General features: G+C 64.8%; 49 protein-coding genes, 1 tRNA gene and 1 riboswitch (2 of these 51 cut by a window edge). Of the genes, 15 read left to right on the top strand and 35 right to left on the bottom strand.

The annotated features are described in order from the left end of the window. Positions 1-115, bottom strand: partial view of a 16S rRNA (cytidine(1402)-2'-O)-methyltransferase gene (gene rsmI, locus ACTRWG_RS04035; RefSeq protein WP_027236396.1) — the 5' end (the start) only. Its footprint begins 743 nt before the window's first position; only the first 115 of its 858 coding nucleotides appear in the window; it begins with the start codon at positions 113-115; its stop codon lies beyond the left edge, outside the window. Between the two features lie 87 nt (positions 116-202). On the opposite strand from rsmI, the gene ACTRWG_RS04030 reads away from it, so the two are divergent. The 5 genes from ACTRWG_RS04030 (at position 203) to ACTRWG_RS04010 (ending at position 6,586) form a co-directional block, all read left to right on the top strand. Then, entirely contained in the window at positions 203-1,369 is a 1,167-nt protein-coding gene (locus ACTRWG_RS04030; protein WP_462829001.1) for an ABC transporter substrate-binding protein, read from the top strand. Continuing rightward, positions 1,329-4,169: a [protein-PII] uridylyltransferase gene (locus ACTRWG_RS04025; protein WP_084299565.1), complete on the top strand. Its 2,841-nt coding sequence runs from the start codon at positions 1,329-1,331 to the stop codon at positions 4,167-4,169. Before ACTRWG_RS04030 ends, ACTRWG_RS04025 begins: the two co-directional genes overlap by 41 nt. Beyond that, positions 4,166-5,716, top strand: a complete 1,551-nt coding sequence (gene murJ / locus ACTRWG_RS04020) for a murein biosynthesis integral membrane protein MurJ (protein ID WP_027236393.1) — start codon at positions 4,166-4,168, stop codon at positions 5,714-5,716. Before ACTRWG_RS04025 ends, murJ begins: the two co-directional genes overlap by 4 nt. After that, positions 5,713-6,300 (top strand): Crp/Fnr family transcriptional regulator, encoded by a 588-nt coding sequence (locus tag ACTRWG_RS04015; protein ID WP_027236392.1) that lies wholly within the window; start codon positions 5,713-5,715, stop codon positions 6,298-6,300. Before murJ ends, ACTRWG_RS04015 begins: the two co-directional genes overlap by 4 nt. A gap of 88 nt (positions 6,301-6,388) precedes the next feature. Further along, positions 6,389-6,586, top strand: a complete 198-nt coding sequence (locus ACTRWG_RS04010; RefSeq protein WP_027236391.1) for a YgaP family membrane protein — start codon at positions 6,389-6,391, stop codon at positions 6,584-6,586. A gap of 224 nt (positions 6,587-6,810) precedes the next feature. Here the strand turns inward: ACTRWG_RS04010 and ACTRWG_RS04005 are convergent, their stop codons facing one another. Beyond that, positions 6,811-7,497: a rhomboid family intramembrane serine protease gene (locus ACTRWG_RS04005; protein WP_027236390.1), complete on the bottom strand. Its 687-nt coding sequence runs from the start codon at positions 7,495-7,497 to the stop codon at positions 6,811-6,813. 100 nt (positions 7,498-7,597) lie between these two features. Between ACTRWG_RS04005 and trpS the strand changes: the two genes are divergently transcribed. Both trpS and ACTRWG_RS03995 read left to right on the top strand, forming a co-directional pair. Further along, positions 7,598-8,626 carry a tryptophan--tRNA ligase gene (gene trpS, locus ACTRWG_RS04000; protein ID WP_462828998.1) on the top strand — a complete coding sequence of 343 codons (1,029 nt, stop codon included), beginning with the start codon at positions 7,598-7,600 and terminating at the stop codon, positions 8,624-8,626. Positions 8,627-8,770: 144 nt separating this feature from the next. Next, positions 8,771-10,729: an OmpA family protein gene (locus tag ACTRWG_RS03995; RefSeq protein ID WP_462828997.1), complete on the top strand. Its 1,959-nt coding sequence runs from the start codon at positions 8,771-8,773 to the stop codon at positions 10,727-10,729. A 58-nt stretch (positions 10,730-10,787) separates the two neighbouring features. Here the strand turns inward: ACTRWG_RS03995 and ACTRWG_RS03990 are convergent, their stop codons facing one another. Genes ACTRWG_RS03990 through paaG form a run of 5 tightly spaced genes read right to left on the bottom strand, consistent with a single transcriptional unit; the run spans position 10,788 to position 14,210 of the window. Beyond that, the gene (locus ACTRWG_RS03990) at positions 10,788-11,000 is read right to left on the bottom strand and encodes a hypothetical protein (protein WP_259970978.1); all 213 of its coding nucleotides are present in this window, start codon (positions 10,998-11,000) and stop codon (positions 10,788-10,790) included. A 57-nt stretch (positions 11,001-11,057) separates the two neighbouring features. Continuing rightward, positions 11,058-11,654 carry a TetR/AcrR family transcriptional regulator gene (locus ACTRWG_RS03985; protein ID WP_259957380.1) on the bottom strand — a complete coding sequence of 199 codons (597 nt, stop codon included), beginning with the start codon at positions 11,652-11,654 and terminating at the stop codon, positions 11,058-11,060. A gap of 16 nt (positions 11,655-11,670) precedes the next feature. Continuing rightward, the gene (paaK, locus tag ACTRWG_RS03980; protein ID WP_462828995.1) at positions 11,671-12,981 is read right to left on the bottom strand and encodes a phenylacetate--CoA ligase PaaK; all 1,311 of its coding nucleotides are present in this window, start codon (positions 12,979-12,981) and stop codon (positions 11,671-11,673) included. 15 nt (positions 12,982-12,996) lie between these two features. After that, complete coding sequence (gene paaI / locus ACTRWG_RS03975; RefSeq protein WP_462829019.1) at positions 12,997-13,422, bottom strand: hydroxyphenylacetyl-CoA thioesterase PaaI; 426 nt, start codon at positions 13,420-13,422, stop codon at positions 12,997-12,999. A 2-nt stretch (positions 13,423-13,424) separates the two neighbouring features. Next, entirely contained in the window at positions 13,425-14,210 is a 786-nt protein-coding gene (gene paaG / locus ACTRWG_RS03970; RefSeq protein WP_462828993.1) for a 2-(1,2-epoxy-1,2-dihydrophenyl)acetyl-CoA isomerase PaaG, read from the bottom strand. A gap of 125 nt (positions 14,211-14,335) precedes the next feature. Here paaG and paaZ point away from each other — a divergent pair, with 125 nt between their 5' ends. From paaZ to ACTRWG_RS03955, 3 genes are all read left to right on the top strand, one after another. Then, entirely contained in the window at positions 14,336-16,366 is a 2,031-nt protein-coding gene (paaZ, locus tag ACTRWG_RS03965) for a phenylacetic acid degradation bifunctional protein PaaZ (RefSeq protein WP_462828992.1), read from the top strand. Between the two features lie 84 nt (positions 16,367-16,450). Further along, positions 16,451-17,251 (top strand): PaaX family transcriptional regulator C-terminal domain-containing protein, encoded by an 801-nt coding sequence (locus tag ACTRWG_RS03960; RefSeq protein WP_259970981.1) that lies wholly within the window; start codon positions 16,451-16,453, stop codon positions 17,249-17,251. A 180-nt stretch (positions 17,252-17,431) separates the two neighbouring features. Beyond that, positions 17,432-17,508, top strand: a tRNA-Met gene (locus ACTRWG_RS03955). Between the two features lie 248 nt (positions 17,509-17,756). On the opposite strand, the gene ACTRWG_RS03950 is transcribed toward ACTRWG_RS03955, so the two are convergent. The 9 genes from ACTRWG_RS03950 to ACTRWG_RS03910 form a co-directional block, all read right to left on the bottom strand. Continuing rightward, complete coding sequence (locus ACTRWG_RS03950; RefSeq protein ID WP_027236380.1) at positions 17,757-18,704, bottom strand: YihY/virulence factor BrkB family protein; 948 nt, start codon at positions 18,702-18,704, stop codon at positions 17,757-17,759. A 64-nt stretch (positions 18,705-18,768) separates the two neighbouring features. Next, positions 18,769-20,010 carry a DUF3618 domain-containing protein gene (locus tag ACTRWG_RS03945; protein WP_027236379.1) on the bottom strand — a complete coding sequence of 414 codons (1,242 nt, stop codon included), beginning with the start codon at positions 20,008-20,010 and terminating at the stop codon, positions 18,769-18,771. Next, a complete protein-coding gene (locus ACTRWG_RS03940; protein ID WP_051357796.1) occupies positions 20,000-20,413 on the bottom strand; it encodes a phage holin family protein in 414 nt (137 codons plus the stop codon). Before ACTRWG_RS03940 ends, ACTRWG_RS03945 begins: the two co-directional genes overlap by 11 nt. Continuing rightward, positions 20,410-20,931: a hypothetical protein gene (locus ACTRWG_RS03935; RefSeq protein WP_051357795.1), complete on the bottom strand. Its 522-nt coding sequence runs from the start codon at positions 20,929-20,931 to the stop codon at positions 20,410-20,412. The genes ACTRWG_RS03940 and ACTRWG_RS03935 overlap by 4 nt, the downstream gene beginning before the upstream one ends. 277 nt (positions 20,932-21,208) lie before the next feature. Beyond that, entirely contained in the window at positions 21,209-22,183 is a 975-nt protein-coding gene (locus tag ACTRWG_RS03930) for a C45 family autoproteolytic acyltransferase/hydolase (RefSeq protein ID WP_245597373.1), read from the bottom strand. Between the two features lie 13 nt (positions 22,184-22,196). Continuing rightward, positions 22,197-23,657 (bottom strand): biotin carboxylase, encoded by a 1,461-nt coding sequence (locus ACTRWG_RS03925; protein WP_027236376.1) that lies wholly within the window; start codon positions 23,655-23,657, stop codon positions 22,197-22,199. 13 nt (positions 23,658-23,670) lie between these two features. Beyond that, a complete protein-coding gene (locus ACTRWG_RS03920; RefSeq protein ID WP_259959377.1) occupies positions 23,671-26,433 on the bottom strand; it encodes an aminotransferase class I/II-fold pyridoxal phosphate-dependent enzyme in 2,763 nt (920 codons plus the stop codon). Positions 26,434-26,499: 66 nt separating this feature from the next. Beyond that, positions 26,500-27,453, bottom strand: a complete 954-nt coding sequence (locus ACTRWG_RS03915; RefSeq protein WP_259970988.1) for a carbon-nitrogen hydrolase family protein — start codon at positions 27,451-27,453, stop codon at positions 26,500-26,502. A 131-nt stretch (positions 27,454-27,584) separates the two neighbouring features. Then, positions 27,585-28,148, bottom strand: a complete 564-nt coding sequence (locus tag ACTRWG_RS03910) for a TetR/AcrR family transcriptional regulator (RefSeq protein ID WP_259970989.1) — start codon at positions 28,146-28,148, stop codon at positions 27,585-27,587. Positions 28,149-28,355: 207 nt separating this feature from the next. On the opposite strand from ACTRWG_RS03910, the gene ACTRWG_RS03905 reads away from it, so the two are divergent. Then, entirely contained in the window at positions 28,356-28,829 is a 474-nt protein-coding gene (locus ACTRWG_RS03905) for a nuclear transport factor 2 family protein (RefSeq protein ID WP_462828989.1), read from the top strand. A gap of 61 nt (positions 28,830-28,890) precedes the next feature. Here the strand turns inward: ACTRWG_RS03905 and ACTRWG_RS03900 are convergent, their stop codons facing one another. The 3 genes from ACTRWG_RS03900 to ACTRWG_RS03890 all read right to left on the bottom strand — a co-directional run bounded on the left by ACTRWG_RS03900 (position 28,891) and on the right by ACTRWG_RS03890 (position 34,044). Next, a complete protein-coding gene (locus ACTRWG_RS03900; RefSeq protein ID WP_051357794.1) occupies positions 28,891-29,874 on the bottom strand; it encodes a GlxA family transcriptional regulator in 984 nt (327 codons plus the stop codon). Positions 29,875-29,896: 22 nt separating this feature from the next. Next, on the bottom strand, positions 29,897-32,371 hold the full coding sequence (locus ACTRWG_RS03895; RefSeq protein ID WP_462828987.1) for a GcvT family protein: 2,475 nt from the start codon (positions 32,369-32,371) through the stop codon (positions 29,897-29,899). 152 nt (positions 32,372-32,523) lie between these two features. Next, complete coding sequence (locus tag ACTRWG_RS03890) at positions 32,524-34,044, bottom strand: trimethylamine methyltransferase family protein (protein ID WP_027236370.1); 1,521 nt, start codon at positions 34,042-34,044, stop codon at positions 32,524-32,526. Between the two features lie 94 nt (positions 34,045-34,138). Between ACTRWG_RS03890 and ACTRWG_RS03885 the strand changes: the two genes are divergently transcribed. Next, positions 34,139-35,053 (top strand): LysR substrate-binding domain-containing protein, encoded by a 915-nt coding sequence (locus tag ACTRWG_RS03885; protein WP_027236369.1) that lies wholly within the window; start codon positions 34,139-34,141, stop codon positions 35,051-35,053. 1 nt (position 35,054) lies between these two features. Here ACTRWG_RS03885 and ACTRWG_RS03880 read toward each other — a convergent pair whose 3' ends face one another. From ACTRWG_RS03880 to ACTRWG_RS03865, 4 genes are all read right to left on the bottom strand, one after another. Next, positions 35,055-35,915, bottom strand: a complete 861-nt coding sequence (locus ACTRWG_RS03880) for a metal ABC transporter permease (RefSeq protein ID WP_036797355.1) — start codon at positions 35,913-35,915, stop codon at positions 35,055-35,057. Further along, entirely contained in the window at positions 35,915-36,793 is an 879-nt protein-coding gene (locus ACTRWG_RS03875) for a metal ABC transporter permease (RefSeq protein WP_027236367.1), read from the bottom strand. The genes ACTRWG_RS03880 and ACTRWG_RS03875 overlap by 1 nt, the downstream gene beginning before the upstream one ends. Further along, positions 36,793-37,710 carry a manganese/iron ABC transporter ATP-binding protein gene (locus ACTRWG_RS03870; RefSeq protein ID WP_027236366.1) on the bottom strand — a complete coding sequence of 306 codons (918 nt, stop codon included), beginning with the start codon at positions 37,708-37,710 and terminating at the stop codon, positions 36,793-36,795. The genes ACTRWG_RS03875 and ACTRWG_RS03870 overlap by 1 nt, the downstream gene beginning before the upstream one ends. 99 nt (positions 37,711-37,809) lie before the next feature. Next, positions 37,810-38,712 carry a metal ABC transporter substrate-binding protein gene (locus ACTRWG_RS03865; protein ID WP_027236365.1) on the bottom strand — a complete coding sequence of 301 codons (903 nt, stop codon included), beginning with the start codon at positions 38,710-38,712 and terminating at the stop codon, positions 37,810-37,812. Positions 38,713-38,995: 283 nt separating this feature from the next. Here ACTRWG_RS03865 and ACTRWG_RS03860 point away from each other — a divergent pair, with 283 nt between their 5' ends. Together ACTRWG_RS03860 and ACTRWG_RS03855 are read left to right on the top strand one after the other, a co-directional pair. After that, entirely contained in the window at positions 38,996-39,400 is a 405-nt protein-coding gene (locus ACTRWG_RS03860) for a hypothetical protein (RefSeq protein WP_462828985.1), read from the top strand. Positions 39,401-39,427: 27 nt separating this feature from the next. Continuing rightward, positions 39,428-42,319 (top strand): M10 family metallopeptidase C-terminal domain-containing protein, encoded by a 2,892-nt coding sequence (locus tag ACTRWG_RS03855; RefSeq protein ID WP_462828984.1) that lies wholly within the window; start codon positions 39,428-39,430, stop codon positions 42,317-42,319. A gap of 94 nt (positions 42,320-42,413) precedes the next feature. Here ACTRWG_RS03855 and ACTRWG_RS03850 read toward each other — a convergent pair whose 3' ends face one another. The 6 genes from ACTRWG_RS03850 to ACTRWG_RS03825 all read right to left on the bottom strand — a co-directional run bounded on the left by ACTRWG_RS03850 (position 42,414) and on the right by ACTRWG_RS03825 (position 49,081). Further along, positions 42,414-43,970 carry an alkaline phosphatase family protein gene (locus tag ACTRWG_RS03850; RefSeq protein ID WP_462828983.1) on the bottom strand — a complete coding sequence of 519 codons (1,557 nt, stop codon included), beginning with the start codon at positions 43,968-43,970 and terminating at the stop codon, positions 42,414-42,416. A 138-nt stretch (positions 43,971-44,108) separates the two neighbouring features. Further along, complete coding sequence (locus ACTRWG_RS03845; protein WP_259957401.1) at positions 44,109-44,867, bottom strand: maleate cis-trans isomerase family protein; 759 nt, start codon at positions 44,865-44,867, stop codon at positions 44,109-44,111. Positions 44,868-44,882: 15 nt separating this feature from the next. Beyond that, the gene (locus tag ACTRWG_RS03840) at positions 44,883-46,049 is read right to left on the bottom strand and encodes a M24 family metallopeptidase (RefSeq protein WP_462828982.1); all 1,167 of its coding nucleotides are present in this window, start codon (positions 46,047-46,049) and stop codon (positions 44,883-44,885) included. Further along, a complete protein-coding gene (locus ACTRWG_RS03835) occupies positions 46,042-47,232 on the bottom strand; it encodes a diaminopropionate ammonia-lyase (protein WP_462828980.1) in 1,191 nt (396 codons plus the stop codon). Before ACTRWG_RS03835 ends, ACTRWG_RS03840 begins: the two co-directional genes overlap by 8 nt. Positions 47,233-47,234: 2 nt before the next feature. Next, complete coding sequence (locus ACTRWG_RS03830) at positions 47,235-48,380, bottom strand: amidohydrolase (protein WP_462828978.1); 1,146 nt, start codon at positions 48,378-48,380, stop codon at positions 47,235-47,237. Positions 48,381-48,547: 167 nt separating this feature from the next. Further along, positions 48,548-49,081 (bottom strand): polysaccharide deacetylase family protein, encoded by a 534-nt coding sequence (locus ACTRWG_RS03825; protein ID WP_027236358.1) that lies wholly within the window; start codon positions 49,079-49,081, stop codon positions 48,548-48,550. A 237-nt stretch (positions 49,082-49,318) separates the two neighbouring features. Between ACTRWG_RS03825 and ACTRWG_RS03820 the strand changes: the two genes are divergently transcribed. Next, positions 49,319-49,798: a YHS domain-containing (seleno)protein gene (locus tag ACTRWG_RS03820; RefSeq protein ID WP_027236357.1), complete on the top strand. Its 480-nt coding sequence runs from the start codon at positions 49,319-49,321 to the stop codon at positions 49,796-49,798. A gap of 95 nt (positions 49,799-49,893) precedes the next feature. Here the strand turns inward: ACTRWG_RS03820 and ACTRWG_RS03815 are convergent, their stop codons facing one another. The 6 genes from ACTRWG_RS03815 to lnt form a co-directional block, all read right to left on the bottom strand. After that, positions 49,894-50,517, bottom strand: a complete 624-nt coding sequence (locus ACTRWG_RS03815) for a (d)CMP kinase (RefSeq protein WP_027236356.1) — start codon at positions 50,515-50,517, stop codon at positions 49,894-49,896. Continuing rightward, on the bottom strand, positions 50,514-51,860 hold the full coding sequence (gene aroA / locus ACTRWG_RS03810) for a 3-phosphoshikimate 1-carboxyvinyltransferase (protein WP_027236355.1): 1,347 nt from the start codon (positions 51,858-51,860) through the stop codon (positions 50,514-50,516). The genes ACTRWG_RS03815 and aroA overlap by 4 nt, the downstream gene beginning before the upstream one ends. A 77-nt stretch (positions 51,861-51,937) precedes the next feature. Further along, a complete protein-coding gene (gene trmB / locus ACTRWG_RS03805; protein ID WP_027236354.1) occupies positions 51,938-52,723 on the bottom strand; it encodes a tRNA (guanine(46)-N(7))-methyltransferase TrmB in 786 nt (261 codons plus the stop codon). A gap of 81 nt (positions 52,724-52,804) precedes the next feature. After that, complete coding sequence (locus ACTRWG_RS03800) at positions 52,805-53,470, bottom strand: COG3904 family protein (protein WP_027236353.1); 666 nt, start codon at positions 53,468-53,470, stop codon at positions 52,805-52,807. Positions 53,471-53,701: 231 nt separating this feature from the next. Continuing rightward, on the bottom strand, positions 53,702-54,883 hold the full coding sequence (gene metK / locus ACTRWG_RS03795; RefSeq protein ID WP_027236352.1) for a methionine adenosyltransferase: 1,182 nt from the start codon (positions 54,881-54,883) through the stop codon (positions 53,702-53,704). Positions 54,884-54,890: 7 nt separating this feature from the next. Beyond that, positions 54,891-54,940: riboswitch (SAM-SAH riboswitch) on the bottom strand. 61 nt (positions 54,941-55,001) lie between these two features. After that, positions 55,002-56,218, bottom strand: the 3' portion of a protein-coding gene (gene lnt, locus ACTRWG_RS03790; protein WP_462828976.1) for an apolipoprotein N-acyltransferase. 283 nt of this gene lie beyond the right edge of the window; only the last 1,217 of its 1,500 coding nucleotides appear in the window; its start codon lies off the right edge, out of view; the stop codon is at positions 55,002-55,004.

Genomic DNA, 56,218 nt, shown 5'->3' with positions numbered 1-56,218 from the left:
GCACATCAGCCGAGGCCAGCACATCCAGCGCCCGCAAGGTAATGTCGCGGGCAGTGCCGATCGGCGTGGCAACAAAGTACAGCCCGGGGGACAATATGACATTCTGGTGATTCAACGCTGGACCCGCCTTTTTGGTCGTTTATGATCCGTCCTTAAACCCACACGGCGCAACCGCGCCGGGAGAACGGAGTTTCAAGACATTATGTTTGCTGTTTTCAAACGGGCCCGCAAGGCGGCACTGACAGCTGCCGCGGCACTTTCCGCCATTGCCCTGACTGCCTGTGATCCGGTTGCCATTAGCACCGGCCCGACCATCAACACCTCCAAGCCGGTGCCGGTGGCGCTGCTGGTGCCGCGCGGCTCCGCCCAGCAGGGCGACCGGGTGCTGGCCCAGAGCCTGGAAAATGCCGCCCGGCTGGCCATCGGCGATCTGCAGGGCGCGCAGATCGACCTGCGCGTCTATGACACCGCGGGCAATCCGGCAACCGCCTCCACCGCGGCGCAGCAGGCGCTGGACGACGGCGCCCGGGTCATCCTGGGCCCGGTCTATGCCGAGGCCGCCAACGCGGCCGGCATCGCCGCCCGCCAGCGCGGGGTGAACGTGCTGGCCTTCTCCAACAACCCGGCGATTGCCGGCGGCAACGTCTTTATCCTAGGGCCGACTTTCGACAACACCGCCCGCAGGCTGACCAGCTTTGCGGCCCGCAACGGCAAGCGCAACATCCTGGTTGTCGGCGGCAATGATGCGGCCGGTGCCGCCGGCCGGGCTGCCATCCAGCGCGCAGCCAGCCAGACCGGTGTCAACATCGCCGGCAGCGTCGGCTATGAACTGTCGCAGCAGGGGGTGATCAATGCCATCCCCACCATCCGCACCGAAGCGGCAGGCGCCGATGCGGTGTTCCTGACCTCGACCACCGCAGGCGCCTTGCCGCTGCTGGCGCAGCTGCTGCCCGAAGCCGGCGTCGACCCGGCCGACAAACAGTATATCGGCCTGACCCGCTGGGACATTCCCGCGCAGACCCTGACCCTTCCGGGCGTGCAGGGCGGCTGGTTCGCAATGCCTGACCAAAGCAAGGTGCAGCAGTTCAGCGCCCGCTACCAGTCCAGCTATGGCGCGGCGCCGCACTCCATCGGCAGCCTGGCCTATGACGGCATTGCCGCCATCGGCGCGCTGGTCGCTGCGGGCAAGTCCGACGCTCTGACCGGTGCGGCGCTGACCCAGGGGGCAGGCTTCCAGGGGGCCGGCGGCATCTTCCGCCTGCGGCCGGACGGCACCAATGAGCGCGGCCTGGCGGTTGCCACCATTCAAGAACAGAAGGTCGTGATCATTGACCCAGCCCCAAGCAGCTTCGCCGGCGCAGGTTTCTGAAGCCCCTGCCGGCTCCCCGCGGCACACTGCCGACGGGTTTCCCGAACCGCTGGGGCCGCTGATCTGCGGCCCCTCGGAGATTTTTGATGCCGCCGCCATCCGCGAACAGATTGAAGCATCGGCGGCGGATTGCACCCCGGCAGAGCTGCGCGGCGAAACGGTGAAAATCCTGCGCGCGGCCAATAAAGCCGGGCGCGCGGCCATTGCCGAGGCCTTTGCCGCCAAACCCTTTGCCGCGCGCGAGCTGACCCGCTCTTATACCTTCCTGACCGACGGGCTGGTCACCACCGCGCTGCATGTCGCCAGCGGCCTGTTGCACCCGCTGGCCAACCCGACCCGGGGAGAGCGCATCGCGGTGCTGGCGGTCGGCGGCTATGGCCGAGGCGAGATGGCGCCGGCCTCGGACGTCGACCTGCTGTTTCTGACCCCCTACAAGATCACCGCTTGGGCCGAGAGCGTCATCGAGTCGATGCTCTACATCCTCTGGGATCTGCGGCTGAAGGTCGGCCACTCCAGCCGCACCATCAAGGATTGCATCCGGCTGGGCGGCGAGGATTACACCATCCGCACGGCGATGCTGGAGCAGCGGTTCCTGGCCGGCCACGCGCCGCTGGCCAAGGAGCTGGACAAAAGGCTGCGGGCAGAGCTGTTCTCCAAGGATGCCGAGCAGTTCATCGAAGCGAAGCTGGCCGAACGCGACGCGCGCCACCTGAAACAGGGCCAGCGCTATGTGGTTGAGCCCAACGTGAAAGAGGGCAAGGGCGGCTTGCGCGACCTGCAGTCGCTGTTCTGGATTGCCAAATACCTCTACCAGGTCAAGGACGCCGAAGACCTGGTGCCCCTGGGGCTTTTCCACCCCGAGGAGATGGAGCTGTTTGCCAAGGCGGCGGCCTTCCTGTGGGCGGTGCGCTCGCATCTGCATCTGGCCACCGGCCGCGCCACTGAGCAGCTGACCTTTGACATGCAGGTCGAGGTGGCTGCGCGCATGGGCTATGAAGACAAGGCCGGCCGCCGCGGTGTCGAACTGTTCATGCAGGATTACTTCCGCCATGCCACCCGCGTCGGCGACCTGACCCGTATTTTCCTGACCAAGCTGGAAGCCAGCCACCAGAAGGGCGCGCCGCTCCTGGAGCGGATCTTCCGCCGCCGCCCGCGGATCAAGCCCGGCTACCGGGTGGTGCATAACCGGCTGGACGTCGCCGATCCGGAGGCGTTCTTGCAGGACAAGGTGAACCTGCTGCGGCTGTTCGAGGAAGCGCTGCGCACCGGCATGCTGATCCATCCGGACGCGATGCGGCTGGTGACTGCCAATCTGCACTTGATTGACGACAACATGCGCAACGACAAGGAGGCGCGGCGGCTCTTCCTTGATCTGCTGCTCAAGCACGGCAACCCGGAGCGCGCGCTGCGGCGGATGAACGAACTGGGCGTGCTGTCAGCCTTCCTGCCGGAATTCGAGCCGATCGTGGCGATGATGCAGTTCAACATGTACCACTCCTACACGGTGGACGAGCACACCATTCAGGTGATCGCCAATTTCGCCGCCATCGAGCGCGGCGAGCTGGAGGATGAGCTGCCGTTGTCCTCGGAGGTGCTGCGCAAGGGGCTGAACCGCAAGGTGCTGATGGTGGCGATGCTCCTGCACGACATCGGCAAGGGCCGGCCGCAGGACCATTCGATCCTGGGCGCCCAGATCGCCCGCAAGGTGGCGCCGCGGCTGGGGCTGAAACCTTCGGAATGCGAGACTGTGGAATGGCTGGTCCGCTATCACCTGCTGATGTCGGACATGGCCCAGAAACGCGACATCGCCGACCCGCGCACGGTGCGCGATTTCGCCAAAGCGGTGCAGACCGTCAAACGGCTGGACCTACTGTTGCTGCTGACCGTCTGCGACATCCGCGGCGTCGGCCCGGACACCTGGAACAACTGGAAGGCGGCGCTCTTGCGCGCGCTTTACGGGCAGACCCGCGCCGCGCTTGAGGGCGGTATGGAGGCGCTGAACCGCGAGCACCGCGGCGCGTCCGCCAAGAAAGCGCTGCGCCAGGCGCTGCCGGACTGGTCCAAAGCAGATCTCAAGACCGAAACCGCCCGCCACTACCCGCCGTACTGGCACGGTTTGCATGTCACTGCGCATGTGGATTTTGCCGAAATGCTTCGCGAATTCACCGCCAAGGGCGACCCGGGCGAGGTGATGATCCGGCTTTATCCGGACGTGGACCGCGACGCCACCCGCGCCTGTTTCGTGATGGAGGATCACCCCGGCATCTTTGCCCGCATCGTCGGCGCGCTGGCGCTGGTCGGGGCCAATGTGGTGGATGCCCGCTCCTACACCACCAAGGACGGCTATGTGACCGATGCCTTCTGGATCCAGGACAGCGAGGGCCACCCCTTCGACCCGATGCGCCTGCACCGGCTCAAGCAGATGATCGAAAAGACGCTCAAAGGCGAGGTGATCGCCCGCGATGCGCTGAAGTCCCGCGACAAGATCAAGAAGCGCGAGCGTGCTTTCAAGGTGCCGACCCACATCACCTTCGACAACGAAGGCTCGGAGATCTACACCATCATCGAGGTCGACACCCGCGACCGCCCCGGCCTGCTCTATGACCTGGCGCGCGCCCTGGCCGCCGCCAATGTCTATATTGCCAATGCGGTGATTGCGACCTATGGCGAACAGGTGGTGGATGCCTTCTATGTCAAGGACATGTTCGGCTTGAAATACTATTCGGAGTCCAAACAGCGGACGCTGGAAAAGAAGCTGCGCGAGGCGATTGCCGAGGGCGCAAAGCGGGCGGATATATGAAGCCAATCAGATTGCTTTCGGGGTTCCTGACCGTCGGGTTCTGGACGCTGGCCAGCCGTGTGCTGGGCTTTGCGCGCGAGATCCTGATCGCCGCCTTCATCGGGCCGGGGCCGGTGCTGGACGCCTTTATCGTGGCCTTCCGCCTGCCCAACATGTTCCGCCGTTTCTTTGCCGAAGGCGCGTTCAACGCGGCCTTCGTCCCGGCCTTTTCCAAGCGGTATGAGGCCGGCGAAGACGCCACCGCCTATGCGCAGCAGGCCTTCAACCTGCTGGCTGCCGCGGTGCTGGCGCTGGTGGGCCTGGCCATGGTGTTCATGCCGGGACTGGTCTGGCTGACGGCGGGCGGTTTTGTCGGCGATGCACGCTTCGATATGGCGGTGGGATACGGCCATATCGTCTTTCCCTACATCCTGTTCATGTCGCTGGCGGCGCTGTTTTCCGGGGTGCTGAACGCCACCGGGCGCTTTGCCGCTGCCGCCGCTGCGCCGGTCCTGCTCAACATTTTCGCCTGCTCGGCCATGACCGCAGGCGCGCTTTTGGGCGGCGAGGTGGTGACCTGGCTGGTCTGGACCATACCGGTGGCCGGCGTCGCCCAGCTGGCGCTGGTCTGGGCGGCTGCTGACAGGGCCGGGATACGCCTGCGCCCCGGCCTGCCCCGCTGGAACAGCGAGATGCGCGACCTGGTCCGGATTGCCGTGCCTGCCGCGCTGGCGATGGGGGTCACGCAGATCAACCTGGTGGTCGGGCAATACGTGGCCTCCGACATTGAAAAGGCCGCCAGCTGGCTGTTCATTGCCGACCGCCTCTATCAGCTGCCATTGGGCGTGGTGGGCATTGCCGTCGGCATCGTGCTGCTGCCTGCCCTGTCGCGCCGCCTGCGGGCGGGCGACGGTGCCGGCTCCCAGGACGCCCTGTCGCGCGCCGGGGAGTTCTCGCTGCTGCTGGCGGTGCCGTCTGCCGTTGCCTTCATCACCGTGCCGCTGCCGCTGGTCTCGGTGCTGTATGAGCGTGGCGCAACCGGCCCGGAGGACGTGGCCGCGATTGCCATCGCAGTCGCCATTTACGGCGCGGGCCTGCCGGCCTTCATGCTGCAAAAGGTGCTGCAGCCGCTCTACTTCGCGCGGGAAGACACCAGAACCCCGTTCCACTATGCGCTGGTGGCAATGGCCGTAAACGCCGCGCTGGCCTTTGGGCTCAAGCCGGTGCTGGGCTGGATCGCCCCCGCCATTGCCGCCTCTGCCGCAGGCTGGGCCATGGTGGCGCTGCTAGCGCTCGGTGCCCGCCGCATGGGGGAGGAAGCCCGGTTCGACGCCCGGTTCCACCGCCGCGCCTGGCGCATCCTGGCGGCCTCCGCCGTGATGGGCGCGGTGCTCTACGCGGTGGCGCACACCGTCGGCTGGCTGTTCACGCTGGACTACTGGCGCTACCTGTCCCTGCTGGGGCTGGTGGTGCTGGGCGGCGCGGTCTACTTCGCCGCGGGCCAGGCCCTCGGCGCTTTCCGCCTGTCGGAATTCCGCACCGCCCTCAGCCGCCGGAAACAGGCATGAGCCGCCTCTCCTGCCCCGCCGGCTTTGTGCTGTTCCGCCCCGGGCAGGAGTGCCCCGGCTTTGTCCGCCTCACCGCCGGCCGCATCAAGGTCACGCTGACCGCCGCCAACGGCCGCGAGGTCGTCCTGTACCGTGTTGGCCCGGGCGATATCTGCCTGCAGACCTTCGCTTGCCTCACCGACGGGCGCACTTATGCGGCGGAGGGCGTCGCGGAAACCGCACTGGAGGGAGAACTCATCCCGCACGCCGATTTCCGCCGCGCCATGTCAGAGGACGGGGCCTTCAGGGCCGAAGTCCTGACCGCCGTTGCCCGCCGCTTTGCCGACTACGAGCAGCTGGTGGAAGATGTTGCCCTCACCGGCTTTGACGCCCGCCTCGCCCGGGTGCTGCTGCGGCTGGCGCAGGGCGGCGATGAGATCCGCATCACCCATGACGCGCTGGCCGCCGAAACCGCCTCTGGCCGCGCTTTCGTCACCCGGCGGCTGCGCGAATTCGCCCGCCTCGGCCTGGTGGAAACACAGCGCGGGCAGCTGCGTATCCTGGACCGCGCCGGGCTGGAGCGGATGGCGCAGGACGAAGCCTGAGCTTTGGTGACACTGTCACCGACAGCCGCCCCGGCCGCGGTCTAAAATGGACTCAGAATTTCCAACCTGAGTTCGAAAGGACCACCCAATGCCCCGTAACGAAGGCACCCTCGACCGCGCCCTGCGCATCATTCTCGGCCTGATCCTGCTGTCGCTGGTGTTCATCGGCCCGCAAACCCTGTGGGGCCTCATCGGCCTGGTGCCGCTGGCGACCGGCCTCATGGGCTACTGCCCTCTTTATCAAATCCTCGGCCTCAGCACGTGTCCGCTTAAGAAGCAGGGCTGACCTTCCCTGCCAATTCCGGGTCAAGGGCGGCATAGCCACCGCGCGGCACGCGCGGTTCACCCTTGGGGCGGGATTTGCCGGCCGCAAAATGGAGATAGCGCCTTCACGGCAAACCTGCCCCTGAAGCGCTTCTCAGCGGCTCTTCCCGCCGCGCGTCAGCGCGGCCCGGCCCAACGGCTGCAAATGCCCCTTGGGGCATCGGCAGCGGGCGGGAGCGCCCCGTTTCAATCGTGGCGGATGCGGTTGCGGATCCGGGCCCAGCCGCCCGGCGCCAAAAAGAACGACAGGCTGAACCCGGTGGCAAAACCCGCCAGGTCGGCCACCCAGTCCTTCTGGCCGCCAAACAGCAGCCCGAACACCAGCTGCGCCCCCATCAGGAAGGCAATCAGCGAAAACGCCCGGCTTTGCTGCGCCCCGACCGAGGCCAGCGAGCGCCAAAGCAAAAAGGTGAACGCCCCGATCAGCCCATAGACCGCCGGAAAGCCGCCGATCAGGGGCTGGCCGCTGCTCACCAGCAGCGCATAGCCCAGCGCGCCGCCGGCGCCGGACAGGATAAAGATGATCACCATCGCCAGATCGCCCATCACCTCGCCCACCATCTTGCCCATCGCCAGCACAAAGACGCAGACAAACAGCGCGTGGGTAAAGGCGCCATGCACAAAGATATAGGAGACAAAGCGCTTCAGATGCTCCGGCAGCCAGCGGCCGCTGTCCTGCATCCACCAGAAAATCTCGCTGGAGAACGCATAGGACTGGATCGCCTCCAGCCGCCAGCCGATCGCCTCCGGACCGCCCAGGATGCCGCGCGCGCCCAGCGAGAACACCGCCTCGATCCCGATAATGATCAGGACCAGCGCCACCACCGCGGCGGGCAGAGGGTTGAGGGGGGCATTATTGGGCTGGCTGCTCATCCGGGCTCCTTGCGGCACGGAATCCCCCGCGCCTGTTGACCTATCCTGGCCCCATGGGTAAGCGACGATGGTGCATAATTCCAGACGGGAGTTTCCGGCTATGAGCGAAACCAGCTTCACCCCGCGCGTCTTTTCGGGGATCCAGCCTTCGGGCAACCTGCACTTGGGGAATTACCTCGGTGCGCTGAAGCGCTTCGTCGACTGGCAGGCCAAGGACGTTGAGACCATCTATTGCATGGTCGACCTGCACGCGATCACCGTCTGGCAGGATCCCAAGGACCTGATGAAATCGACCCGCGAGCTGTGCGCGGGCTTCATCGCGGCGGGCATCGACCCGGAAAAGTCCATCCTGATCAACCAGTCCCAGGTGCCCGAGCACGCGCAGCTGGCGTGGATCTTCAACTGCGTCGCCCGCATGGGCTGGATGCAGCGGATGACACAGTGGAAGGACAAGGCCGGCAAGAACCAGCAGAACGCCTCGCTGGGACTGTTTGCCTATCCGGCGCTGATGGCCGCCGACATCCTGGTGTACCACGCCACCCATGTGCCGGTTGGCGAGGACCAGAAACAGCATCTGGAACTGACCCGCGATATCGCCATCAAGTTCAACCATGACTATGGCGTCAACTTCTTCCCGGAGACCGAACCGGTGATCGAAGGCGCCGCCACCCGGGTGATGAGCCTGCGCGACGGCTCCAAGAAGATGTCGAAATCGGATGCATCCGACGCCTCCCGCATCAATCTGACCGATGACGCCGACGCCATCGCGAAGAAGATCCGCAAGGCCAAGACCGACCCCGAGGCGCTGCCGTCCGAGGCCGAAGGCCTGGAGGACCGCCCCGAGGCGCGCAACCTGGTCAATATCTATGCCGCCCTGAACGAGCAGAGCGTCGATCAGGTGCTGGCGGATGTCGGCGGCCGGCAGTTCTCGGAATTCAAACCGATGCTGGCGGATCTGGCGGTATCCAAGCTGGCGCCGATCTCGACCGAGATGGCGCGGCTGATGCAGAACCAGGACGAAATCGACAAGATTTTGTCCCGCGGCTCCGACCGCGCGCGCGAGATCACCGCACCAATCCTGCGCAAGACCTATGACATTGTCGGCATGGTTCCGCCCGTAAGCCTCTGAATTTCAGTGCCGCTGGCGGAAAACGGCCAGATTTCAGCCGCCCCCTCGGGGGCGGCTTCTTTTTTGCCGGGCCGCCGGGAAACTTTTTCCCCACTCAGCGGTTACCCCCGTACGGCCATGTGCCGGAACAAGGAAGGAACCGTTATGAAACCGGGAATTTTCAAATCGACCACGGCGCTGGCAGTGATGGTCTCGCTGGCAGCACCGCTGCCCGCCCTGTCGCAGGACAAGGGCAACAAGCGCATTGACCTTACCCAGATGACCACTGCCGAGATCGGCAAACTGGTCGAGCGCTGCAGGAAACGCGCTGAACGGCAGCAAAAGAAGCTGGCCGCAGGCGGGGAAGTCCAGGAAAAATCCGGCCGGATCGCCAAGTTCTGCCAGGCCTATGGCACCGGCGCCTTTGACGCTGAGCTGCCGGGCGAGCTGCAATCCGCCAGCGTGCTGGCCAGCGTGGCAGAGATGACGGCGGATGCCGGGGCCGCTGTTGAAGCTGAGGCCGGCGCGGAAGTGCAGGCTGGCGCGGACGCTCAGGCTGCGGGCGGTGAGAACACCCAGCAGCAGGCAGACGGCACAGCCCCTGCCCAAACTGAGGCCGCGGCTGAGGCTGGTGCTGACGCCAATGCAGAGGCAGAAGCCGCCGCAGCAGCGGAAACTGCTGCCGAAACGGAGGCTGCCGCAGAGTCTGCTGCCGCTCAGGAAGCTGCAGAGGCCGCTGCCCTGGCAGAGGCACTGGAGCAGGAGGCCGCCGCTCAGGAAGCGCAAGCCGAAGCGCAGGACGAACAGGCCGAAGCTCAGGCTGATCAGCAGGCCGAGGCCCAGGCGGAGCAGCAGACCCAAGCGCAAGCTGAGCAGCCGGCAGAGGATGCCGCCGCTAAAGAAACCGCAACCAGCGCCGAAGCGATTGCCGCCGATCTGGCCCAGTCGCAGGGCGATACCGGCGAAACTGCCGACAACCCCGAACTGGTAGAGCTGGACAGCCAGGCCCAGGCCGATGCTCAGGCCGAAGCCGAGACTGAGACCGCCGCAGCTGCCGCTGCCGCCGCGGATAACAGCGAAGGCCAGGCCGAGGTGACCGAAGAAACAGTGACCGAGGAAACCGTGCGCAGCTCAGATGAGGAGTTTGAGACCGAAGTCGGCGCGGACACCCAAGCTGCGGCAGAAGCCCCTGCCCCTCAGGCCAATGCCGCCGCGGAAGAAGATGACAGCGGCCTGTCCGACCAGCAGCGCAACGCCCTGCTTGGCCTTGGCGCCCTGGCCATCGGCACACTGCTTAACAATGGCGGTAAGGTGGTGTCCAACACAGGCGACCGCGCCATCGTGGAGCAGGACGGCCAGTACCGCGTGCTGAAGGACGACGACGCACTGCTGCGCCAGCCGGGCTCGAATGTGACCACCTACCGGTTCCAGGACGGCTCAACCCGCACCGTGGTGACCAGCGAGAACGGCGTTGAGGTGGAAACCATCCGCTCCGCCGAAGGCCGGGTGCTGCGCCGGACCCGCATCCTGCCGGACGGCCGCAGTGTGGTGCTGTTCGACGACACCCAAAAGTCTGAAAAGGTCGTGGTGAACGAGCTGCCGCAAGTTCAGGACAACCGCCGTGCCTTCTCCGGCACCGGTGCCGTATCGGCTGAGGACCTGGCCGCAGCGCTGGCCGCGCAGGAAGCTCCGCAGGTTGACCGCCGCTTCTCGCTGGCGCAGGTCCGCAACATCGACGCGGTGCGCCGCCTGGTGCCTGTGATCAACGTTGACTCGGTGAACTTCGACACCGGCTCCGCAGTGATCCGCCCGCAGGAGGCCGAAGAGCTAGCCGCCCTGGGCAACGCACTGCGCGAGCTGATCGACCGCAGCCCTGGCGAGGTGTTCCTGATCGAAGGCCACACCGATGCGGTGGGCGCAGCGACCTATAACCTGGCGCTGTCGGACCGCCGCGCCGAAACCGTGGCGCTGGCGCTGACCGAATACTTCGACGTGCCGCCGGAGAACATGGTGGTGCAAGGCTATGGTGAAAGCGACCTGGCCGTGCAGACGCTGGACGCCGAACGCGTCAACCGCCGCGTCGCGGTGCGCCGCATCACACCGCTGCTGGGCAGCGAAAGCTGATCCGAATGCTTGAACAGCTGCACCCGGCGGGACTTCTCCGCCGGGTGTGTTTCCGTGCCTATTCCGCCGGTGTCCTGCGACGGGACCACAGCCCGTACTTCAGGGCAAATGACTTCAGCGAAAACCGGCGCCTGCCGGAATTCGCGCGCGTCTTCCCGGCCGCGGTGCGGTCGAACTCATACATGTCGATGGCGCGTTCGGCGCAGCCGCAGGCCTCGCCCAGCCCGACCTTTTTGTAATAGAAATTCTCAAAGCTCTCAGGTTTCTGCATCGCATCCTCCCTTGGCGGAGCAGGCTAACGCAGAAAACGCTGAACGCAAAACGGCCTTTACAGCCCCTTCACCCCATGAAGGGTCAGATCCGCAACCAGCCGGGCATAATCCTCCCGCGCCTTGGACCCGGCGCCGGTATTCCACATGTAATACCAGTTCAGCATCCCGAAGACCGACATGGTAGCGCCGCGCAGCTTGGCGCTGTCGCCGTCAAAAACCTCAGGCGCCACCGCCTGCAACGCATCGCTCATGAACTGGACCATCTCGCGCTGATAGCCGCGCAGATGCTTCTGCTGCTCCTCCGGCAGCGCCCCCATCGCACCCAGCTGCACCTGGTGCTCATGGTCTGCGCCCTGATAGGCCAGCAGGATTTCCGAAACGATGCGGCGCAGCCGCTCCTGCGGGCCGTAGCCGTCCAGCTCCACCTCGCAGACCCGGTCGCGCAGGTCGCTGAGGTAGGTGTCAAGGAGGCCGAAGAGAACGGCATCCTTGCTGTCATAGTAGTGGTAGATGTTCGCCTTGGAGATCCCGCATTCCCGCGCCAGCTGGGTCATCGACGCGCGGTCATAGCCTGCTTCCGCAAACACTTTGGCTGCGGACTTCAGGATCTGCGCGCGTTTCTGATCATGGTCTTTTGCGATCGTGCGGGCCAAGGCTCACTCTCCCGGGTCAGGACTTGTTGCGGTTGTCGACGACGCGCTTGGCCTTGCCCTGGCTGCGCTCGACGGATCCGGGGTCGCCTACAATGATCTCGGTGGAAACGCCAACCATATCCTTGATCCGCTTGGTCAGCATCCGCGCCGCCGCGGTCTTGCTCAGCTCATCCGTGGCATCCGGATTAGCCTCGACATACACCCGCATCGCGTCCATCCGGCCGGATTTATACAACTCGATCTGGTAATGCGGCGCCAGGCCGCCAGTCGCCATCAGCTGCTCCTCCACCTGGCTGGGGAAGACGTTGACACCGCGCAGGATGATCATGTCGTCGCTGCGCCCGGTGATCTTCTCCATCCGGCGCATCGTGCGCGCGGTGCCCGGCAGCAGCCGCGTCAGGTCGCGGGTGCGGTAGCGGATCATCGGCAGGCCTTCCTTGGTCAGCGTGGTGAACACCAGCTCGCCCATCTCCCCGTCCGGCAGCACCTCGCCAGTGGCCGGGTCGATGATTTCCGGCAGGAAGTGATCCTCCCAGATGACCGGGCCGTCCTTGGTCTCGACGCATTCGTTCGCCACGCCCGGCCCCATGATTTCGCTGAGGCCGTAGATATCGACCGCGTGCATGTCAAAGGCATCCTCGACCTCCTTGCGCATCGCGTCGGTCCAGGGTTCGGCCCCGAACACGCCAACCTTCAGCGAGCAGTCGCGCGGGTCCATGCCGATCTTGTGGTACTGCTCCAGGATGTTGAGCATGTAGGACGGCGTCACCATGATCCCGTCGGGTTTGAAGTCGGTGATCAGGCCGACCTGCTTTTCGGTCTGCCCGCCCGACATCGGAACGACAGTGGCGCCCAGGCGCTCGATCCCGTAATGCGCGCCAAGACCGCCGGTGAACAGGCCATAGCCGTAGGCGTTATGCACCATATCGCCCTTGCGCAGCCCCGCCGCCCGCAGGGAGCGCGCTACCAGATCCGCCCAGTTGTCGATGTCGCCCTTGGTATAGCCGACCACCGTCGGCTTGCCGGTCGTGCCGGAGGACGCATGCAGGCGGATGATTTCACTGCGCGGCACCGCAAACAGGCCGAACGGGTAATTGTCCCGCAGGTCGTTCTTGTAGGTGAAGGGAAACTTGGCCAGATCGGACAGCTGTTGCAGGTCGTCCGGGTGCACGCCCGCCTCGTCGAAGCGCTGCTTGTACATCGCCACGTTATCATAGGCATGGCGCACCGACCATTTCAGCCGCTCCAGCTGCAGGTTGCGGATTTCGTCGATCGAGGCGATCTCGATCGGATCCAGATCGCTCTTGTTCGGGGTCAAATCTTCCATGGCGTCCTCCACACCTTATTCGTCAAACAACTGGCCTTTGACCGCCCGGGAGAAGCCCCGGAATTCGGCGATCTGCTGGCCGTCCTGATTGGTCACTGTCACGTCATAGATCCCGCTTCGCCCGGTCAGAGAAATCTCGCGGGCCTTGGCGATCAGCGTGTCGCCCAGCCGTCCCGGCGCGGTGAAGCTGATCACGTTGTGCTGCGCCACGGTCGACTGGTTGCGGCTGTTGCAGGCAAAGGCAAAGGCGCTGTCGGCCAGCATGAACGTCACGCCGCCGTGGCAGATGCCGTGGCCGTTGCAGTGATGCTGCGCGATGATCAGCTCCAGCGTGGCCTCGCCCTCATCCACATGGGTGATCTCCATCCCCGCCCACTTGGACGCGTGGTCCTCTGCCCACATCGCGGCGGCGGATTTTTCGGCGCGTTCCTTGGGGGTCATGGTCACTTGCCCTTGAACGCGGGCGCGCGCTTTTCCAGGAAGCTGGCAACGCCCTCAGCGTAATCCGCGCTCTCGCCGCAGGTTTTCATCGCATCCGCCTCAATCTCCAACTGATCGGACAGCGTGTTGACTGCCGCTGCCTGAATGCACTGTTTGGTCAGGCCCAGCCCCAGCGTCGGGCCGTTTGCGAATTTCTCCGCCATGCCGCGCGCCTCGGCCATCAGGTCACCATCCGGCAGCGCCTTCCAGATCAGGCCCCAGTCTTCGGCCTTTTTTGCAGGCAGCGGCTCCGCGGTCAGGGCTAGGCCCTTGGCGCGCGCCTCGCCCAGAAGCCGCGGCAGATGCCAGCTGCCGCCGGTATCCGGGATCAGGCCCACCTTGGAGAACGACTGGATGAACTTGGCGCTTTCCGCCGCCAGCACCATGTCGCAGGCCAGTGCCAAATTGGCGCCCGCCCCGGCGGCCACGCCGTTGACGGCACAGATGACCGGAAAGTTCAGCTCGCGGATCAGCCGCACCAGGGGTGCATAGAATTTGCGCACGGTCTGGCTCAGGTCCGGCGGCCCGTCCATCTTGCGCGGATCGCGGTCGCCCAGATCCTGCCCGGCGCAAAAGCCGCGCCCGGCCCCGGTCAGCAGCACCGCGCGGGCACCGCCGTCGCGTGCGCCTTCCAGCGCTGCGCGCAAGGCGTTGTGCATGTCCTCATTGAAACTGTTCAGCCGGTCCGGACGGTTCAGGGTGATCTCCACCCAGGTCCCGTGATCCTCCACCAGAATCGTATCGCTCATCGCTCCCTCACCCTGTCAGCGGCGCATTTGACAAATTCCTTGCATAAACCGACCGGACGGTCAATATATCTCAGCATCGGATTCCAGCCAGCCGGCCCTGCCGGCCTGACGAAAAGGACAGCATCATGAGCCTTCTAGAGATTTCCAGCTTTGCAGCGGGTCAATGGGTCGCACCGGGCGCAGGCGCCCGCAACATCGCCAGCGCCATCACCGGCGAGGTGATCGCCAGCGCCGGCAATGACGCGCTCGACGTGCAGGCGATGCTCGACTACGCCCGCACGGTGGGCGGTGCGAACCTGCGCAAGCTGACCTTCCACGACCGCGCCCGGATGCTGAAGGCGCTGGCCGGCCACCTGAACCAGCACAAGCAGGCGCTTTATGACCTCAGCTTCGATACCGGCGCCACCCAGTCCGACCACATGATCGACATCGACGGCGGCATCGGCACCATGTTCGTCTTCGCTTCCAAGGGCCGCCGCGAGATGCCGGACGCCCATGTCTACCTCGACGGTGATGTGGAGCAGCTCAGCCGCAACGGCACCTTCCTGGGCCAGCACATCTGCACCCCGCTGCGCGGCGTCGCGGTACATATCAACGCCTTCAACTTCCCGGTCTGGGGCATGCTGGAAAAGCTCGCCCCCACCCTGCTGGCCGGCGTTCCGGCCATCGTGAAACCCGCCACCAACAGCTGCTATGTGACGGAACTGGCAGTGAAACTGATGCTGGACAGCGGCATCCTGCCCGAAGGCGCGCTGCAGCTGGTCTCCGGCGGCCTGGGCGACATGCTGGACCATCTGACCATGCAGGACGTGGTCAGCTTCACCGGCTCCGCCAATACCGCGCTGAAACTGCGCGCCAACCCGGTGATTCTGGAAAACTCGGTGCGCTTCGTGGCCGAACAGGACAGCCTCAACGCCTCGATCCTGGGGCCGGACGCCACTCCGGGCACGCCGGAGTTTGACCTCTTCGTCAAGGAAGTCAGCCGCGAGATGACCACCAAGGCGGGCCAAAAATGCACCGCCATCCGCCGCATCATCGCGCCCCAGGCGCAGGTCGACGCGGTGATCGAAGCACTGTCGGCCCGACTGGCGAAAACGCAGATCGGCGACCCGCGCCTGGAAACCACCCGCATGGGTGCTCTGGTCTCGAACAGCCAGAAACGCGACGTGCTGGAAAAGGCCGCGATCATCGGCCAGGAAGCAGAGCGCGTTTTTGGCGATCCGGAAAACTTCTTCGTCGATGGCGCCGATGCCGAAAAAGGCGCCTTTGTGCCGCCGATGCTGTTCCACTGCGCCGACCCGGACAAGGCGCAGCGCGTGCACGACACAGAGGCCTTCGGCCCCGTCTCCACCATCATGGGCTACCGCGATCTGGACCACGCCATTGATCTGGCCAACCGCGGCCAGGGCTCGCTGGTGGCCTCCGTCATCACCCATGACCCGGCCGTCGCCCGCGACGTCGCCATCGGCGCCGGCGCCTACCACGGCCGCCTCTACTTCAATAACCGCGACTCGATGAAGGAATCGACCGGCCACGGCTCCCCCCTGCCCCACATGGTGCATGGCGGCCCAGGCCGGGCAGGCGGCGGCGAGGAGATGGGCGGTGTGCGCGGCGTCAAACATTACATGCAGCGCACCGCCATCCAGGGCTCGCCCGACATCCTGTCTGCGATCGGCGAGAAATGGGTCCCCGGCGGCACCGAGATCGAAGGCCCCGCCCACCCCTTCACCCGCAAGTTCGGCGAGCTGTCCATCGGCGAGACCCTGCACACCGCACCGCGCATCGTGACGCTGGAGGATATTGAGACCTTCGCCCATTTCACCGGCGACACCTTCTATGCCCATATGGACGACGACGCCGCCAAGCGGAACCCGTTCTTCCCAGGCCGCGTGGCGCATGGCTACCTGCTCTTGTCCTTTGCCGCGGGCATGTTCGTGCAGCCGGACGAGGGCCCGGTTCTGGCCAACACCGGCCTCGACAATCTGCGTTTCATGAAGCCGGTTTCGGCGGGCGACAGCATCAAGGTCCGCCTCACCGTCAAAAAGAAAACCCCCCGCAACGAGGAGTACGGCGAGGTCCGCTGGCATGTGACCCTGACCAACCAGGACGATGAGATTGCAGCAGAGTACGAACTGCTGACAATGAACGCCTACTAAAACTGCGAAAATGCGGCACGCAGCCCCGCTGCCGCCAACCGCCCGGACTGGCCTTACCGGTCCGGGCGAACTATGTTTATCCCTATGAACGAACAGCATAACCCCTGGTTTGAGACAACCGTCCAGCAGCTGAACGACCCGCAGAACCAGCGGGTCTGGTCGGTGATCGTATCGCTGTTCGGCGATCTGGCGCAGGACAAGGGCGCCCGGATCAGCGGCAGCGCCCTGACCCGCATCATCACCCCGATGGGAATCAAGCCCGAGGCAATCCGCGTGGCGCTGCACCGGCTGCGCAAGGACGGCTGGATCGAAAGCGCCCGCTCAGGCCGCGCCTCGGTCCACTACCTGACCGAATACGGCCGCAACCAATCCGCCGCCGTCACCCCCCGGATCTATGAGCGCCGCGCCGCCGCCCCCGGCGACTGGCACCTGCTGATCGCCGAGGACGGCGCCGGGCAGGCAACCCTGGACGAGGTGCTGCTGCTGTCCAATTACGTCGCCGTGAACCGCACCACCGCGCTTGGCCACGGTCCGATGCCGCGCAACCTGGACGACCTGCTGGCGGCGGGGGTCAACAGCATGAGCGTTCCTGGCTGGCTCAAGGCCCGGCTGTTTCCGGACCACCTGCAGGACGCCTGCGCCGCGCTGCAGCGCGACCTGCAGCAGATTGCTCCGCCGCCTGCGGGCCTGACCCCGGCGCAGACCGGCACCTTGCGGACTTTGATCGTGCACCGCTGGCGCCGCGTGGTGCTGCGCCACCCGGACCTGCCGCCCAGCTTCCACCCTGAGGACTGGGCCGGAGAAGCCTGCCGCGCCCTGGTATTCCAGCTGCTGGACCGCCTGCCGCAGCCAGAACTGTCCGCCCTGGACGCGCAAACCGAATAGCCGCGAAACGGCGCTGAAATCCTGCCGCGCCGCAGCCCGGCGCGCCCGAGAAAAGATAAGCCGTTGTTTTTAATATTTTTCTCGCCTCATCAGGAAAAACATCGGAAGAATCCGCATTTCCCTGCCTTTTCTGCTTGACCCCACCGCCGGCATTCCTTAAATCGCGTCCACACAGCGAGCGGCGGAGTAGCTCAGTTGGTTAGAGCAGCGGAATCATAATCCGCGTGTCGGGGGTTCAAGTCCCTCCTCCGCTACCACCCCTCCCTTGAAAATCCGGCAAGGCCGTTGGCGGTTAAGCATGCTGCAGGCAGCTGCCCACCTGTTTGGCGGGCAGCCAGGCAGCCGGGCTGTGCTTTCCTGAGGTTTGAATGCCGCTTAGCCGCGGGAACGACCAATTTCCGCCCTCCTGGCAGCTCTATGACGGCCCGTGCGCTGGCAGACCCGCTCCGGCACCCCATTGCGGAACATCGCAGCGCAAACCGGTCCTAGCGGGTTCCGGGCGGGTCTAGGTGTCCTGCGCCGCGCCCAGCTTGTCGGCCTTGACCGCGCCGCGCTGTCCCATCGGCTCCGCCGGGCCGACAGTTGTGTCGTAGGCGGTCTGCGCCTCGACCTCTGCGTTGATCTCGGCGCCAAGCAGCACGATGAAGGCAGAAATCCACAGCCACATCAGCAGCACCACGACCCCCGCCAGCGCGCCGAAGCTTTCGTTATAGGATCCGAAGTTGCCGACGTAGAACGCAAACCCCGCGGAGCCCGCCAGCCAAAGAACACAGGCGGCAATTGCACCGGGCGACGCCCACAGAAATTCCGGCTTATCCCGTGACGGGCCGTAACGGTACAGCACCGCAAGCCCGGCCATGGTCGTGAGCAGCAGCACCCCCCACACCAGCAGCGTGCCAAGGATTTCGGTCACGGGCCCGGCGTCGATCAGCGCGATAACCGATGGGACCGCCAGCGTCGCCAGAAGCCCCATCAGCAGTCCCGCGATCAGGAACAGCGTCAGAACGAGGGTGACAAAGGTCTTCATGAAAAAGCCGCGCCTTTCCTCCTCGTCGTAAGCCACGTTCATGCCTTCGATGAGGCTGTTCATGCCCTTGGACGCAGAATAAAGGGCGATCAGAATACCCGCCACAGCAGCAAGGCCCAGCCCGCCTTCCCGCGAACCTGCGACCTGGGTCGCCTGGCCGATGACGATTTCCATCACTTCGTCCGGCACGACCCCTTCCAGCTGCGAAATCTGGTCGACAATCTGGCTGGGTTCAATCATCAGGCCGCCAATCGCCAGAAGCGCGGTAATGGCCGGGAACAGCGCCATAAGCCCGTAAAAGGCGACGCCGGCAGCGATCAGCCCGACATGGTCGGTTGCGATCTCATCCTTGACCCGCAGGGCAATATCCTTCCAGCCCTTGGGCGGGATCTTATGCGGTGCATCCGCCTGCCTGCCGCGTGTCATGGCGTCTCCTCCAAAGCCGTTTCATGCAAAGCCGGAGGCTGCCGCAGCAGCCTCCGGACCCGTCTTACGATGAAGAAGGCTTACCCAAGTCCTTTTCCTTGGCCTTGTCGGCGGCCGCGCCGGCAATCCGCTTGCCAGCCGACTTCGCCTCATCGACAGCCGCCTGGGCCGCCGTCTTGCCTTGCGGCGCGGCGCTGTCCATGGCGTCCCGCTTTTCGCTGGCGATGGTTTCAGCCTCCTTGCGGGCGGCCTGCATCACAGCCACGGCTTTCTCCTGCTCTTCGCGGAAGATCGCCTCGGCCCGCTCCATCATCTTGTCGCTGTGCGCGCCCAGGGCGTCATCCTCGGTGCGCGTGCGCGGCAGCGCGCCGCCAATCGCCGCCCCCAGCGCCAGCGCCAGTGCGCCTGCGACCAGCGGCTGCCGGTTGAAAAAGTCCGCCGACTGACGCGAGCCGGACGCCAGCGCCCCGGCAGCCTTGCGCCGGGCATCGACAGCAGCCTCGCGCGCCGCGATCACGCGGGCCCTGGCCTCTTCCGAGAGGTTCTCCGTGCCCTCCGACAGACGGTCGCGCAAACGCGCAGCCCGGGCACGGGCGGCATCTGCGGCGTCCGACACCGAGGACGCGGCAGAGGAGGCGCCGTCACGGACGGCCTGCCCTGCGGCAGCGGCCTTGCCCTTCGCGGCTGCACCAGCGTCCTTGGCCGCTGAACCGGCCGCCGATGCCTTGTCGTGCACAGCCTGACCCGCGGCAGACGCCTTGGCCTGTGCCGATGCGGCGGCTCCGGAAGCGCGGTCCGCAAGGCTGCTGCCGCCGCTATCCTCGTCATCATCGCGGGCCCAGGACGGGACGCCTTCAGAGCCGCCCTTCATGCGCGGATCAGGGCGTGTCACAAGCATGCCGCTGGTGTCGTGCCCGCCGTAGCTGCTGCCTGACCGGCGGTCTTCCCAGCCGCTGTCACCGTAAGCTTCGCTGCTTCCGTACCCTTCGCGGCCACGCGCGCGGCCAGCGTAATCAGCCCCCCGCTGTTCCGCGCCACTGCGGCTGGCGCCGGAGCGGCCTTGCCCGAAGATCATCCAGGCCAGCCCGACGCCGGTCAGAACCACGGCTGCCGGGTTTTCCTTTACGGTCCGGGTGATGGCATTGCCGATCTCGCCGCCATGCTCGCGCAGCTGATCGCCCAGCTGCTGCACCACGCCGTCGACGGAAAACTTGTTCTGCAAATTCTCAAGGTTGCTGGTCAGCTGCGCGCGGTCCCGTTCGATCTCGCGCTCGATCTCGTGAACAGAACGGTTATCATTTGTCATTGTACGTCTCCTTGATGGATTGCGCGTCGCGCTTCACGTTTTCAGCGGTGCGGGTGGGGGCCAGGCTTGAAAGCTTCAGGTCGCTGGTCCCCTTGGCGATCATACCAAAGGCTGCGGCCGCAAAGGCCACCCCGACAAGCAGGGCTGCCCAGCCCGGATCCATGCCGGCTTCGGTCAGCGCCGCCGACAGGGCCGCTGCCAGAACGTTAAGCGCGGTCAGCGCCACGACGACACCGCCAACGATCAGTCCCAGGGCGACAGCAGCGCGGTTGATGTTTTCGCCAACCTCAGCCCGCGCAAGCGCGAGCTCGTTGCGGACCAGCGAGCTGATGTTGTTCAGCGCCTCGGTCACGATGCTGGCAGCATTCGGCGTGGCGCCGGGGTCGGGGTTCGTCTGTGTCATTTCACCTCTCCCGTGTTCTTCGTGACCGTGTTTTGCGTAACCGGGTACGGGCTGGCCGGACGATCAGGGCTTGCCGAAGGGGTTGCCGCAGGCGCGTGCGCCGCGCTGGCCGCCGGGCCGTCCTGGCGGCTGCTGTCCGACGCCTTGGCAAAGCGTGCAGCGGCAAAGCCCAGCAGCGCAGCGCTGCTCAGGAACATGACCGGGTTTTTGCGGGCAAAGCCCGAAACGGAATGGACCATATCGCCCAGATCCTGGTTGCGGATTGAATCTGACACATCGGCCAGAGTACCGGCCACTTGGCCGATTGCGCGTTCATGCGGCGAGCCGCTGCGCATTTCGTCGGAAGCGGTGCGCAGCGCAGCCGCCACGGACTTCACCTCGTCGGCGACGCTTTCCTTAGCTGCTTCTGCGCGGCTCTGCGCCTCTTGTTTGGCGGTTTCGGCGGCGCTCGCCGCAGCGGACTTGGCCTCTTCGGCAACGTTTTTTGCGGCGGTTTTCACTTTGTCTGTTCCGGACATCTGAATACTCCCTCTGATCAGGCGATAAAGTTGAGCAAGGCGAGAACGACGACAACGACGCCAATGATATAGAAAATGCTGTGCATGGCTTCCTCCCCGGGCTGTATCGGTCGGTTCGATACTTGGACAACTCACAGCACACCGGTTCAGTTCCAATTTTCCCGGAACGTGCAGCCAATTTATGCGAGGAAAACCAGAGTCCGGCCCCCGGCAGGTCAGCTCAGCAGCCGTCCAGGCAGGGAATGCTGTGCCGCCTCCGGCCGGCCAGGGCCGGCGTTCAGAACCCCGGAACCTGCACGGCCAGCGTCCGCTCGTCGAATGCCATCAGCGGCATATGCCAGACGCTGCCGGGCCAGCGCAGTTCCATCTCAAGCTTGCGGGGCCGGTAAACCGCCGTGTAAAGCGTGCCGAACCCCTCGCTGAAGGCAGAGGAATACAAGGGCGGCTTCAGAAACGCGCCTATGAACTTCTCTTCCGGCTCCCTGTGCAGCGTCAGCCGCTGCAGCAGGAAACGCTCCCGTTCCACCGTCGCCGTGAACCGCGCATGGCTGTCCCACTCCACCTTCTCCTGGTGGTTGGTGGCAACTGATACATGCTTGAGCACCGCCTTGCGGTCTGGCGCCATGAAGGCGGTGAGGAATTTGCGGGAACGGTCGACCACGGTGACGTTGTAGCTCATATGCGTCGGCAAGCGGGACAGCGCCGCGCCCGCCTCCTCGGCGGTTTCGCAGGTCTGCAGCACGTAGCGCAGGATCAGCGGCACGCCGAACCCCTCGCCGACCACCCGGCGGCCGCCGAAGGTCAGCGACATCGCCAGCCCGGCATCGTTGATGCCGTCGACCAGTCCCCACAGGCTGTCGCTGGTGCCCAGCACCGTGCGGCCCAGCCACTCGGTGCGCATCACCACCCCGTCAAAGGCGTGCGGGCTGTAGTCGTAGTTGCGCACCAAAACCGGCTCCGGGCCAGGCCACAGTGCCTGGGAACAGGCCGACAAATAGGGCGGCGGGCAATAAAAGCTGAGAAACCGCGCCGCGTGATCTGCCCCGCCGGCCAGATCGCACAGCTCCTCATAGAGCGGCAGCAGCTCCGGCATATGAGTCTTCAGCGCGTTGACGCTGTCCAGATAGCCGGGACGCGCCTCCGGGCCTTCGTGGATCCACCACTGGTGGTAGTCCGGCCAGAACTCCTGGAACAGCCCGGCCCACTTTGGGCCGGGCTGGGGTTCGTCAATGGCGCGCCAGCGGATGATCATGTCCTCACGGGGGCTACATGATCTTGAAGGCAGGGTCGGCCACCACCGGGCCGGCTTCCTGCATCGGCAGCGGACGCGCCTTCACGCCGCTTTTGATCGCGTCGATCCAGCGCTTGCCGCGGTCGTTCAGCTGGAAGCCCGGCGTCATCGACCGGCCGCGGGTCACCAGGATGCCAATGTCGGCGCCCTCATACCGGTAATCTCCCGGCTGCAGGATGCGCAGGAAAAACGCCTCCTGCTCGCTCTCGACGGCGCGGCGGTGATAGTCGAAGCGGTCGAACTGCACGCTGCCGTCCTCGGCCATGCGGTAAATGCCGGTCTCCGGCACCTCTGTGGCGATATCGACGGAATCGTCGGTGTGCTTGATCACCATCTGCGACCAGCTGTCGATCATCTTGGGATCGGCCCAGCGGTTGTTCAGCTCTGCCACGTCCAGCTTGAACTTCTTCTTCGAGAACTCCAGCAGGTGGAACAGGAACAGCGGCGCATCCGCATGGGCGAAGGCCGCGTGGTTGGTCATCGACGAGGCGCCAGTGATGCGCGGGTTCAATTCCCCCAGCCAGATATCCCCGGTTTTCTTGTCGATCAGGAAATCCAGCTCGAAATAGCCGCGGTAGCCTTCCTTGCGCAGCTGCTCGCCGAATTTGAAGGTGAGCTCCCGCGCCCGCTCCCGGGTCTTGGGCGGAAACGCGGTCGAGAAGATCTCGTTGCCGCACCAGCCGCCGCGGTAGGGGGTCAGCTCCTTGAAGCCCACCAGCTCTGTCATCAGCGGCCCGACAATGGTGCCCTCCTTGGTCGCGCAGGCCTCAATCGCGGAGCCGCGGCAGTCGATACGCTTCATGATCTTGATCTCGCCCTCGCCGACGATCTCATGCTCATGGCGGCGGAAATCGGCTTCGGAATTGATAAAGAAGGTGGTGTGCCCGCTGTCGCCGAAGGCCGACTGCAGCACCACGTCATGGCCGATGCCCGCCTTGTCGCAGGTCTTCTTCAGATCCTCGTAATCCTTGACCTCCGCCAGCACGTTCGGCACCGAGGGCACGCCTGCCTTATTGCCGATCCGGACCGTTTCGATCTTGTTGTCCATGTTCTGGCGCAGCTTGGCACTGGGGAACCAGACCTCGCCGCCCAGATCCTTGGCCAGGCGTTCGGTCACTTCGTCGAACATCAGGAACACGAACTTGGGCTTGCCGCCGCGCCCCTTGATCCATTCGACCACCTCCTTGTGCTGCAGCAGGTAGTTGTTGATGTCCTCGATCGACTGGAATTCCGCGTGCGGCTGCTCGGACGGGCAGAACACGTTGGGATGCTTGCCGCCATAGCAGTCAATGTAGCATATGTATTTGAAATTCTTACACCATTCATCCAGACCCAGCAGATTGAAATTGGTTGCCGAGACAAAGTACACAGGGTCCTCGTTGCGGTGGAAGTGCCGGCGTATTTCCGAGATATTGTTCAGTACTGCAGATGGCATACCATTTCTCCCTTCAGAATATCTTGTGCCGGGCCGCGTTCAGCTTCAGCCGCGCTTCATTGGCCTTGGCCTGCTGTTTCAGGGCCTCCTGCGTGAACACGCGCAGCCCCAGGTCGGCCCGGTAGCCGTGGATCTCGCTCACGTCCAAGGCCCGCATAAACGCCAGGATCTCCTGGCTCACCACCTGCCCCGGCACCAGGATCGGAAATCCCGGCGGATAGGGAATGATGAAAGAGGCTGACACCACCTCCTGGCCGCTTTCCATCGCCGCCCTGATCGACCCGTCCAGTTCCAGATAGTCGCAGTTGTTTTCCTCGTAGCTGAGGAAAAACGCCGAACGGATATCGCCCTCGGGCGTTTCCGGGGCAGAGCGGAAGGCGTCGTGGAAGCGGCTGAAATCGGGCAGCGGCGGCAGGTCGTGCATCAGGTTCGAAACCCGCTTTTCGAACCCGCGCCGCTCCATTATCGAGGCGTCATCCAGCAATTCGTCCAGACCGGTGGCAATCTCCACCAGAACCTCGATCAGATAGGCCACCGAGGACCGCGTGGTGCCGATGTTGGTCATGAACAGCACCGTATTGCGCGAGGTCTTGTTGATCTGGATCCCGTATTTATCCATCAGGATCTCGGTCTTGAACGTGTCGCCGTCCCAGCCGGTGCCGCCCACCGCCAGCGTCACCCGGGTCGGGTCGAGCACAAACTCGTCGTGCACCAGGCTGTCCCAAACGTCGGTCCAGCCGCGCTGGGGATCGTAATAGCTTTCCAGGCCGCTTTGGCGGTGCTCGATTGGGATCATGTCCGCAGCGGTCAGGATCCGGAAATACTTGCTCAGCCGCGGATGCGTCATGATCGCCCGCCGCATCGCCATCGCCGCCTCAACCTGGCGATGCACGAATTCGAAGCCCTCCAGTTCGACCTGCCGCCGCCCGACATCAAGCGAGGCAATGATCTGGTAGTTCGGCGACGTCGAGGTGTGGGTCATATAGGCCTCGTGGAAGCTCACCTCCACCTCGCCTTTGAAATCCTGGTCGTTGACGTGGATCATCGACCCCTGCCGCAGCGACGTCAGCGTCTTGTGCGTCGACTGAGTGGCATAGACCCGCACCCGCGCATCCGGCGGCGGCAGCAGCCGGGTGTTCAGCCAATCCTCCTCGCTGGCGTCCTTCAGCTGTTTCTGCTGCTCCTCCCAGGCCTTGGCATGGGCTTCGCTGCGCAGCCGCTCGCGCAGCACATTGGCGGCGTTCATCGCGGTCCGCTGCCGGTACAGCGGGCTGAACCGGGCAAAGGCGAACCAGGCCTCGTCCCACAGGAAGATCAGGTCCGGCTTGATCGCCAGGCATTCCTCCATCATCCGCTCGACGTTGTAGACGATGCCGTCAAAGGTGCAGTTGGTCAGCAAGAGCATCCGCACCCGGTTCAGCTTGCCCTGCGCCTTGAGGTGCAGCAGCATGTGCTTGATCTCGCGCAGCGGCACCGCGCCGTACATTGAGTATTCATGCAGCGGGTAGCTGTCGAGATAGACCACCTGCGCCCCCGCCAGCACCAGCCCGTAATGATGCGACTTGTGGCAGTCGCGGTCCACCAGCACGATATCGCCGGGCCGCACCAGCGCCTGCACCACGATCTTGTTGCAGGTGGAGGTGCCGTTGGTGGCAAAGAACGTCTGCTTCGACCCGAACGCCCGGCTGGCCTGTTCCTGCGCCTGCTTGATGGGCCCGTGCGGCTCCAGCAGGCTGTCCAGCCCGCCGGAGGTGGCGGAGGTCTCCGCCAGGAAAATGTTGGAACCGTAGAAAGCCCCCATGTCCTGAATCCAATGGCTGCGCGAGACCGACTTGCCGCGGCTGATCGGCATCGCGTGGAAAACGCCCGTCGGCTGTTTGGAATACTCGACCAGCGCCGTGAAAAACGGCGTCTTATAGCGCGCCTGCACACCCCTCAGGATATTGAGGTGCAGCTCCATAAAGTCTTCCTGGTTGTAAAAGACCCGGCGGCAGATCCCCAGATCATGTCCTGCGATCTCCTCGACCGAACGGTCGGTGACCAGATAGGCGTCCAGTTCGGGCCGGACATTCGCCACCAGACGGCACAGCGCCGGACCGTGGTCAAGCGAACGGACCGCCTCGATTCCCTCGGTGCCGCCGGCCCAGTCCAGGTAGCGGGTCAGCAGCGACATCTCCATTTGCGAGTCGAACTTGAGGCCCGGCCGCACCACAATGGCCTGAATATTATAGTTGAACAGGATCCCGATCAGCGCGTCCTGCAGGCTGGGCACCACCACGGTTTCATAGTGAAACGGATCTTCCGGGCGGCGCATCTTCTTGAAGTTGCTGTGCAGCCAGCGTTCCTGGTGCTCATTGACGTTGTCGACCACCAGCACTTCGAAATAGGGCTTGGCCAGGGCCCGCGCCTCGGGCGGCTGGATCACCTCATCCTCATGCTCGTCCGCATCGGCCGAGTCGCGGTCCAGCGGCACATGCCGCCGCCGGTAGGCGCCGGTGGACAAGGCCCGGCACACGCGCTGGACGGAGAAGGCCACATCGGCGTAATTCCCGTGCTCGAACTGGCGCCGCATCTGTTCAAACGCCTGCACGCCGGGGAAGGCCCAATAAGTCTCAATCGGGGCCAGTAAATCAAACAGCGCCCGGACATTTGTCACGAGCGCTGCTTCACGTTTCGGTTTTCGGGCACTGGCCAGGGCTTCGGTTACTTCTCTCAGCGTTGTCCATTGGTCGTGACGCAGCTGGATCGCGGAGTAATAGTCGCCCATTACTTGCATATGCACCTCCCATCCTGGTTATCAACGGGAGATCAAAGGGCTCTGGCTACTAAGAAATGAGACTGATCAACCGCCTGCTTTTCTTTCAGCGTAGTGTATCGGATGCAATTCGGCAAACCCGTTTGCGTCGTCGCCCGGCGCGCGGGCGTTCAGGCCCGCCTGCGAGCCCTGCACCGGGATCTCCAGCGGCCCAAGCGTATGCAGGTAAGCATCCGCACCGCTGGAACGGTCGTAGACGGGAAATTCCGCCTCCCGGTCGCGGAAGCTTTTCAGCACCTGGCCCAGCCCCTTCAGGCCGACCTCGCGCTGGCGGCGGACCTGATCCAGATCCAGTTCCAGCGGGAACATGTCCTCGTGCCGGCCCGACTGGTGCAGCACCGTGGCGGACGGGTCGATGATACAGGATTGCCCGACCCCGCCGGCGCCCAGCCCGTTCACGTCGACGACATAACACTGGAACTGCGCCGCGGTGGCGCGGGCGATGGACAGTTCGGCATCCCGGTCCGCGGTCCCGGTCAGCACCGGATGCAGCAGCACCTCGACCCCCTGGCTGGTCAGCTGGCGGGTGGTTTCCGGGAACCAGATGTCATAGCAGATCGACAAGCCGAACCGGCCCACCTCGGGAATGTCGAACACGCAGAAATCCGTGCCGGCTTCGACGCCCTGCTCATACGGGCGGAAGGGGAACATCTTGCGGTAGACCGCGACCACCTCGCCCTGCGGATTGATGACCGAGGAGGTGTTGTAGATCTTGCCGGACTCCGCGACCTCGAACATCGAGCCGGGCACCACCCAGATCCCGTGTTTCACCGCAGCGGCGCAAAAGCGCTCAATCGCCTCGTTGTGCAGCGGCTGCGCGAATTTGGTCAGCGGGCCATAGGGCGCCAGCTCGCTGAACACGGCCATCTGTGTCCAGGGGAAGCGCGCCATCAGCACGTCGATCCGGTGAATCATTGCGTCGACATTCGAATGCAGCGCGTCCACATGCATTTGGATGCCCGCGATGGAAAATGGGGTCATTCGGCCCGTACTCCGTTGGCGTTTCTGCCCCCGAGAGTACAGGATCGCGGCGGCAGCCGCCATCCCGGCCAGCGCGCCCTGACGCGCAGGCAGGGCAAGTGTTGCGTAAGGGCCGGCAAACCGCCTGAACGCTAGGCGATTGCCTGCTCGATCAGCGCCGCGGCCGCTGTGCGGGCATCGCGCGCCGGGGCGCTGCCGTGGGTCAGGGCGGCCAGCACAATCGCACCCTCTTTCAGCACCATCAGCTGACGCGCCAGTGTGTCCGGCTCCCGGGCGCCGGCCTCGGCCGCCAGGCGCGCGAAATGCGCCTGCAACAGCCGCTTGTGCTCTGCCGACTGCACATTGATCGGATCCTCCGGCGACTGGTACTCGGCACTGGCCTTGATGAACATGCAGCCCTGAAACCCCGGCTGCCCGAACCATTCCTCCAGCACATCGAACAGCGCCTCCAGCTGGCCGCGCGGTGTATCGGCCCGTGCCTCCAGCCGCCCGTACAGCCAACTGCGGAAATCCTCGTCCCTCAACCGCAGCACCGCCAGGATCAGCTCCTCCTTGGAGCGGAAGTGCTTGTAGATCGAGGTTTTCGACACCCCGGTCTCCGCCGCCACCAGATCCATCCCCGTGGCGTGAAACCCGTTTCCGTAAAACAGATCCAAGGCTCTTCGGATCAGCTCGTCACGTTTGTTAGGCCGCATGACACCTCCAGCGGGACAGTTTATGCACCGATCAGTTAACACTGCAGATACTATCGAGGTCAACCTAACAATCGGAAACTGATGGATATTTTCGCGGAACCCAATCCGTTCACACATCCGTGCGGCAGAAATTTCGGCTCTGCCCTTGAATGAATTGACCGATCTGTTCACTTTACCGGAACAACATTGACAGATCGGTAAATGAACATGACAGAAGCCCCCCGCCCCCCGCTGCCGCCCTTCACCCGCGACACTGCCATTGCCAAGGTCCGCGCCGCCGAAGATGGCTGGAACAGCCGCAACCCCGAGGCCGTCGCCCAAGCCTACACTTTGGACACCAAATGGCGTAACCGCACCGAGTTCCCTCAGGGCCGCGATGCCGTGCAGGCATTTCTGGCCGGCAAATGGGACCGTGAACTGGAATACCGGCTGATCAAGGAGCTCTGGGCCTTTGACGGCAACCGCATCGCCGTGCGCTACGCCTACGAGTGGCACGATGCATCCGGCCAGTGGTTCCGTTCCTACGGCAACGAGAACTGGGAGTTTGCCGAAGACGGCCGTATGGCGCACCGCTTCGCCTCGATCAACGATCTGGAGATCACTGAGGACGAGCGCCTGTTCCACTGGCCGCAGGGCCCGCGCCCGGCAGACCACCCGGGCCTCAGCGACCTCGGACTCTGACACCCCTGCGTGTCCTCGCCGCCGGGCTGGCCCACAGCCCGGCACGCTCGCAAGGGTCCGCCTAAAACGGCCGCTCCTGATGCGGCGGCTTACCGGTATAGCGGCGGTAAACCTTGGCAAAATGGGTCTGGCTGTTGAACCCCGACGCCAGCGCAATATCGATGATCCGCATATTGGTCTGCAACAGCAGGCTGCGCGCATAGTCCAGCCGCAGCTTTGTGTAATAGACCTTCGGCGTGGTCTGCAGGTACTTGGAGAACAGCCGCTCCAGCTGCCGCACCGACAGCCCGACCAGATCGGCAATGCCGCCCGGCGTCAGCGGCTCCTCCAGGTTGCTGCGCATCAGGCTGAGCGCAGTGGCCAGTTTCTCGTGCCGCACGCCCGTCCGGCCGTATTCGGAAACCGTCTGATCCTGACTCCCCTTGCGGGCAGAGGAACAGACCATCAGATCCGCCGCCCCGGTTGCCACGGCGGCGCCGTGATGCTCCGAGATCAGGTTCAGCATCATATCGACCGTGGCTGTGCCGCCGGCGCAGGTGATCAGCTTGGCTTCCATGGTGAACAGCGAGTTCCTGACCTCCACATCCGGATGCGCCTCCGCCAGGATCGCCCGCAGCGCCCAATGGGCGGAAACTTCGCGCCCTGCCAGCAGGCCGGAGCGTGCCAGCGCCAGCACGCCGCCGCCCAGCGCGCCCAGTGCCGCACCCATGCGCTGCGCCTTCCTCAGCCAGCCCAGCACCTTCAGCGAGATGCCCGGCTCCTGCCCCTGGCCGCCGCAGACAAAGATCATGTCGCCGCGTGCCAGCTCCGGCAGGCCGCCGTCCACCGCCACGCGCAACCCGTTGGGGGCGGTGACGGCCAGGCCGTCCTCGCTGACCACGCGCCACGCATAGCGCGCAGTCCCGTCATGTGCGTTCGCCGCCTCCAGCGCCGCCACCGCGCTCGACAGGTCCAGCGGCGAGAAGGTCGGCAGCAGCAGGAAGATGCAGCGGCAGGCCGGTTCGGCCTGCACCGCCTCGGGGAGTGTCCGCATGGGTTTGGTCATGGCTGCCGCTCCCCTGCCCGGCTCAGGCGCGCATGTTGGCGCCGTTGGCGTCATAGATCGGCGCGCCCAGCACCTCGGCGTCATACATCTCGCCCAGGATCTCCACCTGCAGCCTGGTGCCCGCCGCCGCGTGCTCTGCCGAGACATAGCCCATCGCCATCGACGTCTTTGCGTGATGCGCATAGCCGCCCGAGGAGATGTAGCCAACCGCCTCGCCATCCTTCAGGATCGCCTCGTCGTTCGACACATCAATGCCGTCCACGTCGATGGTCATGGTGACCAGCTTGCGGCTCGGACCGGCCTCGCGGGCCTTCAGCGCAGCCTCCTTGCCCACGAAATCCTTCTTCCAGTTGATGAAGACATCCATGCCGCTTTCCACCGCGTCGAAATCGGGGCGGAAGTCCAGGGTCCAGACGCCCCAGGCCTTCTCCAGACGCATCGACATCAGCGCTCGCGCCCCGTACCAGCGGTATCCCAGGTCCGCACCCGCTTCCTCGATCGCCTCCGCCAGGCGCAGCAGGTACTGCGGTTTGCAGTAGATCTCATAGCCCAGCTCGCCGGAGAAGCTGATCCGGTTCAGGATCACCGGCACGCCGCCCACAAAGGTCTGGCGCAGATCGCGGAACTTGAACGCCTCACCCGACACATCCTCGCGGGTGATCCGCTGCAGCAACTGCCGCGATTTCGGACCCGACAGCGCAATGCCGTGCCAGTCGTCGGAGACATTCTGATAACTCACATCCTCCGGCAGATCCTTCTCAAACCAGCGGCGGTGCGCCTCCTGCATGGCGCCGGAGCCGAACAGCATGAAATGCTCCTCGCCCAGGCAGGCCACGGTCAGATCCCCGTAAAGCTTGCCCTTCGGCGTCAGCATCGGCGTCAGCGTCAGGCGGCCCGGTTTCGGAACGTAGCCCGCCAGCACCCGGTCCAGATAGGCCCGCGCGCCCGCGCCCTTGAACTCATGTTTGGCAAAGTTGGCAACCTCGATGCCGCCCACGGCCTCGCGCACCGCCTTGACCTCGCGCGCCACATAATCGTGGCTGCGGTTGCGCTCGAATGTCGGCTCCTCATGCGCATCCTCGGGGCCATCCGCAAACCACAGCGCGTTCTCCAGGCCAAAGCCCTGACCCATCCGCGCGCCCTTGGCGACCAAGCGGTCATAGAGGGCGGTGGTCTTCTGCATCCGCCCCTTCGGCAGCGTCTCGTTCGGGAAGGTCATCACAAACCGGCGCTCGTAGTTCTCGGTCGACTTCACCGTGCCCCAGTCGGGGGTCGCAAACTCGCCGAACCGCGCCACATCCATCGCCCAGACGTCGATGGACGGCTCGCCGTCGATCATCCACTCCGCCATGGTCAGGCCCACACCGCCGCCCTGGCAGAAGCCCGCCATGACACCGACGGCGCACCAGTAATTCTTCATGCCCGGCACCGGCCCGATCATCGGGTTGCCGTCGGGGCCGAATGTGAACGGCCCGTTGATCATGTCTTTGATGCCCGCCTCGCCGATGGCGGGGATGCGTTCAAACGACATCTCCAGACGGTCGGCAATCCGGTCCAGATCCGGCTGCAGCAGCTCATGCCCGAAGTCCCACGGCGTGCCGCCCACTTTCCAAGGCGTCCCCTTCGGCTCATAGGTTCCCAGCAGCATCCCCTGCCGCTCCTGCCGGAAATAGATGTTCGCCTCATAGTCGATCCCGGCCGGCAAGCGGGTCGGGTGGTTGGCCACCGCGTCGATTTTGTCGGTGATCAGGTAATGGTGCTCCATCGGCTGCACCGGCAGGTTGATGCCCTGCATGTGGCCGACTTCCCGCGCCCACAGACCGCCGCAGTTCACGATATGCTCTGCATTGATCACCCCGCGCGGGGTGGTCACGTCCCAGCTGCCATCGGCGCGCTGAGTGGTGCCGGTCACCGGCGTATGGGTGAAATACTGCGCGCCATGCACCTTAGCGGATTTGGCAAAGGCATAGGTCGCGCCCGACGGGTCCAGATCGCCGTCCTGATCATCCCACAGCGCCGCGTGGTAATGCTTCGGGTCGATCAGCGGGTGCCGCTCGGCCACTTCCTTGGGGCTGATGAATTCCTGGTTCAGACCCATGTACCGCGCCTTGGAGCGTTCCCGCTTCAGGTAGTCGTACCAGGTCTTGTTCGACGCCAGATAAAACCCGCCGGTGATGTGAAGGCCCACCGAATGGCCCGAGGTCTCCTCGATCTCCTTATAGAGGTCGATCGTGTAGGACTGCAGCCGCGAGATGTTCGGGTCCGAGCTGATGGTATGGATCTGCCCCGCCGCGTGCCAGGAGGAGCCGGAGGTCAGCTCGTCACGTTCCAGCAGCACCACATCCTTCCAGCCGAACTTGGCCAGGTGGAACAGGATCGAGCAGCCAACCACACCGCCGCCGATGATCACCGCCTTGGCGTGGCTCGGCAGCTTCTTGTCGCCGGTGCTCTCCTCCTTGTGGATGTTGAGCGTCGATTGGGCAAAATTGTCTGACATGGGTTTGTCCTCAGGTCTGGGGCAAAGCGCGGGAATTACGGCAAACGGCACCCAGGGGGTGCACAGGGGGTGTACGGGGGGTGCACAGGGGGTGCCGGGGCAATCCGGCACATCCTGCATAAGCTGGAGAAATGGGTGAAGAGTTTCTTACCTCAGTACCACGCATCCGGGATCTCCTCCTTGCGGCGGGCAACATAGGCGGCCAGTTCCTCTTTCACCGCCTCATCCATCGGCGGCGCCACATACTCGTTCAGCATCTGGTTCCAGCGCTCATAGGCGCGCTGGCGCATGTCCTTGGAGCCGCCTTCCTCCCAGCTCTCAACGTTTTCGCTGTCGCTCAGCTTCGGCTCATAAAACGCGGTCTGATAGTTGCGCATGGTGTGGCCCGAGCCCAGGAAGTGCCCGCCCGGCTCCACCTCGGCGTAAGCGTCGCGGGCAAAGGCCTCGTCGCTGGTATCCAGCCCCTGACTTAGCACCTTCTGATAGGACCCCAGCCGGTCCGCATCCATGATCAGCTTCTCGAACCCGGTGCACAGGCCGCCCTCCAGCCAGCCCGCCGAATGAAGCACATAGTTGGCACCGGCCAGCATGGTGGAATGCATCGAGTCGGCGCTTTCATAGGCCGCCTGCGCATCTTCGATCTTGGACGCGGTCAGCGACCCGCCGCAGCGCAAGGGCAGCCCGGCCCGGCGCGCCAGCTGGCCGATGGCATAGTTCGAAACCACCGGCTCCGGCATCCCGAATGTCGGCGCGCCGGATTTCAGCGACATCGACGACAGGAAGTTGCCCAGCACAAACGGCGCGCCGGGGCGCACCAGCTGGGTGAAGGCGCAGACCATCATCGCCTCCGCCATCGCCTGCGCAACCGACGCCGCGGTGGAAACCGGCCCCATTGCACCGGTCAGGATGAAGGGCACAACAATCATCCCCTGGCCGCGGGCGGAATAGGTGCGCACCGCTTCCGTCACCACCTTGTCCACCAGCAGCGGCGAATTGGTATTCACATTGCCCATGATCACGCAGTTCTCGTCCATGACGTCGCTGCCAAAGACGATCTCCGCCATGTCGACACTGTCCTGCGCGCGGGACATCTCGGTGATGGCGCCCAGATGCGGTTTGTCGCTCAGCGTCATATGGGCAAACAGCATGTCGAAATGGCGCTTGCTCACCGGCACGTCGCAGGGCTCGCAGATCACAAACCCGCCGTGATGCAGGTTCGGATGCATATAGGTAAGCTTCACCAGCTTCTCGAACGCCGCCATATCGCCATAGCGCCGCCCGTCCTCCAGATCCCGCACAAACGGCGCGCCATAGATCGGGGCAAACACCTGGTTGTTGCCGCCAATGGTGACCGACCGCGCTGGATTGCGGGCCAGCTGGGTGAACGCCCGCGGCGCCTTGGCGCACAGAGCGCGGATCCACTGCGCATCGGCCCGGACCGTATCGCCGTCAATCCGCGCACCGGCCTCTTTCCAGATCCTGAGCGCCTCCGGGTCGTCGCGGAAGGCGATGCCCACATCTTCGAAAATCCAGTCCACCTGCGCCTCCAGCCGGGCCAGTTTATCCTCGTCCAGCACGTCGAAAAACGGCAGCGTGCGCTGGATAAAGGGCGAGGCAGGGGCACCCGCCGGGGCGGTGTTTCTGTCGCGGGATGCGCGGGCGCGTCGGGCCATGGGGGTCTCCAGTCTTCAAAATCTGCGCCACGATAAAAGCAGCGTGCTGCGTTGTGACGGTTGAAAATTCTGATGGTTTGGATAACACACAGTTATGCAAGATCTGTGGAAGCTCCTCACCAGCCCCCGCCATCTGATTGTCTTCGAGGCCGCCGCACGGCACGGCTCGTTCACCCGCGCGTCAGAGGAGCTGAACGTGCAGCAGCCCGCCGTCAGTGCGGCGATCAAGCAGATGGAAGCGTCTTTGGGCGTTATTTTGTTCCGCCGCGGCCACCGCAAGGTGGAGCTGACGGGGGCGGGTATGCGGCTTTACACCGATGTCTCCAAAGCGCTGGCGGACATCCTCTCCTCCGCCAAGGCGGTGCGGCAGTTCGGGCGCAATGACCATGTCACGCTCAACTGCTCCTCCGCCTTTGCATACTACTGGGTGATGCCACGGCTGGCCCAGCTGCATGAGGCGCACCCCGATATCGACCTGCGGCTGCAAAGCTCAGACCGGGAGCCGGACATCAATACCGAAGGCATTTCGCTGGCAGTGCGCCGCGGCGATGGCAATTGGCCGGACTGCCATTCAGCCCTGATTGCGCCGGAGGTGATCTTTCCGGTGGCCAGCCCGCGGGTGATGGCCTCGGCGGTCAATCTGGCAACCGTGCCGAACCTGCTGCATGAACGGCTGATCCACCTGGAGGAACCGATCCGCGAACGGCCCAGCTGGCAGCAGTGGTTCGCGCATTTCGGGGTCACCGGCCGCCTGCCCGCCGCGGGCCTGCGCCTCAACGACTATGCGCTGGTGCTGCAGGCCGCGATCGCGGGCGAAGGCTTTGCCTTCGGCTGGCAGCACGTGACCGAGCCGCTGATCAAACAGGGCCTGCTGGCCGCGCGCAAGGAATGGTCCTGGACCACTGGATCGGGGTTCTATCTGGTGTGGTCCAAGACCCAGGACCTGGTTCCCAACGCCGAACTGGTGCGGCAGTGGCTGCTGGACATGGCCCGGCCCGGACCCGCATGACTCACGCGGTTCCGGCGGTCTCCTTGGCGCGTTGCATCGAGGTCTTGCGGGTCAGATACAGCCGCCGCACAAAGGCCAGCACAAACAGCGCCGTCAGGATCAGCACGATGGTCGGCGCCGGCGCGCTGTCGAGGAAGAAGCTGGCATAGGTGCCCGCCAGCATCGAGAACATGCAGACCAGAACCGCGACCCGCAGCATGGTGCTGAACTTGCGCACAACCAGGAACGCGATGGCACCGGGGGCGATCAGCAGGCCGATCGCCAGGATCAGCCCGGCCGCCTTAAGCGTGGCCACAATAGTCAGCGACAGCGCCGCCAGCAGGCCGTAGTGCAGCACCGTGACCGGCAGGCCGCAGGCCTGCGCCTGCGCCGGGTCAAAGCTGTGCAGCAGCAGATCCTTCCACTTCAGCACCAGCGCCCCGCCGACCACCAGCGAGATGATACCAGCGGTCCACAGCTCATCCGGCTCCACCCCCAGCATGTTGCCGAACAGGATGTGATCGAGGTGGGCGTTGGTCTCCAGCCCCACATACATCACGATGCCCAGGCCGAACATGCCGGAGAAGACCACCCCCATCACGGTATCCTGCTTGACCCGGCTGTTGCCGGCCAAGAAGCCCGTTGCCACCGCACACAGCATACCGGCGGCAAAGGCGCCGATGATCAGCGGGAAGCCCAGCACATAGGCCAGCACGATCCCCGGCAGCACCGCGTGGCTGACCGCATCGCCCATCAGGGCCCAGCCCTTCATCACCAGAAAGCAGGACAAGAGCGCCGTCGGCACCGAGACAATCAGCGAGATCAGAAAAGCGTTCTGCATGAACGCGAACTGGAACGGCATCAGCAGCGTATCGAGATCCATCACACGGCCTCCTGTTGTGCGGCGGGGCCGCGCTTCAGCGCCTCGCGCGCCTTGCGCTTGGCCGCCAGCAGCCCGTGCTTCGGGGCGAAGACAAACACCACCAGAAAGATCAGCGTCTGCAGCGTCACGATGATGCCGCCGGTGGCGCCGTCCAGGAAATAGCTGGCATAGGCCCCAAAGAAGCTGGTGGCCGCGCCGATCAGCACCGACACCATGATCAGCCGCGGGAAGCGGTCGCACAGCAGATACGCCGTCGCGCCGGGCGTCACTACCATGGCGATCACCAGAAACGCGCCGACGGTCTGCATCGCCGCCACAACCGAGGCCGACAGCAGCACAAAGAACACCGCCTTCAGCAGCCCGGGACGCAGCCCGATGGTGCGGGCGTGGTTTTCGTCAAAGAAGGTGACCATCAGGTCCTTCCACTTGGCCAGCAGCACCGCCAGCGACACAAAGCCGATGATCGCCAGCTGCAGCGTGTCCTCCGGCGTGATCGCCAGGATATTGCCCATGGTGATGGTCTGGACCGACACCGACATCGGGCTGATCGACACGATGAACAACCCAAGCCCGAAGAAGGAGGTGAAGATCAATCCGATGATCACGTCCACCTTCAATCCTGAGCGCTCCGACAGGAACAGCATCGCCCCCGCCGCCAGACCGCCGGCAATAAAGGCGCCCAGCGCAAAAGGCAGGCCCAGCATGTAGGCCCCCGCAACCCCCGGCACCACCGAGTGCGAAAGCGCATCGCCGATCAGCGACCAGCCTTTGAGCATCAGATAGGCCGACAGGAAAGCGCAGACGCCGCCCACCAGCGCCGAAACCCACATCGCATTGGTCATATAGCCGTAGGTGAACGGCTCCAGCAGGTATTCCATCACGGCTTGCTCCCGTCCTCGCCGCGCTTTTCGCTGGTCTGGGTCTTTTCGCCGTATTGGACAAAGGGGCGCTCATCGTCGGTCAGAATGGTGACCTCGCGGGTGTCGCCGTCGTCATGCAGCGCCTGGCCGCCCAGGGTGAAGTGGCGCAGAACGCCGCCAAAGGCGTGTTCAAGGTTTTCGCGGGTAAAGGTGGTCTCTGTCGGCCCGTACCCAAGCACGGTTCCCTTGACCAGCACGGTGCGGTCGCAGAACTCCGGAACGCTGCCCAGGTTGTGAGTGGAGACCAGCATCACCCGGCCTTCGTCGCGCAGCTCGCGCAACAGGGCAATGATCTGTTCTTCGGTCTTCACGTCGACGCCGGTGAAGGGCTCGTCCAGCAGGATCACTTGCCCGTCCTGCGCCAGCGCGCGGGCCAGGAACACCCGCTTGCGCTGGCCGCCGGACAGCTCGCCGATCTGGCGGTGGCGGAAATCCTGCATGTTCACGCGGCTCAGTGCCTGATCGACCGCCTCGTGGTCGGCCGCCTTGGGACGGCGCAGAAATCCCATGTGGCCGTAGCGGCCCATCATCACCACGTCCTCGACCAGCACCGGGAAGGCCCAATCGACCTCCTCCGACTGCGGCACATAGGCCACCAGGTTCTTGCGCAGCGCCTCCTTGACGGTCATGCCGAGAATGCGGATTTCACCCTGCGCGGCCGGGACGAACCCCATGATCGCCTTGAACAGGGTCGACTTGCCCGCACCGTTCACGCCGACCAGCGCCGTGACGGTGCCGCGGGGAATGCCAAAGCTGGCATTCCACAGCGCGGTATGGCCGTTGCGGTAGGTCACCGTGACGTTCTTGGCGGCAATCCCGCCGTCCGCGGGCGCGGCGCTGGTATCCATGATGTGGGTCTCGCTGGCATCAAGCATTGGGCTGTCCTGCAGAGTTACACACAGAAATTGTGCTTTGTGAAATGAAACGCCCCGCAACTTGCGCTGCGGGGCCCTTTGATATGAAGAAAAGCGTTCTCAGTTGGTCACTTCGGTCAAACCGCGGGCCACGGTCTGAGAGGTGACCTTGAGCAGATCCAGATAGGTCGGCACCGGGCCGTCCGCCTCGCTGAGGGAGTCGACGTACAGTTCCCCGCCATAGGCGACGCCGGTTTCGCGGGCGACCTGCTCCGCCGGGGCGGTGTTGACGGTGCTTTCGCAGAACACCACCGGGATGTCGTTGGCGCGCACGCCGTCGATCACACCGCGCACCTGCTGCGGGGTGCCGACCTGATCGGCATTCATCGGCCACAGGTACAGTTCTTTCATGCCGAAATCCCGCGCCAGATAGCTGAAGGCACCCTCGCAGGTCACCAGCCAGCGCTTGTCCTCGGGGATCTCCGCAATGGCGCGGCGCAGCGGCTCGATGGTGGCGCGCAGCTTGTCTTTGTACTCGCCCGCGTTCTTCACATAGACGGCGGCGTTTTCCGGGTCGTGCTCGGCAAAGGCCTCGACGATGTTGTCGATGTAGATCAGCGCGTTATCCAGGCCCATCCAGGCGTGCGGATTGGGCTTGCCCTCGTAGGAGCCGGCCGCGATCGGGATCGGGTCGATGCCATCGGTCAGGGTCACCGAGGGCACATCCTGCATGTTGGACAGGAACTGTTCGAACCACAGCTCCAGGTTCATGCCGTTCCACAGGATCAGGTCGGCATCGGACGCGCGCACGATATCGCGCGGTGTCGGCTCATAGCCGTGGATCTCCGCCCCCGGCTTGGTGACTGAGACGACCTCGGCCGCATCGCCTGCCACATTCGCAGCCATGTCAGCCAGCACGGTGAAGGTGGTGACCACCTTCATTTTGTCTTCAGCCATGGCAGCACTGGCAGCAACGGCCGCAACAGCGGCGGCGGAAACTGTCTTGAGCAGGTTGGGGAACATCCGATTCTCCGTTTTGAAGATGTCATTGTTGCATCGTTATTGCAAATCATTCTCAACTGTCAATGAAATTGAGAATGACTTGCAACAGCAAATCCTGATCCAAGCGGAAAGACGCTTCCGTACAGCCCGGATTAGCAAAGGGTTAACACCGGTTAACGCCGTCTAAATGTTGCCCGGTTCGCGACCGTTATTTCGCCCGAATCCACCGCTAGACCTGAAGTTGCAGCCAGAACGGCGCGGGACTGAACCTGATCCTTCAACCGTCTGAGCGAGCACATCCCTTATGATTTCACCTGGAAACTTATCCGGCTGCTCTGCCGTGATCTGGCTGCTGGTCACCGGCTCCGCCGCGCTTGGCGGCCCGGCGCAGACCATTCAGCTGCAATGCGGCAAAGCCCTGCAGCAGCCCCTGTGCGACGCATTGGCCGGCGCGTTGAGCCAAAGATTTCCCGGTGCGGAAATGTCCGCTGCGGACGGTCAGGCCGGCCCGGCCGATCTGACCCTGCGCTATGTCGCGCAATCCCGGGCCGCGGACTGGATCTCAGGTTATCTGGAGTGGCAGCACCGCGACGGCCGGACCGGCCAGGGTCCAGCCATCGAACAGTCGGTCATGGATGGTCAACTGACTGCGGACAGCATTGCGGACTTTGCCGGCCATCTGGTCGGGCAAACAAAATTCCCCCTGTAAATCAAAGATTTAATCTGGAGCTAGGTAATGTGTGAATATTGCGGTCAAGCCAATCACAGAATTCCCGAAGTCACCGACAGCAGCGGCACCGGCACCGGCGGTGATGCCAGCGGCAAGCCGACCTATACGGTCGACCAGATCGCCCAGTATCTCTACCAGGGTTTCTGGGAGGATACCGGCCGCACCCAGCGCTCCTTTGATGTGCAAAGCGGCGGGCAGCTGACGGTCAACCTCAGCGGGCTGAACACAACCGGCAAGGAGACGGCCCGCAAGGCGCTGGAAAGCTGGACCGCACTGACCGGGATCGAGTTTGCCGAGACCACCGGCAGCGCCCAGATCACCTTTGACGACAACAACTCCGGCGCCTACGCCAGCTCCTCCGTCAGCAACGGCACCATTCTCAGCTCGCACATCAACGTGGACGACGGCTGGTCCGCGTACGGCAACTACTACTTGCAGACCTATATTCATGAGATCGGCCACGCCCTGGGCCTGGGCCACACCGGCAATTACAACGGCAGCGCCAGCTATGGCTCCGACGCGCATTTCGCCAATGACAGCTGGCAAATGTCGATCATGTCCTACTTCAGCCAGTCCGAAAACACCGCCGTCGATGCCTCCTTTGCCTATCTGGCAACGGCCCAGCTGGCCGACATCGCTGCGGTTCACCATCTGTATGGCACACCTGTAAACGTCGAAACCGGCGACACCACCTATGGCGACGGCCAGACCACCGGGCGTTTCGGCATGGATCTGAACGGCGGCTGGGCGGTGGCGATTGTCGACAGCGGCGGCACCGACGTCATCGACCTGGGCTCGCGCGGCTATAATCAGACCTTGAACCTGAACGCGGGCACCTTCTCCAGCCTCAACGGCAAGACCGGCAACTTCTCCATCGCCAGCGGCACCGTCATCGAAAACGCCATCACCGGCGCCGGCATTGACACGATCACCGGCAACGCAGCGGCCAACGTTCTGGAAAGCGGCGGCGGCAACGACCAGATCTCGGCAGGCGAGGGCAACGACACGCTGATCGGCGGAACGGGCGCGGATTACCTGACGGGCGGTGCTGGCGCCGACCGTTTTGTCTACCGCGAGCTGGGCGAGTCCGGCGACTCGATTGCCGACTTCGACCTTGCCGCCGGAGACCGGGTCGATGTTTCCGCCCTGCTGCAGGAGATCGGCTATACCGGCACCGATGCCGCAGGCGACGGTGTCGTCTCGCTTCAGGCCGGCAGCGGCGGCTCCTGGCTGAAGATTTCCTATAACGGCAGCAGCACGCTTCTGGTGTTCCTGACCGGTGTGGATGCAAGCGCCGATCCGGCAGAGATTATCAACACCTCCGCAACCCCGGACCCCGACCCGGAGCCCACCCCGGACCCGGAACCGACGCCGGATCCGGATCCAACGCCGGAGGTTATCGACAACACCTACACCTACACCGACAGTTTTGTACCTTACTGGACCAGCCTGCTGGGCACCGTCACCGACACCAACGGCGGCACCGACACCCTGGATCTGAGCGCCGTGACGCTGAAGGCATCCATCAACCTGCAAAGCGGTGTGTCCGGGACCATCGGTTCCAAGTCGCTGACGGTCAGTGAGGGCTCTGAGATCGAGAACATGATCCTGGGCAGCGCCTCTGACAAGGGCTACGGCAACAGCGCTGCCAACCGGATCGAAGGCCATGACGGCAACGACCAGCTGTTCGGCCTGGACGGCGACGACACCCTGACCGGCGGCACCGGCAACGACATATTGTACGGCGGCCTGGGCGGCGACAGCCTGGACGGCGGTGACGGCAAGAACCAGCTGTACGGAGAGGAAGGCGACGACACCGTTCTGGCAGGAGCCGGAAACGATAAAATCTACGGCGGCGACGGCAACGACAGCCTGGACGGCGGCGACGGCAATAACCGGATGGACGGCGGTCTTGGCGATGATGCCATTGCCACCGGCAGCGGCAAGGACCGGCTGCAAGGCGGCGAAGGCAATGACACCCTCTCTGCCGGCGAGGGCCGCAACCGGGCAGATGGCGGCCTGGGCGATGACTCGATCACCGGCGGCAGCGAAAAGGACCAGTTTAAAGGCGGCGAAGGAAACGACACAATTGCCGCGGGCGATGGGGACAACAAGACCGATGGCGGCAGCGGCCACGACTCGATCAGCGGCGGCAGCGGCAAGGACCGGATCAAGGGCGGCGAAGGAAACGACACGATTGCGGCCGGAGACGGTGACAACAAGGTTTCCGGCGACGACGGCAACGACGTGATCACCAGCGGCAGCGGCAGTGATAAGATTAAGGGCGGTCTCGGGGATGACACCCTTTCGGCCGGGGACGGCGACAACAAGCTGGACGGCGGCGACGGCAACGATGTGATCACCAGTGGCAGCGGCAGTGACAACGTCAAGGGCGGCAACGGCGACGACACCATCGAGACCGGCGCGGGCGCTGACAAGATCAATGGCGGCGACGGCAATGACACGATCCAGGCCGGTGCGGACGCAGATAAAGTCAGGGGTGGAGCCGGCGACGACGAAATCCGCGGCGGCAGCGGCGACGACCTGCTTGACGGCAGCGCCGGCAGCGACCGGCTCGAAGGCGGCGCCGGGGCCGATATCCTGAAAGGCGGCGGCGATGCGGACGTGTTTGTCTTTGCCTCTGCCGAAGACGCGGGCGACACCCTGCGCGACTTCAAGCTCAGCGACGGCGATGCGCTGGACGTCGGCGGCCTGCTGCTGGAGCTGGACACAAACCTGGAAGATGCCCTGTCCAGCGGCAGCCTGAGCCTGAGCAGCACCAAGGACGTCTGGCTGCAATATGACGCCGACGGCGAAGGCGGCAGCGATCCGCTGCAGATCGCCTGGCTGAAAGGGATCAAATCAAGCGATCAGCTGACCGAAGACTGGTTCATCTGACCCTTTGAACCGCGCAAGGCCCGGCCTCCGGACAGGACCGGGCCTTGACCCACTCCGCCAGTGCCTGCCGCGTCTTTGCCCGGCGTGGCTGCGCCTAAAACCGGGAAACGCCCCGCGCCCCGCCGGCGGTGATCGACATCAGCGACAGCGTGTGGTCCATGTTCTTCATCCGGTGCCGCAGCATCAGCCGTGTCAGCCGGTTCAGCTCTGCGGCATACTCCGGCCGCCCGGCCACGTTTTCCAGCTCCCCCTGCCCGTCCGCATCAAACAGCATCGGCGGCAGATCGGCGGCGAATTCCACCAGGGTATAGCGCCCGTCCCGCAGGATCCCCAGGCTGCTGTCGCTCGGCGAAGTGCCCAGCGCCTCCTGCCACAGCGTCGGCTTCAACGGTTCGGAGAAATCCAGTTCTGAGAACGAATACTGCCGCCAGTCCTGCGGCACGTCCCCGTGCAACAGCGGCAGCAGAGACCGGCCGTCCATGGAATTCGGGATCTCCTGCCCCACCCAGTCGAGAATGGTCGGCGCCACGTCGATGGACTCGGTGATCTGAGTGAGGCAGGCCCCGGCATTGTCCTCATTTCCCGGCATCCGGATGATCAGCGGCGTGTGATAGGCGGCATCATAGACCGTCATCTTGCCCCAGGCGTGCCGGTCGCCCAGCATCTCGCCGTGGTCGGCGGTGATGACCACCATGGTACTGTCATACTGGCCGGTGTCCTTGAGGAACCTGATCACCCGCCCGACATGATGATCCACCTCGGTGGCCAGCCCCAGGTAAACCGCGCGCAAGGTGCGGATGGTGTCATCCGTCGGCTCCAGATCCGGAAACCCCTCGACAAAACCCGCGGCGGTGCTGCTGCGCAGCGCCGGGTCAAAGAACGGATGCTGCGCGCCTTCCTGCTCCGGCGTGTCCAGCCGCTGCGGCAGCGGCAGGGAGGCCGGATCGTACATGGTGTTATACGGCGCCGGCGCCACCAAAGGCGGATGCGGGCGGATGTAGGTCAGATGGGCAAACCAGCTTTCCTTATGATAAGCCCTCATCTTGCCCAGGAAGGAGTTGGTGAGGAACGCGGTATCGCTGTCCTCTGCCGCGTAAAGCGCCGGATCGTTCAGCCGCGGCGCGCCGCCATCGGGCGAAACCGGCTTGTAGACGTCCCAGTAGTTTTCGAACTCATAGCCGCGGTTCATCAGATGCGACTGCCACGGATAAGACATCTCCAGCCGCATCTCGGTCATCTCATGGAACCCGTTCATCGGGAACTCATAGGTCCTGAGCGCCGGATCATTGGCATCAAAGGCACGCGGGTCCTGCGAGGTGTCGGTATAGCCGAACAGCATCGGCAGGTAGCCCGCCTTGCGCATCTCGGTGGCGATGTTCGGCGTGTCGTGGCGCAAGGGCGTGCCGTTGCGCACCGAGCGGTGGTTCATCGCGTACTGCCCGGTCAGGATCGAGGCCCGCGACGGCCCGCAGGGGTTTGTCACCGAGAAATGCCGCTTGAACGACACCGCCTCCTTCATGAAGGCGCGGATGTTGGGCAGGTCCACATGGTCTGCCATGGCGCCGAACACGCAATCCGCACGCAGCTGGTCGATGATGATGAACAGGACGTTGCGGGTTGCGGGGCGGTTCTCGGGACGGGTGGCAGGCATCCGGGAATCCTTGCAGGCTCAGTTCGTTTCAGCTCCGCTGACTGTGGCGATCCGCGCGCGGATTTCAAGCGCGGACTGCGCTGCCCGGCGGGACAGCTTGCCACAGATTGTCAGCTGGCAAATTCCGTAAACTTGTATCTATCCGGCCTCCAAGCCCCGGGCAAACAGCCTGCCGAATTGCGGCTGGGGGTCGGTGATCCCGGCCAGCCGCAGCATATGCCAGGCCAGCGCCTGATTGCTGGACAGCACCGGCACCCCGGTCGCCTCCTCGATTTCCGGGATCACACGCAGGCAGCGCAGGTTGGTGCAGGAGATCACGATTGCATCGCAATCCCCGGCCGCGGCGACCTGCTGGGCTGCTGCCGCAATCGCCGCCTCGGTGATCCGCGCCACCACCCGGTCGTCCATCTCCTCGAACGAGCCGAAACCGGCGATTTCGAACCCTGCCTCCTCCAGCTTCTGCCGCATCTGCGCCGAGACCTCGGGCAGGTAAGGCGTGACAAACCCCAGCCGCGCAGCCCCCAGCGCCCGGCCAGCAGCGATGATCGCCGCCAGCGGGTCGGTCACCTTGGCCCTGGGCAGTACGGATTGCACCGCCTCCGCCACCTTGGCCGAGCCGATCACCGTTGCCGCCGAGGTGCAGCCGTAGCCGATCACGTCAAAGTCCGGCGAGGACGGAAACAGCCGTGCAGAGGCCGGCAGATCCGCCTGCATCTGCGCCAGCGTTTCCGGGCGGACTTCGGGCACCATCGGGATGCGGCTGTGATACAGAGCCACCCCGTCCTGCGCCATCATCCGGGCAAACTCCGGCTCCAGCGTCTGATCGGTTTCCAGCACGATCACGCCCAAGGTGGCGCGGGTGCCTATGCCTGCGTCCGTCTCATAGGGGAGTTTCATGGCCCGTACCCTCCTTCAGATCACCGGCAGTTCGGGGGCGGCCCGGGTTGTCAGCAGCTCAGCGCCCTCCGCCCGCACGACGATGTTTTCCTCATGCACCATGATCCGGCCATCGCCGTAGCTCAGCGAGGGTTCCAGCGTCAGCACCATGTTTTCCTCGATCACGGTGCCGTCAAAGGCGGCGTGCGAGGGCCATTCGGTCAGCTGCATCCCCAGCCCGTGGCCCAGCCGGCCCACATCGCCGCCCTGATCGTCCATTTCGGCAATCACCGACTGCATCGCCTGGAACAGCTCGCGGCAGGTGGCTCCGGGTTTGGCCGCAGCAATCCCGGCCTCGGTTGCCCGCCACAGCACATCATAGGCGCGGCGCGACAGGTCGTCGGCGCGGCCAATGGCGAAATTGCGGTCGAAGTCGCAGAAATACCCGTCCCAAGTGGCGCCGGTGTCCAGCATCAGAATATCGCCCGCCTGCAAGGGCCGGCCGGTCGGCGGCGAGATCACATCGCTGTAGCCGCCCTGATCGGCGCCGCCCACCAGATAGGGCACATCGTCCGCCCCCTGCGCCAGCGCCTCGCGCCGGAAGGCGCGGAACAGGTCCTCAAACGGCTGGCCTTCATGCGCAATCTCCGGCACCCGTGCAAAGGTGCGGGAGCCGATGGCGCAGATGTGGCGCAGCTTTTCGATCTCGGCGGCGGATTTCACCATCCGCAGACTGCGCACCAGCGGAGTGGCATCCGCCACCCTCAGCCCCGGCAGCCCCGCCATCAGCCGCTCAAAATCGCCCAGCGGCATCCTGAGCGACGTTTCATGCCCTTTCATCAGACCGATGGAACCGCCACGGGAGGCCATCGGCGACAGCAGCTCCGTCAGCAGGCTGATACCGTCATCCTCCGGCGCGGGCGCGCTCCAGGTGCGGATGTCCTCGACCCAGGTGCGGCGCATCAGGTCGGCGCCGATCTCCGGGATGATGGCAACCGGCTTGCCCGCAGGCGGCACAAACAAGAACCAGGGCCGGGTCGGGCTTTGCCAGAACAGGGTGTGAAAGCCGCTGAAATAGCGCACCTCCGGCTCCGTCAGCAGCAAGAGCCCCTCCAGACCCTGCGCCGCCATCAGCGCCTGCGCCTTTTCGGTCCGGGCCGCAAACTCCGCTTCCGGGAAACCGCGTGCGGGCGCGTCAGACATGGTCCTTCCCTTCCATGATCGCGGCATAGATCGCAGGGTCCGTGACGCCCTCAGAGCCGATCAGCAGCACGCGCGAGCTTTCATCCAGGCCCAGAGTTTTCTTCATATCTGCCGACTGGCAAGCCGCGATCAGCGCGGACAGCCCCGCCACCGCGCTTTCGCCGGCCTCCACCACGGGATCGCCGGTTTCGCCATTGGCCAGCAGCCGCACCGCCGGGGCCACGATGCTGTCCGGGATGGTCACAAAGTCGGTGGCTTCTTCGGCCAAAATCTCCCAGGCCATTTCCGACGGCTCACCGCAAGAAAGGCCCGCCATGATGGTTTCTTTCTTGATGGCGAAATTGGTGGCCTTGCCCGCCTTGGCGCTGTCAAACAGGCAGGCCGCCAGCTCCGGCTCAACAATCACCACCCGCGGCGCCTTGGCCCCATAAAACTGCCGCAAAGCCGCCGCGACCGAGGCTGCCAGCCCGCCGACGCCGCCCTGCAGGAACACATGGGTCGGCGCCTGCTCCATCGCCTCGCAAGCCTCGCGGGTCATCACGCTGTAGCCGGCCATCACATCGCGCGGCGGCTCGGTATAGCCTTCCCAAGAGGTGTCGGAGACCACGAACCAGCTGTTCTCCTCCGCCTCTTTCTTGGCCAGCAGCACCGAGGCGTCATAGTCGCCGTTGATCCGGATCACCTCGGCGCCCAGCTCGCGCATGGCCACCGCGCGGCCCTCGCTGACCTCAGCATGAATGTAGATCCGGCAGGGCGCGCCGAACCGCTGGCAGCCCCAGGCCAGCGAACGGCCATGGTTGCCATCGGTGGCGGAAACCAGCGTAATCCCGGCGCAGGCGTCCTTGTGGGCGCCCTTGCGGATCTCCTCCAAGCTGACGTCCTGGCCCAGCTGGCGGCTCAGCTCCCGCTGCAGCACCCGCAGCGCCGCATAAGATCCGCCCAGCGCCTTGAAGCTGCCGAGGCCGAACCGCGGGCCCTCGTGTTTGTAGTCGATCCGGCCCACGCCGATCTGCGCGGCAAGCCCGGCCAGGGAGACCAGCGGCGTTGCCTCATATCCCTCCCAGGCGGTGATCTCGGCTTGGGCATCGCCAAAGTCCTGTTCGGACAAAACGGTAAATGCCGCTTCGCCGGATTTCGGGTTCCCTGCCGTGTGGCGCAGGGCAGCATCAAATTGTTCAAGCATCGTCAGTCCTTTCCCGCTGGCAGCCGGTCACGCACCAGCTGCACCCAGACCTCTGCGCCGATCGGCAGCAGAGCGTCGTTGAAATCATAATCCGCCGCATGCAGCGGCTGGCCGTGCGGCCCCTCTCCGCCATTGCCCAAGAGCAGGAAGCAGCCGGGCACGGCGTTGGCGAAATGGGCGAAATCCTCGGAGAAGCTCATTGGCGGCCGGTTGCGGATCACCTCGCAGCCCGCCGCCTCACCCGCGCGGCAGGCGGCCTCAGCGGGGCCTTCTGCATTGATGGTTTCGATAAACTCGGTGTTGAAGATCACCTCAACCTGCACTGCGTGAGCGGCAGCGACACCGGCTGCGATCTGACGCATGAAGCGTTCCACCGCCGCACGGTCCGCGGGCACCCGCGCCCGCACATCGCCCTTCAGCACCGCATGGCCCGGCAGCACGTTGCGCTGGCCGTCGGTCAGGAACTCGGTCACCGAAACCACCGCGCCCGCCCCCGGCGCCAACTTGCGCGCGACGATGGTTTGCAGCGCCAGCACCATTTCGGCGCCGACAGTGATGGCATCCACCCCCGCCTGCGGCATCGAGGCATGGCCGCCCTGCCCCGTGATCGCGATTTCAAACAGGCTCTCGCTGCTGCAGATCTGCCCCGGCCGGGTCGAGACCTGCCCTACCGGCGCGCCCGGCAAGTTGTGGATGGCATAGACCTCCTCGATCGGGAACCGCTCCAGCACGCCCTCGGCAATCATTGCCTGCGCGCCCAGGCCGTGCTCCTCGTTGGGCTGGAAGAGGAACACGACGGTGCCGTCAAACCCCTGCTCCTGTGCCAGCCGTTCGGCGGCCCCCAGGAGCATGGCCATGTGCCCGTCATGGCCGCAGGCGTGCATCACGCCCGGCGTTTCCGACACGTAACCATGGGCAGAGGTTTCGCTGATCGGCAGCGCATCCATATCGGCCCGCAGCCCGATGGCCCGGTTGCCCGTGCCGGCCCGCAGCAGCCCGACCACACCCGCACCCTCATGCACCTCCAGCCCCAGGTCGCGCAGATGCGCCGCCACCCTGGCCTTGGTGCGGTCTTCCCGGAAGCCAAGCTCCGGGTGCCGGTGGAAGTCCCGGCGCAGCGCGGTCAGGCGGTCCTGAAAGCTGGTCATATGCGCTCTCCAAGCTGTTTGAGGCGACTTTAGGCCGCCATATCCGACTTGGCGCATATTATTCCGGCTCAGGGGTGACGAAATTCATCATCGGGCCGGAAAACCAGGCTGAATTTCGTACTATCGTGCGCGCCCCCCCAGGCATCCGCCGGGTTAAGGCCAGCCGGCTAGATTTCCTCGCCTTTTTCCAGCAGCTCCTCGATCAGCTGCCGCTGAATCCCCGGGCTGTCGCCGCCGCGGAACTGCAGGGCCCCGCCGGTGTAGAGCGTCCCGTAGGTGCGGGCGATGTTCACGGTCTGCCCCAGGCCCGAGATCAGCTGATCCTTTTGCAGCGGCGACAGCGGGTGGATGAACACCGCCCACAGCTGACCCCGCGCCACCGCATAGCGCGCATCCAGCGCCGAGTCGAAATTGGCCTGCATCATCCGCATCAGTTCCTCCGCCGTCAGCTCCTCTGCAGGGCGCAGCGGCACCATCGCCCGCATCCGGTCCGCGGCCGGGTCGGTGACCACCAGCACCGGCACCCCGGCGATTGTCAGCTGAAAGCCCGGCCCCACCGGCTGCGCCCCGCCGTCCAGGGCAAACAGGATGCGCCCGAGCCGTTCATAGGTCATCGGCGGCTCCGGCTCTGGTGCCGTGTCCTGCGCCAGCGCGGGCACAGCCAACACGCAAGCAATCACAAATGTCCGCAGCCAGGCCATGACGGCACCTCCCCTATTGACGCTGTCTTTCAGGCTAATGTGCTGCCGCCCGCGGCTCCATGCACAGTTGGGTGAGGGCGCATCAAGTGATCAGCCCGAAAATTCGGGACGATCTGCAAGATCACCGGAACGGATGGAGATTAAACGTCCAGCGCTGCGGACTTAGCTTCAGATCACCGGGCCGCACAGACCGCCCCGGACATCTTGAACCCGCTCTTGAACCCGATGAGGACCAACATGAAAACGCTTCTGACAACCGCCCTGATCTCCATCTCAGCCGCGCTGGCCGCGCCCGCCTATGCCGCGGACGAGGTCAACGTCTCCAACGGCATCTCCGCCGGCGGCGCGCCGCTGGGCGCGCATGGCGTCGACCTGGTGGCGCTGCTGGACAGCCGCAACCCGGTGGAGGGCATGGCCACCTACTCCGCCACCGTGGACGGCGCGTCGTATTATTTTGCCTCGGAAGAGAACAAGACCGCGTTCGAGGCCAACCCGGCGAAATACCTGCCGCAGCATGGCGGCTTCTGCTCTTACGGCGTGTCAGTCGGCAAGAAGTTCGACGGCGACCCGGACCAGTACCTGGTGCATGACGGCAAGCTGTTCCTGTTCCTGAACGCCGCCACCCGCGCCGCCTTCCTGGAGGACGTGGCCGGCACCGCCAAGACCGCGGACAGCCAGTGGGGCCAGATCAAGCACGTGGCTGTCAGCGAACTCTGATCCCGCGCTGCCCGTGTCCCGCCGGGCAGGCGGCACCGTTCCGCCGTGCCTGCCCCTGCGCCCGCAGCTGTGCATCAGTTGCGGGCGATTGCGCGTCAGCCGGCGGTTTCCATGCGGCTTTCGATCACCGCCAAAGCCTTGGCCAGCGCCTCTTCGATGCTCAGCTCGCTGGTGTCGATCAGCACCGCATCATCGGCCGGTTTCAGCGGCGCCTCGGCGCGGTTCATGTCGCGGTCGTCGCGGGCCTTCACGTCCGCCAGCACTTCGGCAAGCGTAATCACCTTGCCTGCTGCCGTCAGCTCCAGGAAACGCCGCCGCGCGCGCACCTCGGCGCTGGCGGTGACAAACAGCTTCACCTGCGCATAGGGGCAGATCACCGTGCCGATATCGCGCCCGTCCAGCACCGCGCCGCCCGCCCGGCGGGCAAAGGCGCGCTGGAAGTCGACCAGCGCCGCGCGCACTTCGGAAATCACTGCCACCTTGGAGGCAGCCTGTGCCACTTCCGGCCCGCGCAGATCCTCGCGCGCCAGATCTTCCGGCGTCAGGGTCTGCGCTGCCGTGACCGGGGCCACGCCCTCCATCATCTTCGCCCCGACGGCCCGGTACAGCAGCCCGGTGTCCAGATGGCCGAACCCGTAATGGGCCGCCACCGCCTTGGAGATGGTGCCCTTGCCTGCGGCGGCCGGTCCGTCGACCGCTATGGTGAAGCTGTTGCTCATGTGCGCTCCAGTTTGGCCCCCAGATTGCCCATCAGGGTCTCAAAGATCGGAAAGGAGGTGGCGATCGGGCTGCCGTCGTCCACGGAGACCGCGTTCTGCGCGCCCATGCCCATTACCATGAAGGACATAGCGATGCGGTGGTCCAGGAAGCTTTCGCAGGTGCCGCCACCCGGCACGCCTTCGATGCCAAGGCCGGTGACCTCCCACCAGTCCTCGCCTTCCTCGACGGTGACGCCATTGGCGCGCAGGCCCTTGGCCATCGCGTCGATCCGGTCGCTTTCCTTAACGCGCAGCTCCTTGACGCCACCCATCATGGTCTTGCCTTCGGCAAAGGCGGCCACAACCGACAGCACCGGGTATTCGTCGATCATCGAGGCCGCGCGCTCCGGCGGTACTTCGATACCCTTCATGCCGGGCGAGTACTTGGCGCGCAGATCGGCCACCGGCTCGCCGCCCTCCTCGCGCATGTTCTCAAACGTCAGGTCGGCCCCCATGTCCTGCAGGGTGTAGTAGAGGCCCGCGCGGGTCGGGTTGAGGCCGATGTTCGGCACCAGCACGTCGGAGCCGGGTGTGATCAGCGCGGCACAGACCGGAAAGGCGGCGGAGGACGGGTCGCGCGGCACCGCGATCACTTGCGGCTTCAGCTCCGGGCGGCCGGTCAGGGTGATGACGCGGCCCTCCTCGGTCTGCTCGGTGGTGATCTCGGCGCCGAAGCCTGCCAGCATCCGCTCAGTATGGTCGCGGGTGGCTTCCTTCTCGATCACCACGGTCTTGCCGGGCGCGTTGAGGCCAGCAAACAGCACCGCCGACTTCACCTGCGCCGACGGCACGGGCACCTCATAGCGGACCGGCACCGGGTCCGCCGCGCCAACGATGGTCATCGGCAGCCGCCCGCCGGAGCGGCCCACGGACTGGGTCCCGAACAATGCCAGCGGGTCGGTCACACGCGCCATCGGGCGCTTGTTCAGCGAGGCATCGCCGGTGAAGGTCGCAGTAATCGGAGAGGTCGCCATCACCCCCATGATCAGCCGCACCCCGGTGCCGGAGTTGCCGCAGTCGATCACATTGTCCGGCTCGGCAAAGCCCCCGACGCCAACGCCGAACACCGACCAGTTGCCGCCGCCGTGGTTCACCACCTCGGCGCCAAAGGCCTGCATCGCCTTGGCGGTGTCCAGCACGTCTTCGCCTTCCAGCAGGCCGGAGATCTTGGTCTCCCCCACCGACAGCGCGCCCAGGATCAGCGACCGGTGCGAAATCGACTTGTCGCCGGGCACCTCTGCCACGCCGGTCAGCGGGCCAGAGCGGTGCGAGGTCATCGGGATGGGCGTGCCGTGTCCGGACATGGGGCTTCCTTCGTCTGTCGGTCGTTCGTCTGTTCGTTTGCGCTATCGGTACCGGATTGGATCTGGCCGGTCCAGCGCTATTGGCCCTGCTCCAGGCGGCGGAAGGTCAGGTAATGCGGGGTGCGGCCCTCGCGCAGGGCTTTCTGCTCATAGCGGGTGGAAATCCAGTCGTCCCAGGGCTGGCGCCAGTCGGTCGGACCTTCGGCCAGCCATTCGAATCCCGCCTTCGGCACCTCCTCCAGGGTTTGGCGCACGTAATCCGGAATATCGGTCGCCACCCGGAAGATCGCGCCTGGCTTCAGGCAGCGGGCCAGCGGCTCCAGATGCTCCTGCGTCACAAAGCGGCGGCGGTGGTGGCGCTTCTTCGGCCAGGGGTCCGGGTACAGCAGGAAAGCGCGCGAAATGGACCCCGCGGGCAGCACATCCATCAGATCGCGGGCATCGCCCGGGTGGATGGCGATATTGTCCGCGCCTGCGTTGCGGATCTTGCCCAGCAGCATCGCCACGCCGTTGATAAAGGGTTCGGCACCGATGATGCCGACATCCGGATTGCTGACGGCCTGATGCACCAGATGCTCGCCGCCGCCAAAGCCGACCTCCAACCAGACATCCTTGCCGCCGAACAGCGCGTCCAGGTCCAGCGGCGTGCGCTCCGGGTTTTCCTCCCAGCCGACGGCGCCGGGGCTGAGCTTGGCCAGATCCTCGTCCAGATAGCGCTTCTGGCTGTCCTTCAGCGTCTTGCCCTTGAAGCGGCCATAGAAATTGCGCCAGGGCGCGCCGCTGGCGTGTTTCTCTGCCGCATTGGCGGCGGCGGGCTGGGCATCCTTGGACTGGTCGTCGCGGGGCTTCTGGTCGCCGGACATGCGTCTGGGCTCCTGTTCGAGGCAGTATTTGAAAGGCTGGCCGCTCCTCTGCCGCAACCGGGCCTCAGGGTCAAGCCGGCGTCAGCGCGGCTGGCGCGGCTGCCCGGGCAGAACCTCCCGCAAAACCCCGGCAGCGATCAGGCGCAACCGGCTGGGATACCACTCTCCGTCCGGATCGGTGCGCAGCGTTTCGATGGCAAAGCCCGGGTCGACACCGCGCGCCACCATATAGCTGAGGTGATCATAGATTTCGCGCTGGGTATCCTCATAGATCCACGAGCCGAACTCAAACGGCGTCGACCAGCGCTGCACCCGCCGCTCGCTGCGGTAAAATTTATGCACAGCAGGCGCCGGCCAGTTGCGCTGATGGAACCCGATGCGGGAGCCAAGCGTCATCCGCCGCCGTTTGCCCGCCAGGAAGACATCCACGCAGGCGCTGATGCATTCGCCGTCGATCACGGTGTCGAGCCCGTATTCCAGCACCAGCGCGGCAAGCTCCTCGCCGGCATAGACGCTGCCGCCGATGCTGTTGAGCTGCAATTCGGTAATTTCCGGGGTCTGCGCCAGAATACCCTGAAGCTTATCAATGTCCTCGTCGGTGATCTCAGCCGGCTCGCCTTCCACATCCGTTTCGGTGTCATAGACAAGCGTTTGCCCCCGCAGGCTGAACTTCTGCGGCAGCGCCTCCTTTGCAGCCGCAGCCGCCGGCAGCACCAGGCAAAGAAAAGCAGTCGTCAATCGCAGCATCGCGGCCCCGGCAGCTGATGAATTCCACCCGGCCACTATGGCGCAGCCCGGCGTCCGGCTCCAGCCTCAACAGGACCGCGGTTCGTCCTCCAGGGTGCGCCGCGCCGCCGCGCGGCGCCGGGCCCAACGGGAGAGGTGCATTCCCGGAATGCGCCGGTCCGGGCGGGAGCCCCCCGGACATGAAAAAAGAGCGGACCCTTCGGCCCGCTCCCCTGTTGCTGCCTCTTGGCCTCAGACCGCTTTCTTCAGCGCCTCGGCCAGATCAGTGCGCTCCCAGCTGAAGCCGCCATCGGTCTCCGGCTCACGGCCGAAGTGGCCATAGGCTGCGGTGCGCTGGAAGATCGGCTTGTTCAGCCCCAGGTGCGAGCGGATGCCGCGCGGGGTCAGGTCCATCACCTGATCAATTGCCTTTTCGATCGCCGCGGGCTCGACTTCGCCGGTGCCGTGGGTGTCGGCATAGATCGACAGCGGCTTGGACACGCCGATCGCATAGGACAGCTGGATGGTGCATTTGTCAGCCATGCCCGCGGCCACCACGTTCTTGGCAAGATAGCGCGCGGCATAGGCGGCCGAACGGTCCACCTTGGTCGGATCCTTGCCGGAAAACGCGCCGCCGCCGTGCGGGGCTGCGCCGCCATAGGTGTCGACGATGATCTTGCGGCCGGTGAGGCCCGCGTCGCCATCCGGGCCGCCGATCACGAATTTGCCGGTCGGGTTCACGTGCCAGACGGTGTCACCGGTCAGCCAGCCTTCGGGCAGGGTTTCGCGGATGTAGGGCTCGACGATGGCGCGGATGTCATTCGAGGTCAGCGATTCGTCGAGGTGCTGGGTCGACAGCACCAGAGAGCTGATGCCCACCGGCTTGCCGCCTTCATAGACCACCGACAGCTGCGATTTCGCATCAGGTCCCAGCGTCGGCTCGGTGCCGTTCTTGCGCACCTCGGCCAGGCGGCGCAGGATCGCGTGCGAATACTGGATCGGTGCCGGCATCAGCGCGTCGGTTTCATTGGTGGCAAACCCGAACATGATGCCCTGGTCGCCGGCGCCTTCGTCCTTGCCGGCGGATGCATCGACGCCCTGCGCGATATGGGCGGACTGCTCGTGCAGCAGGTTGGTCACTTCCACGGTCTCGTGGTGGAATTTCTCCTGCTCGTAGCCGATGTCCTTGATGCAGGCGCGGGCGATCTCGTCGATTTTGCCCATGTAATCGTGCAGCTTGTCCTGATCGGACAGGCCAACTTCGCCCCCGATGACAACACGGTTCGTGGTGGCAAAGGTCTCAGCTGCCACACGTGCTTCGGGCTCTTCCGCCAGAAAAGCGTCCAGCACCGCATCGGAAATGCGGTCGCAGACCTTGTCCGGGTGGCCTTCGGAAACCGATTCCGAAGTGAAGGTGTAGTTCATACGGGTCATGAAAGAGTGCTCCATTGAGGTTCAGCCCGCCACGCCAGGAAGCCGTTGTGGCAGGTATCGGGCCGCATTACGCGGCAAGACCGCGCGGGTCAATCTATATTCGGATAGAGTTAATCAGCTATGACCGCAGCGCAAGGGGCCTGTGGCGGAAGATTGCGGCAACTGCGCTCAAAAGACACAGCAGCAGGACCGGCCAGTCGCCGGTACGGCTGTAAAGCGTCGGCGGCAGCGCTGCCGGCAGGCTTGCGTCGATATATCCGGCATCGCCCAGCGGCAGGCTGTCCAGCATCGACCCGTCCGGCGCGATCATGGCGGAGACGCCGGTGTTGGCGGCGCGGATCATCGGCAGCCCCTGCTCCAGCGCCCGCATCCGGGCCTGCACCAGATGCTGGTACGGGCCGGACCGGGTGCCGAACCAGGCGTCATTGGTGATCTGCACCAGCATCTGCGGCCGGGTTCGGGCAGCGTTCACATCCTGAGGAAAAACAGCCTCATAGCAGATCAGCGGCAGGGCGCTGCCAACCGGCAGATCCATCACGTCCGCGCCCGGCCCGGCGGCATAGCCCGCGCCCGCCTGGGAGGCAAAGCCGTAGATGCCAAAGCGAGCCATGAGGTCGCCGAACGGCACATATTCCCCGAACGGGACCAGATGCGCCTTGTCATAGGTGGCCGTGGCCATGCCGTCGGCGTCCAGCAGCACCGCGGAATTGTAATAGGCGCCTGCCTCCTCCCGCTGGATGCCCAGCAGAACCGGCACGCCGCCCGCGCTTTCGGAGATGACCCGCAAAGTGTCCTCAGCGTAGTTCAACAGCTGCGGCACCGCGGTTTCCGGCCAGACGATCAGATCTGGGCGCGGCTCCCCTGCCGAAAACGCAACGGAGCGGCGGACAAATTCCCAGCGGTGATCCGGGTGCCATTTCAGATTCTGCGGCGCGTTGGGCTGCACGATTCGCACCGTCTTGCCCGTGTCCGCGGCCTGCGGCGGGGCCGGAACGGCAAAAACCGCGGCAGCGCACAGGGCAAGCGGCGCGGCAGCGGCAAGCGGGTTTTGCCGGATCAGAGCCAGCGGCAGGAACGCCGCCAGCGTCAGCAGCCCCAGCCCCTGCGGCCCGATCCAGGGCAGCAGGTTTGCGGCTGGCGTATCAATCCAGAACTGGCCGAAGCCTGCCCAGGGAAACCCTGTCAGCAGATAGGCCCGGGCAAACTCCGCCAGCGTCCACACGGCTACCAGCACCGGCACCCGCCAGGCACCGCGGCTGAACCGGGCGGTCAGGCCAAAGGCCGCGCCCCAGAACAGGGCAAGGCCCGCGGCCAGGAACACCAGCGCAAAAGGCG

The sequence above is a fragment of the Leisingera sp. G5_S3_59_S7 genome (genome assembly GCF_054968485.1).
The sequence above is the reverse complement of the archived record's forward strand: the minus strand, read 5'-3'. Positions and strand labels throughout refer to the sequence as shown.

What these genes read in the sequence shown, in the direction of transcription:
- ACTRWG_RS04030 (WP_462829001.1), top strand. Translation starts at nt 203, where the DNA reads ATGTTTGCTGTTTTCAAACGGGCCCGCAAGGCGGCACTGACAGCTGCC.
- murJ (WP_027236393.1), top strand. Translation starts at nt 4,166, where the DNA reads ATGAAGCCAATCAGATTGCTTTCGGGGTTCCTGACCGTCGGGTTCTGG.
- ACTRWG_RS04015 (WP_027236392.1), top strand. Translation starts at nt 5,713, where the DNA reads ATGAGCCGCCTCTCCTGCCCCGCCGGCTTTGTGCTGTTCCGCCCCGGG.
- ACTRWG_RS04010 (WP_027236391.1), top strand. Translation starts at nt 6,389, where the DNA reads ATGCCCCGTAACGAAGGCACCCTCGACCGCGCCCTGCGCATCATTCTC.
- ACTRWG_RS04005 (WP_027236390.1), bottom strand. Translation starts at nt 7,497, where the DNA reads ATGAGCAGCCAGCCCAATAATGCCCCCCTCAACCCTCTGCCCGCCGCG.
- trpS (WP_462828998.1), top strand. Translation starts at nt 7,598, where the DNA reads ATGAGCGAAACCAGCTTCACCCCGCGCGTCTTTTCGGGGATCCAGCCT.
- ACTRWG_RS03995 (WP_462828997.1), top strand. Translation starts at nt 8,771, where the DNA reads ATGAAACCGGGAATTTTCAAATCGACCACGGCGCTGGCAGTGATGGTC.
- ACTRWG_RS03990 (WP_259970978.1), bottom strand. Translation starts at nt 11,000, where the DNA reads ATGCAGAAACCTGAGAGCTTTGAGAATTTCTATTACAAAAAGGTCGGG.
- paaK (WP_462828995.1), bottom strand. Translation starts at nt 12,981, where the DNA reads ATGGAAGATTTGACCCCGAACAAGAGCGATCTGGATCCGATCGAGATC.
- paaI (WP_462829019.1), bottom strand. Translation starts at nt 13,422, where the DNA reads ATGACCCCCAAGGAACGCGCCGAAAAATCCGCCGCCGCGATGTGGGCA.
- paaG (WP_462828993.1), bottom strand. Translation starts at nt 14,210, where the DNA reads ATGAGCGATACGATTCTGGTGGAGGATCACGGGACCTGGGTGGAGATC.
- paaZ (WP_462828992.1), top strand. Translation starts at nt 14,336, where the DNA reads ATGAGCCTTCTAGAGATTTCCAGCTTTGCAGCGGGTCAATGGGTCGCA.
- ACTRWG_RS03960 (WP_259970981.1), top strand. Translation starts at nt 16,451, where the DNA reads ATGAACGAACAGCATAACCCCTGGTTTGAGACAACCGTCCAGCAGCTG.
- ACTRWG_RS03950 (WP_027236380.1), bottom strand. Translation starts at nt 18,704, where the DNA reads ATGACACGCGGCAGGCAGGCGGATGCACCGCATAAGATCCCGCCCAAG.
- ACTRWG_RS03945 (WP_027236379.1), bottom strand. Translation starts at nt 20,010, where the DNA reads ATGACAAATGATAACCGTTCTGTTCACGAGATCGAGCGCGAGATCGAA.
- ACTRWG_RS03940 (WP_051357796.1), bottom strand. Translation starts at nt 20,413, where the DNA reads ATGACACAGACGAACCCCGACCCCGGCGCCACGCCGAATGCTGCCAGC.
- ACTRWG_RS03935 (WP_051357795.1), bottom strand. Translation starts at nt 20,931, where the DNA reads ATGTCCGGAACAGACAAAGTGAAAACCGCCGCAAAAAACGTTGCCGAA.
- ACTRWG_RS03930 (WP_245597373.1), bottom strand. Translation starts at nt 22,183, where the DNA reads ATGATCATCCGCTGGCGCGCCATTGACGAACCCCAGCCCGGCCCAAAG.
- ACTRWG_RS03925 (WP_027236376.1), bottom strand. Translation starts at nt 23,657, where the DNA reads ATGCCATCTGCAGTACTGAACAATATCTCGGAAATACGCCGGCACTTC.
- ACTRWG_RS03920 (WP_259959377.1), bottom strand. Translation starts at nt 26,433, where the DNA reads ATGCAAGTAATGGGCGACTATTACTCCGCGATCCAGCTGCGTCACGAC.
- ACTRWG_RS03915 (WP_259970988.1), bottom strand. Translation starts at nt 27,453, where the DNA reads ATGACCCCATTTTCCATCGCGGGCATCCAAATGCATGTGGACGCGCTG.
- ACTRWG_RS03910 (WP_259970989.1), bottom strand. Translation starts at nt 28,148, where the DNA reads ATGCGGCCTAACAAACGTGACGAGCTGATCCGAAGAGCCTTGGATCTG.
- ACTRWG_RS03905 (WP_462828989.1), top strand. Translation starts at nt 28,356, where the DNA reads ATGACAGAAGCCCCCCGCCCCCCGCTGCCGCCCTTCACCCGCGACACT.
- ACTRWG_RS03900 (WP_051357794.1), bottom strand. Translation starts at nt 29,874, where the DNA reads ATGACCAAACCCATGCGGACACTCCCCGAGGCGGTGCAGGCCGAACCG.
- ACTRWG_RS03895 (WP_462828987.1), bottom strand. Translation starts at nt 32,371, where the DNA reads ATGTCAGACAATTTTGCCCAATCGACGCTCAACATCCACAAGGAGGAG.
- ACTRWG_RS03890 (WP_027236370.1), bottom strand. Translation starts at nt 34,044, where the DNA reads ATGGCCCGACGCGCCCGCGCATCCCGCGACAGAAACACCGCCCCGGCG.
- ACTRWG_RS03885 (WP_027236369.1), top strand. Translation starts at nt 34,139, where the DNA reads ATGCAAGATCTGTGGAAGCTCCTCACCAGCCCCCGCCATCTGATTGTC.
- ACTRWG_RS03880 (WP_036797355.1), bottom strand. Translation starts at nt 35,915, where the DNA reads ATGGATCTCGATACGCTGCTGATGCCGTTCCAGTTCGCGTTCATGCAG.
- ACTRWG_RS03875 (WP_027236367.1), bottom strand. Translation starts at nt 36,793, where the DNA reads ATGGAATACCTGCTGGAGCCGTTCACCTACGGCTATATGACCAATGCG.
- ACTRWG_RS03870 (WP_027236366.1), bottom strand. Translation starts at nt 37,710, where the DNA reads ATGCTTGATGCCAGCGAGACCCACATCATGGATACCAGCGCCGCGCCC.
- ACTRWG_RS03865 (WP_027236365.1), bottom strand. Translation starts at nt 38,712, where the DNA reads ATGTTCCCCAACCTGCTCAAGACAGTTTCCGCCGCCGCTGTTGCGGCC.
- ACTRWG_RS03860 (WP_462828985.1), top strand. Translation starts at nt 38,996, where the DNA reads ATGATTTCACCTGGAAACTTATCCGGCTGCTCTGCCGTGATCTGGCTG.
- ACTRWG_RS03855 (WP_462828984.1), top strand. Translation starts at nt 39,428, where the DNA reads ATGTGTGAATATTGCGGTCAAGCCAATCACAGAATTCCCGAAGTCACC.
- ACTRWG_RS03850 (WP_462828983.1), bottom strand. Translation starts at nt 43,970, where the DNA reads ATGCCTGCCACCCGTCCCGAGAACCGCCCCGCAACCCGCAACGTCCTG.
- ACTRWG_RS03845 (WP_259957401.1), bottom strand. Translation starts at nt 44,867, where the DNA reads ATGAAACTCCCCTATGAGACGGACGCAGGCATAGGCACCCGCGCCACC.
- ACTRWG_RS03840 (WP_462828982.1), bottom strand. Translation starts at nt 46,049, where the DNA reads ATGTCTGACGCGCCCGCACGCGGTTTCCCGGAAGCGGAGTTTGCGGCC.
- ACTRWG_RS03835 (WP_462828980.1), bottom strand. Translation starts at nt 47,232, where the DNA reads ATGCTTGAACAATTTGATGCTGCCCTGCGCCACACGGCAGGGAACCCG.
- ACTRWG_RS03830 (WP_462828978.1), bottom strand. Translation starts at nt 48,380, where the DNA reads ATGACCAGCTTTCAGGACCGCCTGACCGCGCTGCGCCGGGACTTCCAC.
- ACTRWG_RS03825 (WP_027236358.1), bottom strand. Translation starts at nt 49,081, where the DNA reads ATGGCCTGGCTGCGGACATTTGTGATTGCTTGCGTGTTGGCTGTGCCC.
- ACTRWG_RS03820 (WP_027236357.1), top strand. Translation starts at nt 49,319, where the DNA reads ATGAAAACGCTTCTGACAACCGCCCTGATCTCCATCTCAGCCGCGCTG.
- ACTRWG_RS03815 (WP_027236356.1), bottom strand. Translation starts at nt 50,517, where the DNA reads ATGAGCAACAGCTTCACCATAGCGGTCGACGGACCGGCCGCCGCAGGC.
- aroA (WP_027236355.1), bottom strand. Translation starts at nt 51,860, where the DNA reads ATGTCCGGACACGGCACGCCCATCCCGATGACCTCGCACCGCTCTGGC.
- trmB (WP_027236354.1), bottom strand. Translation starts at nt 52,723, where the DNA reads ATGTCCGGCGACCAGAAGCCCCGCGACGACCAGTCCAAGGATGCCCAG.
- ACTRWG_RS03800 (WP_027236353.1), bottom strand. Translation starts at nt 53,470, where the DNA reads ATGCTGCGATTGACGACTGCTTTTCTTTGCCTGGTGCTGCCGGCGGCT.
- metK (WP_027236352.1), bottom strand. Translation starts at nt 54,883, where the DNA reads ATGACCCGTATGAACTACACCTTCACTTCGGAATCGGTTTCCGAAGGC.